Origin of the sequence: Micromonospora sp. NPDC048930, assembly GCF_043197935.1 — a bacterium.
Lineage (GTDB): Bacteria > Actinomycetota > Actinomycetes > Mycobacteriales > Micromonosporaceae > Micromonospora.
The window spans coordinates 507,196-560,651 of record NZ_JBICUB010000002.1; the positions used below are offsets into that span (position 1 = coordinate 507,196).

Annotated in this window: 58 protein-coding genes, 1 tRNA gene and 1 pseudogene (2 of these 60 only partly in view); 27 read left to right on the forward strand and 33 right to left on the reverse strand. The window is 72.6% G+C overall.

Features of this window, described 5'->3' with window-relative positions:
• Together ACGFI9_RS07795 and ACGFI9_RS07800 are read left to right on the forward strand one after the other, a co-directional pair.
• Window positions 1-35, forward strand: the final stretch of a protein-coding gene (locus ACGFI9_RS07795; protein ID WP_393176144.1) for an MFS transporter. The gene continues 1,564 nt to the left of window position 1, outside the view; only the last 35 of its 1,599 coding nucleotides appear in the window; the start codon falls outside the window, past its left edge; it ends in the stop codon at window positions 33-35.
• On the forward strand, window positions 32-682 hold the full coding sequence (locus ACGFI9_RS07800) for a futalosine hydrolase (RefSeq protein WP_393176146.1): 651 nt from the start codon (window positions 32-34) through the stop codon (window positions 680-682). Before ACGFI9_RS07795 ends, ACGFI9_RS07800 begins: the two co-directional genes overlap by 4 nt.
• Here the strand turns inward: ACGFI9_RS07800 and ACGFI9_RS07805 are convergent.
• Entirely contained in the window at window positions 654-1,523 is an 870-nt protein-coding gene (locus ACGFI9_RS07805) for a GNAT family N-acetyltransferase (protein ID WP_393176148.1), read from the reverse strand. The genes ACGFI9_RS07800 and ACGFI9_RS07805 overlap by 29 nt on opposite strands.
• 537 nt (window positions 1,524-2,060) lie before the next feature.
• On the opposite strand from ACGFI9_RS07805, the gene ACGFI9_RS07810 reads away from it, so the two are divergent.
• The gene (locus tag ACGFI9_RS07810) at window positions 2,061-2,891 is read left to right on the forward strand and encodes a 1,4-dihydroxy-6-naphthoate synthase (RefSeq protein WP_393176150.1); all 831 of its coding nucleotides are present in this window, start codon (window positions 2,061-2,063) and stop codon (window positions 2,889-2,891) included.
• On the opposite strand, the gene ACGFI9_RS07815 is transcribed toward ACGFI9_RS07810, so the two are convergent.
• Both ACGFI9_RS07815 and ACGFI9_RS07820 read right to left on the reverse strand, forming a co-directional pair.
• Window positions 2,852-3,238, reverse strand: a complete 387-nt coding sequence (locus ACGFI9_RS07815) for a cold-shock protein (protein ID WP_088997128.1) — start codon at window positions 3,236-3,238, stop codon at window positions 2,852-2,854. The genes ACGFI9_RS07810 and ACGFI9_RS07815 overlap by 40 nt on opposite strands.
• A gap of 28 nt (window positions 3,239-3,266) precedes the next feature.
• Window positions 3,267-3,890, reverse strand: coding sequence for an HAD family hydrolase (locus ACGFI9_RS07820; protein WP_393176153.1), 624 nt, complete (start codon window positions 3,888-3,890; stop codon window positions 3,267-3,269).
• An 87-nt stretch (window positions 3,891-3,977) separates the two neighbouring features.
• Here ACGFI9_RS07820 and ACGFI9_RS07825 point away from each other — a divergent pair, with 87 nt between their 5' ends.
• The gene (locus ACGFI9_RS07825; protein ID WP_393176155.1) at window positions 3,978-6,452 is read left to right on the forward strand and encodes a helicase-associated domain-containing protein; all 2,475 of its coding nucleotides are present in this window, start codon (window positions 3,978-3,980) and stop codon (window positions 6,450-6,452) included.
• 3 nt (window positions 6,453-6,455) lie between these two features.
• Here ACGFI9_RS07825 and ACGFI9_RS07830 read toward each other — a convergent pair whose 3' ends face one another.
• Window positions 6,456-6,692: a hypothetical protein gene (locus tag ACGFI9_RS07830; protein ID WP_393176157.1), complete on the reverse strand. Its 237-nt coding sequence runs from the start codon at window positions 6,690-6,692 to the stop codon at window positions 6,456-6,458.
• 128 nt (window positions 6,693-6,820) lie between these two features.
• Window positions 6,821-7,684: a L,D-transpeptidase family protein gene (locus tag ACGFI9_RS07835; protein WP_393176159.1), complete on the reverse strand. Its 864-nt coding sequence runs from the start codon at window positions 7,682-7,684 to the stop codon at window positions 6,821-6,823.
• Window positions 7,685-7,858: 174 nt separating this feature from the next.
• On the opposite strand from ACGFI9_RS07835, the gene ACGFI9_RS07840 reads away from it, so the two are divergent.
• On the forward strand, window positions 7,859-9,538 hold the full coding sequence (locus ACGFI9_RS07840; protein WP_393176161.1) for a DNA repair helicase XPB: 1,680 nt from the start codon (window positions 7,859-7,861) through the stop codon (window positions 9,536-9,538).
• Window positions 9,539-9,839: 301 nt separating this feature from the next.
• Here the strand turns inward: ACGFI9_RS07840 and ACGFI9_RS07845 are convergent, their stop codons facing one another.
• Both ACGFI9_RS07845 and ACGFI9_RS07850 read right to left on the reverse strand, forming a co-directional pair.
• Complete coding sequence (locus tag ACGFI9_RS07845) at window positions 9,840-11,579, reverse strand: ATP-dependent endonuclease (RefSeq protein WP_393176163.1); 1,740 nt, start codon at window positions 11,577-11,579, stop codon at window positions 9,840-9,842.
• A 145-nt stretch (window positions 11,580-11,724) separates the two neighbouring features.
• On the reverse strand, window positions 11,725-11,934 hold the full coding sequence (locus tag ACGFI9_RS07850) for a winged helix-turn-helix domain-containing protein (protein ID WP_393176165.1): 210 nt from the start codon (window positions 11,932-11,934) through the stop codon (window positions 11,725-11,727).
• 359 nt (window positions 11,935-12,293) lie between these two features.
• Between ACGFI9_RS07850 and ACGFI9_RS07855 the strand changes: the two genes are divergently transcribed.
• Together ACGFI9_RS07855 and ACGFI9_RS07860 are read left to right on the forward strand one after the other, a co-directional pair.
• Window positions 12,294-12,569 carry a DivIVA domain-containing protein gene (locus ACGFI9_RS07855; RefSeq protein WP_393176654.1) on the forward strand — a complete coding sequence of 92 codons (276 nt, stop codon included), beginning with the start codon at window positions 12,294-12,296 and terminating at the stop codon, window positions 12,567-12,569.
• Window positions 12,566-12,832, forward strand: a complete 267-nt coding sequence (locus ACGFI9_RS07860; RefSeq protein ID WP_393176167.1) for a hypothetical protein — start codon at window positions 12,566-12,568, stop codon at window positions 12,830-12,832. The genes ACGFI9_RS07855 and ACGFI9_RS07860 overlap by 4 nt, the downstream gene beginning before the upstream one ends.
• A 304-nt stretch (window positions 12,833-13,136) precedes the next feature.
• Here ACGFI9_RS07860 and ACGFI9_RS07865 read toward each other — a convergent pair whose 3' ends face one another.
• From ACGFI9_RS07865 to ACGFI9_RS07885, 5 genes are all read right to left on the reverse strand, one after another.
• On the reverse strand, window positions 13,137-14,009 hold the full coding sequence (locus ACGFI9_RS07865; protein ID WP_393176169.1) for a GNAT family N-acetyltransferase: 873 nt from the start codon (window positions 14,007-14,009) through the stop codon (window positions 13,137-13,139).
• A 425-nt stretch (window positions 14,010-14,434) separates the two neighbouring features.
• Window positions 14,435-15,367 carry an alpha/beta fold hydrolase gene (locus ACGFI9_RS07870; RefSeq protein ID WP_393176171.1) on the reverse strand — a complete coding sequence of 311 codons (933 nt, stop codon included), beginning with the start codon at window positions 15,365-15,367 and terminating at the stop codon, window positions 14,435-14,437.
• Between the two features lie 173 nt (window positions 15,368-15,540).
• Window positions 15,541-16,386: a patatin-like phospholipase family protein gene (locus ACGFI9_RS07875; protein ID WP_393176173.1), complete on the reverse strand. Its 846-nt coding sequence runs from the start codon at window positions 16,384-16,386 to the stop codon at window positions 15,541-15,543.
• Between the two features lie 52 nt (window positions 16,387-16,438).
• Window positions 16,439-17,194, reverse strand: coding sequence for a TIGR03089 family protein (locus ACGFI9_RS07880; RefSeq protein WP_393176175.1), 756 nt, complete (start codon window positions 17,192-17,194; stop codon window positions 16,439-16,441).
• A 44-nt stretch (window positions 17,195-17,238) separates the two neighbouring features.
• Entirely contained in the window at window positions 17,239-17,811 is a 573-nt protein-coding gene (locus tag ACGFI9_RS07885; protein WP_393176177.1) for a TetR/AcrR family transcriptional regulator, read from the reverse strand.
• 88 nt (window positions 17,812-17,899) lie between these two features.
• On the opposite strand from ACGFI9_RS07885, the gene ACGFI9_RS07890 reads away from it, so the two are divergent.
• Window positions 17,900-18,271: a DUF4267 domain-containing protein gene (locus ACGFI9_RS07890; protein WP_393176179.1), complete on the forward strand. Its 372-nt coding sequence runs from the start codon at window positions 17,900-17,902 to the stop codon at window positions 18,269-18,271.
• Between the two features lie 131 nt (window positions 18,272-18,402).
• Here the strand turns inward: ACGFI9_RS07890 and ACGFI9_RS07895 are convergent, their stop codons facing one another.
• From ACGFI9_RS07895 to ligD (ACGFI9_RS07910), 4 genes are all read right to left on the reverse strand, one after another.
• On the reverse strand, window positions 18,403-19,284 hold the full coding sequence (locus tag ACGFI9_RS07895; protein WP_393176181.1) for a hypothetical protein: 882 nt from the start codon (window positions 19,282-19,284) through the stop codon (window positions 18,403-18,405).
• A 6-nt stretch (window positions 19,285-19,290) separates the two neighbouring features.
• On the reverse strand, window positions 19,291-19,809 hold the full coding sequence (locus tag ACGFI9_RS07900; RefSeq protein WP_393176183.1) for a SigE family RNA polymerase sigma factor: 519 nt from the start codon (window positions 19,807-19,809) through the stop codon (window positions 19,291-19,293).
• Window positions 19,810-19,874: 65 nt separating this feature from the next.
• Window positions 19,875-20,792: a non-homologous end-joining DNA ligase gene (gene ligD / locus ACGFI9_RS07905; protein ID WP_393176185.1), complete on the reverse strand. Its 918-nt coding sequence runs from the start codon at window positions 20,790-20,792 to the stop codon at window positions 19,875-19,877.
• Window positions 20,782-21,723 (reverse strand): non-homologous end-joining DNA ligase, encoded by a 942-nt coding sequence (gene ligD, locus ACGFI9_RS07910; RefSeq protein WP_393176187.1) that lies wholly within the window; start codon window positions 21,721-21,723, stop codon window positions 20,782-20,784. The genes ligD (ACGFI9_RS07905) and ligD (ACGFI9_RS07910) overlap by 11 nt, the downstream gene beginning before the upstream one ends.
• An 85-nt stretch (window positions 21,724-21,808) precedes the next feature.
• Between ligD (ACGFI9_RS07910) and ACGFI9_RS07915 the strand changes: the two genes are divergently transcribed.
• On the forward strand, window positions 21,809-22,834 hold the full coding sequence (locus ACGFI9_RS07915; RefSeq protein WP_393176189.1) for a Ku protein: 1,026 nt from the start codon (window positions 21,809-21,811) through the stop codon (window positions 22,832-22,834).
• Between the two features lie 64 nt (window positions 22,835-22,898).
• Here the strand turns inward: ACGFI9_RS07915 and ACGFI9_RS07920 are convergent, their stop codons facing one another.
• Window positions 22,899-23,291 carry a PPOX class F420-dependent oxidoreductase gene (locus tag ACGFI9_RS07920; RefSeq protein ID WP_393176191.1) on the reverse strand — a complete coding sequence of 131 codons (393 nt, stop codon included), beginning with the start codon at window positions 23,289-23,291 and terminating at the stop codon, window positions 22,899-22,901.
• A 157-nt stretch (window positions 23,292-23,448) separates the two neighbouring features.
• Between ACGFI9_RS07920 and ACGFI9_RS07925 the strand changes: the two genes are divergently transcribed.
• The 6 genes from ACGFI9_RS07925 to ACGFI9_RS07950 all read left to right on the forward strand — a co-directional run bounded on the left by ACGFI9_RS07925 (window position 23,449) and on the right by ACGFI9_RS07950 (window position 28,204).
• Window positions 23,449-24,102: an FKBP-type peptidyl-prolyl cis-trans isomerase gene (locus ACGFI9_RS07925; RefSeq protein WP_393176193.1), complete on the forward strand. Its 654-nt coding sequence runs from the start codon at window positions 23,449-23,451 to the stop codon at window positions 24,100-24,102.
• Window positions 24,103-24,241: 139 nt separating this feature from the next.
• Entirely contained in the window at window positions 24,242-25,084 is an 843-nt protein-coding gene (locus ACGFI9_RS07930) for a hypothetical protein (RefSeq protein WP_393176656.1), read from the forward strand.
• 59 nt (window positions 25,085-25,143) lie between these two features.
• Window positions 25,144-25,404, forward strand: coding sequence for a YciI family protein (locus ACGFI9_RS07935; protein ID WP_393176195.1), 261 nt, complete (start codon window positions 25,144-25,146; stop codon window positions 25,402-25,404).
• Window positions 25,405-25,436: 32 nt separating this feature from the next.
• A complete protein-coding gene (locus ACGFI9_RS07940; RefSeq protein ID WP_393176197.1) occupies window positions 25,437-26,090 on the forward strand; it encodes an HAD family hydrolase in 654 nt (217 codons plus the stop codon).
• Window positions 26,091-26,172: 82 nt separating this feature from the next.
• On the forward strand, window positions 26,173-26,922 hold the full coding sequence (locus tag ACGFI9_RS07945; protein ID WP_393176199.1) for a MerR family transcriptional regulator: 750 nt from the start codon (window positions 26,173-26,175) through the stop codon (window positions 26,920-26,922).
• A 268-nt stretch (window positions 26,923-27,190) separates the two neighbouring features.
• The gene (locus ACGFI9_RS07950; RefSeq protein ID WP_393176201.1) at window positions 27,191-28,204 is read left to right on the forward strand and encodes an NADPH:quinone reductase; all 1,014 of its coding nucleotides are present in this window, start codon (window positions 27,191-27,193) and stop codon (window positions 28,202-28,204) included.
• Window positions 28,205-28,386: 182 nt separating this feature from the next.
• On the opposite strand, the gene ACGFI9_RS07955 is transcribed toward ACGFI9_RS07950, so the two are convergent.
• Complete coding sequence (locus tag ACGFI9_RS07955; protein WP_393176203.1) at window positions 28,387-30,036, reverse strand: fatty acid--CoA ligase; 1,650 nt, start codon at window positions 30,034-30,036, stop codon at window positions 28,387-28,389.
• 83 nt (window positions 30,037-30,119) lie between these two features.
• On the opposite strand from ACGFI9_RS07955, the gene ACGFI9_RS07960 reads away from it, so the two are divergent.
• On the forward strand, window positions 30,120-30,611 hold the full coding sequence (locus ACGFI9_RS07960; protein WP_393176205.1) for an NUDIX domain-containing protein: 492 nt from the start codon (window positions 30,120-30,122) through the stop codon (window positions 30,609-30,611).
• Here the strand turns inward: ACGFI9_RS07960 and ACGFI9_RS07965 are convergent.
• A complete protein-coding gene (locus tag ACGFI9_RS07965; protein WP_393176207.1) occupies window positions 30,604-31,500 on the reverse strand; it encodes a DMT family transporter in 897 nt (298 codons plus the stop codon). The two genes, ACGFI9_RS07960 and ACGFI9_RS07965, sit on opposite strands and share 8 nt — an antisense overlap.
• Window positions 31,501-31,585: 85 nt before the next feature.
• On the opposite strand from ACGFI9_RS07965, the gene ACGFI9_RS07970 reads away from it, so the two are divergent.
• Window positions 31,586-32,494 carry a LysR family transcriptional regulator gene (locus tag ACGFI9_RS07970; RefSeq protein WP_393176209.1) on the forward strand — a complete coding sequence of 303 codons (909 nt, stop codon included), beginning with the start codon at window positions 31,586-31,588 and terminating at the stop codon, window positions 32,492-32,494.
• Between the two features lie 14 nt (window positions 32,495-32,508).
• Here the strand turns inward: ACGFI9_RS07970 and ACGFI9_RS07975 are convergent, their stop codons facing one another.
• Both ACGFI9_RS07975 and ACGFI9_RS07980 read right to left on the reverse strand, forming a co-directional pair.
• A complete protein-coding gene (locus ACGFI9_RS07975; protein ID WP_393176211.1) occupies window positions 32,509-34,185 on the reverse strand; it encodes an MDR family MFS transporter in 1,677 nt (558 codons plus the stop codon).
• A 91-nt stretch (window positions 34,186-34,276) separates the two neighbouring features.
• Window positions 34,277-34,825, reverse strand: a complete 549-nt coding sequence (locus ACGFI9_RS07980) for a type 1 glutamine amidotransferase domain-containing protein (RefSeq protein ID WP_393176213.1) — start codon at window positions 34,823-34,825, stop codon at window positions 34,277-34,279.
• A gap of 128 nt (window positions 34,826-34,953) precedes the next feature.
• Between ACGFI9_RS07980 and rfaE2 the strand changes: the two genes are divergently transcribed.
• Window positions 34,954-36,807, forward strand: coding sequence for a D-glycero-beta-D-manno-heptose 1-phosphate adenylyltransferase (gene rfaE2, locus ACGFI9_RS07985; RefSeq protein WP_393176215.1), 1,854 nt, complete (start codon window positions 34,954-34,956; stop codon window positions 36,805-36,807).
• The gene (locus ACGFI9_RS07990; RefSeq protein WP_393176217.1) at window positions 36,804-37,670 is read left to right on the forward strand and encodes a glycosyltransferase; all 867 of its coding nucleotides are present in this window, start codon (window positions 36,804-36,806) and stop codon (window positions 37,668-37,670) included. The genes rfaE2 and ACGFI9_RS07990 overlap by 4 nt, the downstream gene beginning before the upstream one ends.
• On the opposite strand, the gene ACGFI9_RS07995 is transcribed toward ACGFI9_RS07990, so the two are convergent.
• The 3 genes from ACGFI9_RS07995 to ACGFI9_RS08005 form a co-directional block, all read right to left on the reverse strand.
• Window positions 37,651-38,751, reverse strand: coding sequence for a glycosyltransferase family 9 protein (locus ACGFI9_RS07995; protein WP_393176658.1), 1,101 nt, complete (start codon window positions 38,749-38,751; stop codon window positions 37,651-37,653). The two genes, ACGFI9_RS07990 and ACGFI9_RS07995, sit on opposite strands and share 20 nt — an antisense overlap.
• 67 nt (window positions 38,752-38,818) lie before the next feature.
• Window positions 38,819-39,358, reverse strand: a complete 540-nt coding sequence (locus tag ACGFI9_RS08000) for an Hsp20/alpha crystallin family protein (protein WP_393176219.1) — start codon at window positions 39,356-39,358, stop codon at window positions 38,819-38,821.
• A complete protein-coding gene (locus tag ACGFI9_RS08005) occupies window positions 39,355-39,861 on the reverse strand; it encodes a DUF2231 domain-containing protein (protein WP_393176221.1) in 507 nt (168 codons plus the stop codon). Before ACGFI9_RS08005 ends, ACGFI9_RS08000 begins: the two co-directional genes overlap by 4 nt.
• 159 nt (window positions 39,862-40,020) lie before the next feature.
• Between ACGFI9_RS08005 and ACGFI9_RS08010 the strand changes: the two genes are divergently transcribed.
• From ACGFI9_RS08010 to ACGFI9_RS08020, 3 genes and pseudogenes are all read left to right on the forward strand, one after another.
• Window positions 40,021-40,638, forward strand: coding sequence for a pyridoxamine 5'-phosphate oxidase family protein (locus ACGFI9_RS08010; protein ID WP_393176223.1), 618 nt, complete (start codon window positions 40,021-40,023; stop codon window positions 40,636-40,638).
• Between the two features lie 336 nt (window positions 40,639-40,974).
• Window positions 40,975-41,691 carry a hypothetical protein gene (locus tag ACGFI9_RS08015; protein WP_393176660.1) on the forward strand — a complete coding sequence of 239 codons (717 nt, stop codon included), beginning with the start codon at window positions 40,975-40,977 and terminating at the stop codon, window positions 41,689-41,691.
• An 83-nt stretch (window positions 41,692-41,774) separates the two neighbouring features.
• Window positions 41,775-42,224 (forward strand): annotated as a pseudogene (locus tag ACGFI9_RS08020) (SRPBCC family protein); the annotation flags it as partial.
• Window positions 42,225-42,598: 374 nt separating this feature from the next.
• On the opposite strand, the gene ACGFI9_RS08025 reads toward ACGFI9_RS08020, so the two are convergent.
• Window positions 42,599-43,390, reverse strand: coding sequence for a hypothetical protein (locus ACGFI9_RS08025; RefSeq protein ID WP_393176225.1), 792 nt, complete (start codon window positions 43,388-43,390; stop codon window positions 42,599-42,601).
• 114 nt (window positions 43,391-43,504) lie between these two features.
• On the opposite strand from ACGFI9_RS08025, the gene ACGFI9_RS08030 reads away from it, so the two are divergent.
• Complete coding sequence (locus tag ACGFI9_RS08030; protein WP_393176227.1) at window positions 43,505-44,068, forward strand: GNAT family N-acetyltransferase; 564 nt, start codon at window positions 43,505-43,507, stop codon at window positions 44,066-44,068.
• Between the two features lie 72 nt (window positions 44,069-44,140).
• Here the strand turns inward: ACGFI9_RS08030 and ACGFI9_RS08035 are convergent, their stop codons facing one another.
• Window positions 44,141-44,647 carry a MarR family winged helix-turn-helix transcriptional regulator gene (locus tag ACGFI9_RS08035; RefSeq protein WP_393176229.1) on the reverse strand — a complete coding sequence of 169 codons (507 nt, stop codon included), beginning with the start codon at window positions 44,645-44,647 and terminating at the stop codon, window positions 44,141-44,143.
• Window positions 44,648-44,716: 69 nt separating this feature from the next.
• Here ACGFI9_RS08035 and ACGFI9_RS08040 point away from each other — a divergent pair, with 69 nt between their 5' ends.
• Together ACGFI9_RS08040 and ACGFI9_RS08045 are read left to right on the forward strand one after the other, a co-directional pair.
• The gene (locus tag ACGFI9_RS08040) at window positions 44,717-44,956 is read left to right on the forward strand and encodes a hypothetical protein (RefSeq protein ID WP_393176231.1); all 240 of its coding nucleotides are present in this window, start codon (window positions 44,717-44,719) and stop codon (window positions 44,954-44,956) included.
• 117 nt (window positions 44,957-45,073) lie between these two features.
• Window positions 45,074-46,291, forward strand: a complete 1,218-nt coding sequence (locus ACGFI9_RS08045; RefSeq protein WP_393176233.1) for a low temperature requirement protein A — start codon at window positions 45,074-45,076, stop codon at window positions 46,289-46,291.
• Window positions 46,292-46,365: 74 nt separating this feature from the next.
• Here the strand turns inward: ACGFI9_RS08045 and ACGFI9_RS08050 are convergent, their stop codons facing one another.
• Entirely contained in the window at window positions 46,366-47,013 is a 648-nt protein-coding gene (locus ACGFI9_RS08050) for a TetR/AcrR family transcriptional regulator (protein WP_393176235.1), read from the reverse strand.
• A gap of 96 nt (window positions 47,014-47,109) precedes the next feature.
• Here ACGFI9_RS08050 and ACGFI9_RS08055 point away from each other — a divergent pair, with 96 nt between their 5' ends.
• Entirely contained in the window at window positions 47,110-47,523 is a 414-nt protein-coding gene (locus ACGFI9_RS08055) for a heme-binding protein (protein WP_393176237.1), read from the forward strand.
• A gap of 125 nt (window positions 47,524-47,648) precedes the next feature.
• Here ACGFI9_RS08055 and ACGFI9_RS08060 read toward each other — a convergent pair.
• Window positions 47,649-47,722 (reverse strand) — tRNA-Thr (locus tag ACGFI9_RS08060).
• A gap of 125 nt (window positions 47,723-47,847) precedes the next feature.
• Here ACGFI9_RS08060 and ACGFI9_RS08065 point away from each other — a divergent pair.
• The gene (locus ACGFI9_RS08065; RefSeq protein WP_393176662.1) at window positions 47,848-49,593 is read left to right on the forward strand and encodes a metallophosphoesterase family protein; all 1,746 of its coding nucleotides are present in this window, start codon (window positions 47,848-47,850) and stop codon (window positions 49,591-49,593) included.
• 88 nt (window positions 49,594-49,681) lie between these two features.
• Here ACGFI9_RS08065 and ACGFI9_RS08070 read toward each other — a convergent pair whose 3' ends face one another.
• The 5 genes from ACGFI9_RS08070 to ACGFI9_RS08090 form a co-directional block, all read right to left on the reverse strand.
• The gene (locus ACGFI9_RS08070) at window positions 49,682-50,521 is read right to left on the reverse strand and encodes a stage 0 sporulation family protein (protein ID WP_393176239.1); all 840 of its coding nucleotides are present in this window, start codon (window positions 50,519-50,521) and stop codon (window positions 49,682-49,684) included.
• Between the two features lie 308 nt (window positions 50,522-50,829).
• On the reverse strand, window positions 50,830-51,498 hold the full coding sequence (locus ACGFI9_RS08075; RefSeq protein WP_393176241.1) for a hypothetical protein: 669 nt from the start codon (window positions 51,496-51,498) through the stop codon (window positions 50,830-50,832).
• Window positions 51,498-51,803 carry a hypothetical protein gene (locus ACGFI9_RS08080; RefSeq protein ID WP_393176243.1) on the reverse strand — a complete coding sequence of 102 codons (306 nt, stop codon included), beginning with the start codon at window positions 51,801-51,803 and terminating at the stop codon, window positions 51,498-51,500. The genes ACGFI9_RS08075 and ACGFI9_RS08080 overlap by 1 nt, the downstream gene beginning before the upstream one ends.
• Before the next feature lies 1 nt (window position 51,804).
• Window positions 51,805-52,134, reverse strand: coding sequence for a YbaB/EbfC family nucleoid-associated protein (locus ACGFI9_RS08085; protein WP_393176245.1), 330 nt, complete (start codon window positions 52,132-52,134; stop codon window positions 51,805-51,807).
• Between the two features lie 122 nt (window positions 52,135-52,256).
• A protein-coding gene (locus ACGFI9_RS08090) for a DNA polymerase III subunit delta' (protein WP_393176247.1) crosses the window boundary here: on the reverse strand, window positions 52,257-53,456 show its 3' portion. It continues 99 nt past the right edge of the window; 1,200 of the gene's 1,299 nt are visible here — the last part of the coding sequence; its start codon lies off the right edge, out of view; it ends in the stop codon at window positions 52,257-52,259.

Here is a 53,456-nt window from a genome sequence, read left to right on the forward strand (position 1 = left end):
AGAACCAGCGGGAGCACCGGGGACCGGTCGCGTGAGCGGGCTGCTGGTGGTGACCGCCGTACCCGCCGAGGCGGAGGCGGTCCGGGCGGGCCTCACCGACCCGACGGTGACCGTCGCCCCGGTCGGGGTGGGCCCCGCCGTCGCCGGCGCCGCCACCGCCCGCCTGCTGGCGCTGGCCGAGGCGGCCGGGCGGCCGTACCGGGCGGTGGTCAGCGCGGGCATCGCCGGCGGCTTCGTCGGCCGGGTGGCGGTCGGCGGCACGGTGCTGGCCACCCGCAGCGTCGCGGCGGACCTGGGTGCCGAGTCGCCGGAGGGCTTCCTTCCCATCGAGGAGCTGGGCATGCCGGCGGACGTGCTGGGCGCCGGCAGCGTGGTGCCGGCCGACCCCCGACTGCTGAACGCCCTGCGTACGGCGCTGCCGGACGCGGTCGCCGGCGCGGTGCTCACCGTCGGCACGGTGACCGGCACGGCGGAGAGCACCGCGACCCTCGTCGCCCGGCACCCCGACGCGGTGGCCGAGGCCATGGAGGGGTACGGCGTGGGGGTCGCCGCCGCCCAGGCCGGCCTGCCCTTCGCCGAGCTGCGTACGGTGTCCAACCCGATCGGGCCCCGGGACCGGAGCGCCTGGCGGATGCGGGAGGCGTTCGCCGCCCTCACCACGGCGGCGGCCGCCCTCCGTTGAACGGCCGGTCCAGCCGCAGCGCCGCCGGCCGGCTGGCCTCCAGCGCGAACCCGCAGGCGAGCAGGAAGCTGATCCCCGGCCCCTCGGTCAGCGCCCGGGCGACCCCCACGCCGGCTTGGTCCAACTCGGCGACAAGGGCCTGCACCAGGCGGCGCCCGATGCCCAACCGGCGGTGCTCGGCGGCGACGAGCACTCCGTCGAGGACGGCCTCCCGCTCCGCCGGTGGCTCCTCACCGCCCCAGTGGAGGTGGGGACTGCGCTCGTGCGCCCGGAGCTCGCCCACCAGTTCCCCGTCCGGCAGTTCCGCGACGAACCTCCAGGACGTCAACGGCAACGCCGGCCCGGTCACCCGCCGCACCGACACCGCGCCGCGTACCCAATCCGCCGCCCGTCGCCGGTCCCGGTGCCCCCGGTTCAGCTCGTAGGTGGCTGGCGGCAGGGGGAGCGGCCACCGCTCCGGCGGCAGGTTGTACCACTCCGCCCACCATGCGCCGGGCCAGTCCTTCGGCTCCTTGACCTCCCACACGTCGAGGTGTGCCGGATAGCGGCGCCCCGCCTGGTCCCGCAGCTCGTCGTGCGGCACGGGTGCCGGCAGGTGAGGCTCCTCGGCGGTGGCCCCGGCGTCGAACCGCACCTGCCCGCCCGCCGCCCGGATCAGCCGCTCCACGGTCCGGTAGCGCGGATCGGCGGCCCGGCCGGACTCGATCCGCGCGACGGCGGGCTGCGGCACGCCCGCGCGGACGGCGAGCTCCCGCTGGCTCAGGTCGGCCTGCCGCCGCAGCCGCCGGAGCACGTCGCCCAGGTCTGCCCGTTGGGCGCTGGAGGGGCTCGGTTCCACCACGGCCCGAATGCTGCCGGCCCCACCGCCGCCGTTTCAACAGGAGCCGCCCACCTGTGGATAACCCTGTGGACAGCCCCTCCCCTGGCGGAAGAGATGTGGATAGCGGGCCGCTTTGGAGCTGAGTCGCTGGTGATATCGCCGCCCGTGTCGGAATGCCAGCCATCGGCGTCGAGTCCTGACTGACAGGGCCGCAAGCTGGGGCGCAAGCCGACTCGGTCCACCCGTCATCCGTTCGGGATGGCGCTGCTGAGTCGTTCGCGATATCAGCTCCAAAGGCAGAGAGGAGCGATGCCTTGTCCCCAGCGGCGAGCAGCGTGAACGGTGGCCGGGAGCGGCACGCCGGGCGGCCAGCCTCGCCCGCAGCCGCGACAAGGCTGAGCCGCCCGCCAGGGGGTGGCACATCGGGAGTGCGGCCGGGGCGCCGAAGTTCGCCCACCGCCAGCGGCATCGAGAGACAGCGGGCCGCCCGGGCGCTCCAGGGCCGGCCGGCGGGGACGGGGTGGTGGGTGGTCCGGAGGACGGGGTTACGGTGGGGGCGTGGCGCTCTCCCTGGCAATCTCGCCCTGCCCCAACGACACCTTCGTCTTCGACGCCCTGGTGCACGGCCGGGTGCCGGGGGCACCGCCGGTCGAGGTGACCTACGCCGACGTGGACGTCACCAACACGGCCGCCGAGCGCGGGGCGTTCGACCTGGTGAAGGTGAGCTACGCGGCGCTGCCCTGGCTGCTGGACGACTACCACCTGCTGCCCTGCGGCGGGGCGCTGGGCCGCGGCTGCGGCCCGCTGGTGCTCACCCGGGGGGACAGGACGGACCTCTCCGGCGCGACCGTGGCGGTGCCGGGCGAGCGGACCACGGCGTACCTGCTGTTCCGGCTCTGGTCGGCGGAGCGGCCGCCGGCGCGGATCGAGGTGGTGCCGTTCCACGAGATCATGCCGGGCGTCGCCGCCGGCCGGTACGACGCCGGGCTGGTGATCCACGAGGCGCGCTTCACCTACCCCCGGCACGGGCTGACCGCCCTGGTCGACCTCGGCGAGTGGTGGGAGGGCGACACCGGCCTGCCGATCCCGCTCGGCGCGATCCTGGCCCGCAAGGGCGCGGTCGACCCGGTCGAGGCGGCCGCCTGGATCCGCGAGTCGGTACGCCAGGCCTGGGCCGACCCGGAGGCCAGCCGGGAGTACGTCCTCTCCCACGCGCAGGAGATGGAGCCCGACGTCGTGGACCGGCACATCGCCCTCTACGTCAACGACTTCACCGCCGACCTGGGAGAGGCCGGCTTCGCCGCCGTCGAGGCGCTGCTGGGCCGGGCCGCCGACGCCGGGCTCGTCCCTCAGACCTCCAGCTCGCGCGCCACCGCGTGGACCAGCTGAGCGATCTTCTGCGCGGTCTTCCGGTCCGGGAAGCGGCCCCGGCGCAGGTCCGGCTGGACCTTCGCCTCCAGCACCTTGATCATGTCTTCGACCAGGCCGTGCAGCTCCTCGGCCGGTCGGCGGCGCAGCTCCGCCACGGACGGCGGCGCCTCCAACAGCTTCACGCCCATCGCCTGGGCACCCCGACGGCTGTCGACCACGCTGAAATCGACCCGCTGGCCGCCCTTCAGGTCGGTGACACCCGCCGGTAGCGCGCCCTTGGGCAGGAACACGTCGCCACCCTCGTCACTGGTGACGAACCCGTAGCCCTTGGCCGCGTCGTACCACTTCACTCGACCCGTCGGCACCTGAGAACCTCTGCTTCGCTCGAGACAACTACCCCTTCAAGGCTAGCCGGATGATCCGGTCCAGCGCCGCCGGGAATTCGGTGAGATCATCCAGCACCAGATGGGCACCCCCGTCCCGCAGTTCGTCCGTTGAACACGGTCCGGTCGCCACTCCCACGCCCGGGATATTTGCCGTTCTCGCCGCGGTCATGTCGGCCACGTGGTCGCCCACGTAGAGGGTGGCGCCGTGCTCCCGCAGGGCGGTCGCCTTCTCCTCGGCGAAGAGGTCCCCGGTCAGCTCGTCGACGGCCAGCCCGAGGTGGTCCAGGTGCAGCTTGGCCAGCCGGCCGATCTTCGAGGTGACCACCATGACCCGGCCGCCCCGCGCGTGCACCGCGTCGATCGCGGCCTCCGCGCCGGGCATCGGCAGCGTCGGGGTGATCGCGTACGCCGGGTAGAGCTCCCGGTAGAGCGTCACCGCCTCCTCGACCCGCTCCGGCGGGAACCAGTGCGCGATCTCGGTACGCAGCGGCGGCCCGAGCCGGGAGACCGCCAGCTCGGCGTCCACGGGCACGCCGGTCCGCGCGGTCAGCGCCCGGTAGGCGGCGGCGATGCCGGGGCGCGAGTCGACCAGGGTCATGTCGAGGTCGAAGCCGACCATCAGTGGGGGCATGTCGAGAACGTACCTGCCGCCCGACCCGGACCGAGCCGGACGTCCGAGGGGCGCGAACGCCCTCCGCCGGGCTAGCGTGGAACGACGATGACCACCTCACTCGCCGACCATCTGCGGACGCTCCCCGACGAGTCCCTGGCCGCCCTCCTCCAGCTGCGGCCCGACCTCGTCGTGCCGGTGCCGGCCGACATCTCCGCGCTCGCCATCCGCGCCCAGTCGCGGGTCTCCGTGGCCCGGGCGCTGGACGGGCTGGACCAGTTCACCCTCCAGATCCTGGACGCCGCCCGGCTCACCCGCGACCTGCAGGGCGGCGGCACCTCCACCGACGCCATCCTGGCGATGGCCACCGCCGGCCCGCACCCGCCCGCCCCGACCGCCGTCCGGGCCGCCGTGGACAAGCTCCGCGCGCTCTTCCTGCTGTACGGCCCCGAGCACGACCTGCACGTGGTCGGCGGCGTCGACGAGGTTTCCCCGTACCTGGCGGGGCTGGGCCGGCCGGCGGCGGAGCTGGACCCGCGGTCGGCGGCCCTCTGCGCGGACCCGGCGAAGCTGCGGCGGACCCTGCTGGCCGCGCCGCCCTCGGCGCGGGCGATCCTGGACCGGCTGGCCGCCGGCCCACCGGTCGGCACCGTGCCCCCGGGCGCGCTGGAGGCCCCCGCCACCGGTGCCGAGGACGCCCTCCCGCCGGACCTGGTCAACGGCGGTGCGCCGACCGGCTCGCCGATCCGGTGGCTGGTGGAGCACCGGCTGCTCGTCCGGATGTCCGGCGGCAAGGGCGGCGCGGGAACCGTGGAGTTGCCCCGCGAGGTGGGGCTGCTGCTGCGCCGGGACAGCGGTCCGCTGGGCCCGCTGCGTACCAGCCCGCCGGTGGTGGCCAGCCCGCCCCGGGAGGCGAAGGCGGTGGACTCGGCCGGGGCCGGGCAGACCATGGAGGTGGTCCGGCACACCGAGGCGCTGCTGGAGAGCCTGGCCGCCGAGCCGGCCCCGGTGCTGCGTTCCGGGGGCGTCGGGGTGCGCGACCTGCGGCGGCTGGCCCGGGGCCTCGGGCTGGACGACGCCACCACCGCGCTGCTCTTCGAGGTGGCGTACGCGGCCGGGCTGGTCGGCGAGCTGGACCTGACCGGGGCCGCCGCCACCCGCTACGGCGGCGACCAGCAGATCCTGCCCACCGGCGGGTACGAGGTGTGGCGGGCCGCCTCGCTCGCGCAGCGCTGGGAGCAGCTGGCCCGGGCCTGGCTGACCATGACCCGCCAGGCGGGCCTGGTCGGCCAGCGCGACGACCGGGACCGGCCGATCTCGGTGCTCTCCGCCGAGGCGGAACGGGCCGGCGCGCCGGCCGCCCGCCGCGCGGTGCTCGCCGTGCTGGCCGACCTGGCCCCGGCGACCGCCCCCACCCCGGACGAGGTGCTGGAGCTGCTGGACTGGCGGGCGCCCCGGCGCGCCCGGGGGCGGGAGGCCGCGCACCGGGAGGTGCTGGCCGAGGCGGCCCAGCTCGGGGTGACCGGGCTCGGCGCGCTCACCTCGTACGGGCGGCTGCTGCTGGCCGAGCTGACCGAGGCCGACGAGCGGGCCGACGACCCGCTCGGGCTGCTCTCCGATGCCGAGTCGGGCGAGCCGTCGACCGCCGTACGGGCGCTGGACGCCCTGCTCCCCGCCCCGGTCGACCACTTCCTGGTGCAGGCCGACCTGACCGTGGTGGTGCCCGGGCCGCCCGACCCGGCGCTCGCCGCCGAGCTGGACGTGGTGGCCGAGCACGAGTCGGCCGGCGGGGCGAGCGTGCACCGGGTCACCACGGCCAGCGTCCGGCGGGCGCTGGACGCCGGGTACTCGGCCGACGACCTGCACTCGCTCTTCCGCCGCCGGTCCCGCACCCCGGTGCCGCAGGGGCTGACGTACCTGGTGGACGACGTGGCCCGCAAGCACGGCGGCCTGCGGGTCGGCTCGGCCGGCGGGTACGTGCGCAGCGACGACGAGGCGCTGCTCACCGAGGTGCTGGCCGACAGGCGGCTGGAGCCGCTGGCGTTCCGCCGGCTGGCCCCGACGGTGCTCGTCACCCCGTACCAGGTGCAGCGGATGCTGGCGGCGCTGCGCGACGCCGGGTACGCGCCGGTGCCGGAGGACGCCAGCGGCGCGGCGGTGCTGGCCCGGCCGAAGACCCGGCGGGCGCCGGCCCGGGTGGGGGTTGCCGCCCGCAGCCTGGACCCGCTCGCGGCGCCCAAGCTGCCGCTGCCCCGGCTGCTCGGCGTGGTGGAGCAGATCCGGCGCGGCGAGGCGGCGGCGCGGGCGGCCCGGCGGGCCCCGGCGGTGGTCCGGGGCGGCGCGGCGCGCACCGGTCCGGCGCCCGTGCACACCCACAGCGACGCGCTCGCCGTGCTCCAGCAGGCGGTACGGGACAAGTCGCGGGTCTGGGTGGGCTACGTCGACGCGCACGGGGCGACCGCGTCGCGGCTGGTCCGGCCGGTGTCGATCGGGGCGGGCTACCTGCGGGCGGAGGACGAGCGCACGGAGATGCTGCACACCTTCGCGCTGCACCGGATCACCGCGGCGGTGCTGGAGGACTGACCACTACTGCCCGTTGTGGCGGAACGCGCCGACCACGGAGACGGCGAGCAGCAGCGCGAATCCCGCGCCGGCCGACTCACCGACCGAGTCGACGAAGCCCTGGCGCTGGACGAACAGCCCGAACAGGAACCAGCCGACCAGGGCGACGGCGGCGGTCGCGTACCCGACCAGCACCGCGGTGGACACCTCGTGGTCGGGCTTCCGGCTCTCCTCGGGGAGCACCTCGTGGTCGACCGTCATGCCAGTCCCTCCCGCCCCGTCCGGACCCGCTTCCAGGGTGACACCGGGACGACCGGGTGGACATCGGATAAAACCCTGATCCGGGTGGGGCGGTCACGCGGGCGGCTCAGCCGCCGGGACGGGGCGGCTCAGGTGCCGGGGCGACGGCCGAAGACGACCACCCGGGTACCGACCGAGCCCAGCTCCCAGAGCCGGACCGCGTCGCGGTGCAGCAGGTTGACGCAGCCGTGCGAGCCGATCGACTTGTCGTGCAGGTACGTGGTGGTCTCGTGGAAGCCGATCCCGCCGTTGAACCGCTGCCAGTAGGGCAGCCACACCTCGTACGGGTTGGACCACTCCTGCAGGGCCCGGTTGGCCACCCGGTAGGTGCCGGCCGGGGTGGCGTACCCGGCCATGCCGGTGCGGGTGACCGTCGGGCCCATCACCACCGTGCCGCCGCGCATCGCCCAGACGGTCTGCCGGGTCAGGTCGACGCAGAAGGTGAGGCCGGAGCCGGCCTTGCAGCGGTGCACGTCGGTGCTGGCCAGCCGCTTCGCCACGTCGTACGTGGTGGCGCCGGCGCGGCCGGCGGCGGGGCTGATCCCGTACCGGCGCTGGAACTTCTTGATCGCGGTGCAGTCCGCGGCGGACTGCTTCCCGTCCACGGTGACCTTCCCGAACCCGCCCAGCCGGGCCAGGTACGTCTCCACGGCCCGCTGGTGCTCGCCCTGCGGGCAGCCGGTGAACCCGGTCGGGCTCGGCTTGGCGGTCGGCTGCTCGGTCCGGGTGGGTTTCGGCGTCGCCGTCCGGCTCGGCTCCGCCGACGGGGACCCGGTCGTCTGGTCCGGCGTGGGCACCGCGCTCGCCCCCGATGCCCGTTCCGTCTGGGCGACGGGAGCCGGGGCGCCAACCCCGGCCTCGTCGTCCTGCGGATCGAGCGCGCACGCTCCGACGCCGACCAGCACGACCGCGGCCAGGGTGACGACCCGGGCGGTGAACCGGACACGCTTCATGGGCCCTCCCCTGGACAGTTGTCCCGCTTGCTAGACGTGTGAGAGGAGTATGCCGTTGCCTGTCCAGCGTGACTTTTTCCGGGCACCTCCGTCCGTGCAACACTGGATGGTCGGCCTTCGGCAGGTCAGCCGGCCTGCGGCCGACGAAAATCCGGCAAGGGAGAGGACGCTGGCGTGAGCGGTGGACCACTGATCGTGCAGTCGGACAAGACCCTGCTGCTGGAGATCGATCACCCCGATGCGCAGGCCTGCCGCATGGCCATCGCGCCCTTCGCCGAGCTGGAACGCTCCCCGGAGCACGTGCACACCTACCGGCTCACCCCGCTAGGGCTGTGGAACGCCCGGGCCGCCGGCCACGACGCCGAGGGCGTGGTGGACGCGCTGATCAAGTACTCCCGCTACCCGGTGCCGCACGCGCTGCTGGTCGACGTGGCCGAGACCATGGACCGGTACGGCCGGCTCCAGCTCGCCAACGACCCGGCGCACGGCCTGGTGCTGCGCGCCCTGGACCGGCTGGTGCTGATCGAGGTCGCCAAGAGCAAGAAGCTCGCCGGCATGCTCGGCAACAAGATCGACGACGACACGATCCAGGTGCACCCGTCCGAGCGGGGCCGGCTCAAGCAGGCGCTGCTCAAGCTCGGCTGGCCCGCCGAGGACCTGGCCGGGTACGTCGACGGCGAGGCGCACCCGATCGAGCTGGCCGAGGCCGGCAAGGACGGCGTGAAGCCGTGGACCCTGCGCTCGTACCAGCGGGAGGCCGTGGAGGCGTTCTGGGCCGGCGGGTCCGGCGTGGTGGTGCTGCCCTGCGGCGCCGGCAAGACCCTCGTGGGGGCGGCGGCCATGGCCGAGGCGAAGGCCACCACGCTGATCCTGGTCACCAACACGGTCGCCGGCCGGCAGTGGAAGCGCGAGCTGGTCGCCCGCACCTCGCTCACCGAGGAGGAGATCGGCGAGTACTCGGGCGAGCGCAAGGAGATCCGCCCGGTCACCATCGCCACGTACCAGGTGCTCACCTCGCGGCGCGGCGGCGCGTTCACCCACCTGGACCTGTTCGGCGCCCGCGACTGGGGCCTGGTCATCTACGACGAGGTGCACCTGCTGCCCGCGCCGATCTTCCGGTTCACCGCAGACCTCCAGGCCCGCCGCCGGCTCGGCCTCACCGCAACACTGGTACGCGAGGACGGCCGGGAGGGCGACGTGTTCAGCCTGATCGGCCCCAAGCGGTACGACGCGCCGTGGAAGGACATCGAGTCGCAGGGCTGGATCGCCCCGGCCGAATGCACCGAGGTACGGGTCACCCTCACCGACGCCGAGCGGATGGCGTACGCGACCGCGGAAGCCGAGGAGCGCTACCGGATGGCGGCGACCGCCCGCACCAAGCTGCCGGTGGTACGCGCCCTCGTCGACCGGCACCCGGACGAGCAGGTGCTCGTCATCGGCGGCTACATCGACCAGCTCCACCAGTTGGGCGAATACCTGGACGCGCCGATCGTGCAAGGCTCGACCACCAACAAGGAACGGGAGCGGCTGTTCGACGCGTTCCGCTCGGGTGAGATCCGGACGCTGGTGATCTCGAAGGTCGGGAACTTCTCCATCGACCTGCCGGAGGCGGCGGTGGCGATCCAGGTGTCCGGGACGTTCGGGTCGCGGCAGGAGGAGGCGCAGCGGCTGGGGCGGGTGCTCCGGCCGAAGTCCGACGGCCGGCAGGCGCACTTCTACACGGTCGTCTCCCGGGACACCATCGACACGGAGTACGCGGCGCATCGGCAGCGCTTCCTCGCTGAGCAGGGGTACGCGTACACCATCGTGGACGCGGATGACGTACTCGGGCCTTCGCTGCCCTCTTTCGACTAGGTTGGCGTGTGCGGCCAAACTGCCGCCATGTGCGGCATGAGCGGCTGGGTCGCGGCTGTGCCATTCGTCCCGCGCCACTTGGCCGTCCTTCAACCTTGGACGGACGGCGCGGTCAGACGACCCCCCGCGCCTCCGCTAACACGCCATCAACTCCTTGATCGGTGAGGATTGCAAGCGTTTTAGCCAGCGATTGCGGACCGGCGTAACCGGACCTGAGAGGCGGAGCGAGCAAGCTGCGGCAAACCCAGGGCAGACGGAGGATAGGTCAGCTAGCCATCTTAGCGACTGGCCGCGCAATCAATCAGCTTGACAGGACTTCAATCTGCTCAAGCACGTGCGCCATTTCCGCGTCAATTTCATCCTCCCTCAACGTGTGTGCAATAGCGTCGAACGACACTGCCTTCTTGCCAAGGGACTGCAGTCCTGCGTTCACCGTCGAGAGCACCTTCTTCGGCGGAGCGACCGATCGCCGGTAACTTTCGTTCGACCAGTCTAAAGCGAACTGGTCCCGCGCCTCCTGCATAATGGTAGCCCGATGCCTGCCCAGCTTGATCTCGATCTCCATACGCTCTGCGGTGATCTGACCGAACACATGGCTTTCTTCCGCCGCTACCGCGCTTTCTATAAGCTCGTCGATCGTAGCCACTGACACCTTAGAAAGGCGGGCTATTGCTTCTGGCACAAGAAGGTAGCTCTCGATCTCCTTCTTCTTCCAGGTGTGCACTGCTAGCCCATCGTTGATCAGCGACCGCTCAATATGCTCGACCTGCTCGGGAAGCCGGTAGTCCCTATCGAGGATCACATACCCCTTGATTGCTTCATTCAGAAACTCTTTCGCAATCCACCCAAAGTGCTGCGCTCGCTCCCAGTGAGAGAATCCGTTGATCGGCACGACCGCGAGAGAGGTATCTTTCTCCAAGTTCTTGTAGCCGAGGGTTCGCGACAGACTCCGTAGCCACTTTGCATCCTGACCCTCGACAAACAGAACGCACCTTGCCCGCAGCGCCTTTGCCAAGGCAAGGTTGAACGCTGAGCCAATGGAGCTGCTCATTGCGAACAACTGCTCATCCTGAGGATTGCGTATTGCGCGCCGTCGACTCTTTTCAACCCAAACGATTGAGGACGCGTCTACCTCAGTCAGGACCTCCGCTGAATGCGTAGCAAAAATGAATTGCTGGTCAAGTGAGCAGAGCAGACGGACGAGCCGTCGCTGAATGTCCGGATGAAGGAAGACCTCCGGCTCGTCCAGCAGGACGGACCGGAGCCCGCGCCCTCGGTAGAGCTGGAACAGGAGCTGGATCCAAATCTGGAAACCGTCGCCTGCCCAGACCACCTCCTTTTCGCGGCTGCTACCGGGCTCCTTGTAGAAGAGATCGACACCGGGGCTGCTGCCGACACCAAAGGACACAGTTGGCCTGAGAAGCTCGTAGCCGCCCAACCAAGCCTCAGCAAAACTGATGAAGTCGTGCCATCCGCCACTCTGCTCCATGAGACGGATATGGTTCCGGAACTGCCGGCTCGCCAGGCGTGTGTCTAGGTTCTTGCGGGCATACTCGTCACTAAGTACGCCCTCCTCGTGCTCTAATGGGGTTAGCGTGGGCACGCTATAGATGTCGTGAAAAACAGCCTTAACGGCGCTAGGGTTCCTCGGGTTGTTGCCGATCTTATTCCGAAGATAGAAGAACGGCTCCTGCTCCTCATCCGATTCAGGCGGCCAAACCGCTGTCAGTGATGCACCATTGTCCCACCGCAGAACGAGGCTTGCTTCCAAGTCTCGGAACTCATGATGAACGCTCTCGCGCAGCACCTCGAATTCTTTGGCAGGAATGGGGTACGCCTGCAGCCAACTGTCCTGATGTCGCACGGTCCTCGAAGGTGCGACACGGTACGCGGAACGCAAACAGGCCCGGGCAAGTCGCAGCGCCGTCAGGATGGTGCTCTTGCCAGCACTGTTCGGGCCTACTAGGACATTCTCCTTACGGAAGTTAACCCGGAAGCTAGAGAACGCCCGAAAGTTTTTCAGATGCAGCTCCTTGAGCATATTTGATCATCACCTTCGAGGGGCTGAAGCTGGTGAGTCAGTTTGCCACAATCCACACTGTCGTGTCGTGGCCGGTTGGCGATCTAGCCTTCCGTCGCACGAACGCGAGCGCAGAACGCAACGGGGGCGCCGTAGGCTAAGTTCGTCAGTGTCGAGCGGATTCAGCGACGAACACCCCACGGCCTGGGCGGCCGACCAGCACCCCCTGCTCCCGCAGCCTCGCTACCGCCCGACTGATCGTGGACTGCGACACGTCATACGCATCCGCCGACTCCCGCCCAGACGGAAGCTGAGATCCAGGCGGATAGGTCCCGTTCTTGATCTTCTTCAGTAGATCGTCGAGCAGCTCGTCCATGGTGGGCGGAATAGGCACGTCAGGCCCCTTGCAGTCGGTTGGCACGCCCAGTATCGATCAACCGTTGCGGCATAGGCAACGCACGTAGCGCGGGTGACATAAGTGGGTAGCTGACTCGGAGACGTGCTTGACATAGGTGACTCAGTGGCAATACCGTCGCTCTCGGTGATGCGGTGCTGCTGCGGTCGGTTGGCGCCTCTCGTACCGGTCTCGCATCGCCGTCGAGACCTCACACCCTCCGCGCTCCCCCAGCGCGGCCGGGCGGTCTCCGCCGGCCGCAATCGGTGGAGACCGCCCTTCCTCCACGATCCGCGGCCTCCACGAAGGGCGGTCATCTCGTGCGCAACCTGCTCCGCCGGCTGACCCGCCGGCCCCACGCACCGCAACCAACGCCGATCCACAAGACACCAGGGCACCGCACCCCGCTCCGCCCCTGGCAGGTGCGGGATCGCTGTTTCAACGTCCGCCGGCGCGGCCTCGATCCGGTCGAGATCCGCACCTTCCTGCACCGGGTGGCCGACGAACTGGCCGTCGCGCAGACCGCCCTGGTCGCGGTGCAGGAGGAGAACGTACGCATCAAGAACGCCCTGCGCGCGTGGCAGAGTGCCCAGTCGGCGAACCGCCGCTACCGATGACGGACCGCTGGGTGATCCACCTGCCGGTCACCGCGCCCGATCTGCACCGCGCCCGGATCTTCGCGCGTACCGCCGCCCGGGTGTTGGCCCAGCTCAGCGCCCGGGTCGAGCCGGGCGGGGTGACCGTCTCGGCCGAGGACGAGCAGTGCGTACGCCATTGGGTCTTCTGCGATCGGCCGCTGGCCGACGGCGGGCGGTGTGCGCTGCCGGTGGACCACACCTCGGCCTGCGCGCGGCGCGCGCCGTGGCTGGGCCGCCGCTGAGGGCGACCCGGGCCAGTGCTGGCGAATGGCGGCCGTCCCGTCGGGTACGCGGTCGTCAGGCGGGCTGGGTAGATGCCACGCCGCCGTAGCGCCATCTCCGATCGGACGTACGAGAGAAGAGAGGCACGCGATGAAGGACAGAATCCTCACCCGGTTGAAGAAGCGGGCAAAGACCATCATGGTGCGCCGGAGACGCGGAGACGCCGTGATCACCAGGCCGAGCCGTTCCACCCGGCCTGGCCGGCTCTATCAGTGACACCACCGGCCGTGCGCTGCTGACCGACGCAAGGACGGCAGCACGCCGTCAGGCGGGCGACGCGCCGCGACGCAGGTAGCGGGCGCGGCGGCCGGCGTCCTGGAACCCGAGCCGCCGGTACAGGCCGGCGGCCGGGTTGTTGTCGTTGACGCAGAGCCAGGCCTCCCGGGCACCGTCGGCGGCGAGCGACCGCAGCGCGGTCGTCACCAGGTGGGCCCCGACCCGCTGGCCCCGCCAGGCGGGGACGACGCCCACCTGGTCGATCCAGTTGTCGATGACGTTGAGGAAGCCGACCGCCGCGCCGTCGGGGTCGCGCGCGATCAGCGACAGGTCCCGCCGGTACGCGTCGTCCTCCCGCAGCTCGTCCAGCCATTCCTCGGCCGCCGGCTCGACGAAGCCGGGCCGGTCCGCGAAGGACGCCCGGTAGGTCTGGAACAGCTCGGCATCCAGCGTCACCGGCTCGGTGGTCAGGTCGTCGGGGCGGGCGACCTCCGGGATGGTGGTGAGGTCGTGTCGCAGCACCCACTCGGTGAAGGTCCGCTCAAAGCCGCGCGCCGCGAACAGGGCCTCCGCGCCCCGGTTCCAGGACTCGGTGGTCAGCAGCAGGCCGGCGTCGCCGGCCTGCTCGTCCGCCCAGTCCAGCAGCCGGCCGCCGAGGCCGCGCTCCCGCCAGGCCGGATGCACCAGGCCGGTGCTGGTGGCCGGCTGCCCGGCGGTGCCGACGCTCACGGCCGCGACCAGGCGGCCTTCGTGCCAGGCGCCGAGGGTACGGGTGTGGAGCAGTCGCGCCCGCAGCAGCGGAGGAGTGGTGAACAGCGGCAGCCCGCCGTCGACGGCCAGACACGCGTCGGCCAGTTCGGTCAGTGCCGCGAGGTGTTCCTCGCCGTACTCTTTCCAGGCCAGCGCGTCCGTCCGGTCCATCATGTCTTCCCTGCCCTGTCGCCTGCCGTCGATCGTCCGGCGGCCGGCCGTGACGGGCTGATGCCGGGCCGGCGCGACGGCGCCCGGTGGGCAGTAGGCACCGCGCCCCGGACCAGTGTCAACCGGATTCGCGCCGGCGGTTCGCGCTCCTCGGGCGACGGCCGGCGGTGCGGAGCCCCGGCGGGAGCCGCGAGTCGCATCGCACCTGCCGCTCATTGTGTCTCTGGCGTGTCGCGCGCTGGTTGAGACAACCCCTCGGACCGATATGACTCTCGGGCATAAAAATGCCTGAGAGTCATATCTCTCCCACCTTCACCTTCGGGCCTGGCCACTACAGCGGGTGGCGGCGTCAAAACCGGCCGGCCGGCAGTCGTCAGGAGCTTGTCGGACTCGGTTGGGAGCATGAACCCATGCGACGGCGCGGGTCAGCGACGCTCGCCGACCTGCAGCACCGCGTCGGCGAAGGCCTGCGGCGCCTCCTGCGGCAGGTTGTGCCCGATGCCGCGCCGCACGGTCCGGTGTTCGTACGGGCCGGAGAAGCGCCCGGCGTAGACCGTCGGGTCGACGTGGGGTGCGCCGTTGGCATCCCCTTCGAGGGTGATCGTGGGCACGGTGATGCTCGGATTTCCCGCCAGCTTTTCCTCCCACGCGTCGTACTGCGGCTCGCCGGCGGCGAGGCCGAGGCGCCACCGGTAGTTGTGGATCACCACGTCGACGTGGTCCGGGTTGTCCAGCGCGGCCGCGCTCCGGTCGAACGTCGCGTCGTCGAACGCCCACTTCGGGGACGCCGTACGCCAGATCAACCTGGCGAAGTCGTGCAGGTTCTTCGCGTACCCGTCCCGGCCGCGGTCGGTGGCGAAGTAGAACTGGTACCACCAGGAGAGTTCGGCCGCCGGGGGCAAGGGCGCCCGGCCTGATTCCTGGCCGGCGATCAGGTAGCCGCTCACCGAGACCAGACCGCTGCACCGCTCTGGCCACAGGGCGGCGATGATGTCGGCCGTACGGGCGCCCCAGTCGAACCCGGCCAGCGTCGCCTGCTCCACCCCGAGGGCGTCCATGAAGGCCACGGTGTCGAGGGCCAGCGCCGACGGCTGGCCGTTCCGCATCGTGTCGGCGGACCGGAACCGCGTCGCGCCGAAACCGCGGAGGTACGGCACGAGCACCCGGCGGCCGGCGTCCACCAACCGAGGTACGACCTCGACGAAGCTGTGGATGTCGTACGGCCAACCGTGCAGCAGGATCACCACCGGACCGTCCGCCGGCCCGGCGTCGACGTACCCGATGTTCAGCACGCCGGCGTCGATCTGGCGGAGGTCCTCGAACGACGCCTTCGATCCGCTGGTGGTGGACTCCTTCATCCGGCTGCTCCTCGTGCTCGACCTGCGGCTCACTACCCGTCCGACGGCGTCTGGACGGTAGAGCCCGGCGACGAGCACCGGCGGCGGTTCCCGCAAAGAACATCGCGGGCGACCGCCGGATCGCTAGGATCCAGCCCCGGTAATCAGGCGGAATGCCGGCCGGCTCCCGCGCGTCAGCCCCACAGGGCCGCCACGGCGGCGGCGTGCGCCGCGCCGACGGCCCGGCCGGCGCGGGCGGACGGTGCCCGGGTCGCGGGGGACAGCGCGTTGGTGCCGAACGCGTCGACGGACGCCTGGTCGGCGCTGATCACGTAAACGATGGCCGGCCCGAGCGCGGCGATCTCGGCGTCGAGGTCGCCCCACGGCTGCGGCGTGTCGGCGACGACCGGCTGGATGATCAGTACGCGGTCGGCCCCGGCGGCCAGGTCGGCGTTGGTCATCGACCGCACCCCGCCGTCGACGTAGCGGCGGTCGCCGATCGCCACCGGCGGCCAGACGCCAGGCACCGCGCAGCTGGCGGCGACGGCGTCGCGCAGGGCCACGCCGGACTCGCGGGTGAAGATCGCCTCGGCGCCGGTCTCGGCGTCGACTGCGGGCAGCAGTACGCGCCGGTCGGGCCACTGCTTCACCGGGAGCCGGGCGTCGATCGCGGCGAGCCGGACGGCCGGTTCGACGGTCCGCGCGGCCAGGGCCAGCTCGCCCAGCCGGCGGCGGGCGTCCTCCGGCCCGGTCGCGCCGGCCAGCACGGCCGCGTAGTCGGCGAAGAGCTTCTCCGTGTCGACGTCGACCTCGATCTCGGCGGTCTCCGGTCGCAGCTGGGCCGCGTACAGGTCGTCGAGCGCGACGCCGCTGGTGATCTGCGCGGCGACCGACGAGCCGGCGGAGGTGCCCACGACCAGGTCGGCGGCGAGGATCCGGTCGGCCAGCGCCGGGTCGGCGTCGGCGATGCCGCGCAGCACGCCGAGCTCCCAGGCGATCCCGGCCACCCCGCCACCGGCGAGTACGAGTGCATTCGTCATGATCGTCAGCCTCGCACAGCGAGCGGGCACAGTGGACCGGCTGTCGGGTGCCTCACAGCACCCGGTTGACCTGCTCGGCGGCGATGCGGGCGTCCAGCTTCGCCCGGTCGAGGTTGGCGCAGATGACCACCGACGCGCCGGCGGCGAGCGGCGCGAGCAGCCACTTCAGCGGCTGCTCGTGCTCGGCCGCGTCGACCAGCAGCCTGTCCCCCACCCGCAGGTCGAGCTGCTCGGCCATGGCCCGCGCCACCGCACCCCACTCGCCGTACGTGGTGCCGTCGGGGCTGGCCGGGTCGGTCGGGTGGAGCAGGGTGCGGTCGGGCGGGGCGGCGGTGTGCCGGAGCACCTCCGTGGACCAGTCCAGCCAGCCCACGGGCACCTCGGTCAACGGCCCGGATCCGGTGCCGACCAGGTAGCGATGCGTTCCCTCGGGCACGTCCTCCAGCCAGTCATCCAGGCGTTCCGGGGTCACGAAGACCGCGTCGTACGGGACATCGGCGCCCGGTTCGAGGACCGGCAGCCCGGCGGTGGCCCGCGGCCGGAACGACACCGCCATCCCGACCGACCAGGCGCCGACCAGCACCGCGGCGGTACGCCAGTGCGGCGGCAGCAGCACCGCGACCCGGCTGCCGGGGCCGAGTCCGCAACCGTCGCGCAGTAGCGCCGCGCTCCGCGCCGCCCATCCGCCGAGCTGCTGCGCGGTCAGCGCGGTGTGCTCCCCGGTCGCGTCGTCGTAGTAGGTGAGCAGCGGAAGGTCGGCCGCGCGCGGCGCGGCGGCCGGAACGGTTACGGGCGTGTGGACAGCCATCGGGCGCTCCTCCCTGCCGGTCCGCCCACCCTAACGATCCAGCGTCAGCGGCAGAATCGGTCCACCAGGAGCGCCAACCGCCGCTCGTGTTCCTCCCGCCGCAGTCGGCCGTTGCGCATCAGCGTGACGAGGCCGTGCAGCCCACTCCAGAAGGTCTCGGTGAACGTCTCCAGGTCGTCGTCACCGGCGAACGGGCGCAGGGTCTCGGCCAGCTCGGCGAAGGCCCGGGCCAGCTCGACCGGCGTCTCCTGGCTGGCGAAGGTCAGGTCGACCGGGAGGTTGAAGATCGCGTCGTAGAGCGCGGGCCGGCGTTCGGCGAACGTGGCGTACGCGTTGGCGATGCCGGCCACCGCCTGCTGCGGGTCGGTCGCGGCGGCCCGGGCGGCGGCGAGTTCGACGGCCAGATCGCCGCAGCCTTCCACGGCGACGGCCGCCATGATGGCGTCCTTGCCCTTGAAGTGGCTGTAGAGGACGGGCTGGCTGTACTCGATCTCGGCGGCGAGCCGGCGGGTGGTGACGGCGTCCCAGCCCTCCGACTCGGCCAACTCCCGGGCCGCGGCGATGATCGCCCGCTCCCGCTCCGCCCGCTCCCGTTCGCGCCGTGCCTGAATCGACATGACCGGAACTCTAGCACCGCTAGCCAATCTGCCGGCGCTCTGCTAGCTTCGCTCTCACATCTAGCACTGCTAGCATTCGGAGTCAGACATGCTCAGCACCGTCGCCTACGGGCTCGCCGTCGTCCTCAGCCTCTTCTGTGTATTCATCGGCACCCGGTTCCTTCTCGCGCCTCAGGCCTCCGCCGCCGGCTACGGCGTCCCGGCCAAACCGGACGGAGACTCCGCCTACCTGACGATCAAGGGCGTGCGCGACCTCAGCTACGGCCTGCTGGGCCTTGCGCTGATCGCCTTCACCAGCGCCGACGCCGTCGCCTGGTACATGCTGGTCGTCGCGCTCTGCCCGCTGGCAGACACCGTCATCGTGCTGCGACACGGCGGGACGAAGGCCGTCGCCTTCGGCATCCACTTCGCCACCGCCGTGGTCGTCCTGCTCGACGCCGTCCTGCTGTTCGCCGTCTAGTCAGCAGCCCCACGTGGGACGCCGCCCGCGGTTGATCCCCGGCGGCGAACTGCCCGGGCCGCTCAGGACCCGGGCAGTTCGTGCCGGCCGGGAGACCACCGGCCGGTCGGCGGCCGCCCCCGGCTATGGAACTACTCCTTGAACATGACGACGTCGGTCGGGCGCTTCACCTTCACGGCGACGCCGTAGTCGAACAGCTCGAGGGTCGCGCTGAACGTGCCCTTGTCGAGCCGGCCCTTCGCCGTTGACCGCCAGGTGCCGGTGAGCGCCACCTTCGCGATCCGACCGTCACCGTCGAGCGTGACGTCCCCGGACGTGGTGGTCGACCCCTTCTCCTCCGAGGTCGTGTACTCGAAGTGCAAGGTCCCATCAGGCTTCTGCGAGATGGTGGCGTTCGCGGTCTTCAGCGCCGTGAACAGGGCCGCCGGGTCGGGTGACGCGGCACCCAGGACGCCGTTCCCCTCGTCGTAGAGGGACAGTCGGTCGTACTTGCCGGGGTACTGGCCGTACCTGCCGTACGTCTCGCCCGGGCCCTTGTCGGCCGGCAGCTTGCCCTGCGGGCGTTCCCCGCCGACGTACCGGGTGCCGTTGATCAGCAGTTCGGTCATGACCGAGTCGTCCTGCGGCGCGCGGACGTACCCGGTGGTGGTCTTCGGGTCGAACGCGCCCTCGTACGTCAGCCCGTCCGGCCCCGCATTGGTCAGCCGCAGCCGGTAGCTGAGGTTTTCGCTGGCGGCGACGGCCGAGACCAGCTTCATCTTCGGCGAGGCCGACGCCGGCCGCGCCGCCTCGGTGACGCCGGGACGGTCCGACGCCGGCGTCGTCACCACGGTCGCGACGCTGGCAACGCCCAGCGCCAGCAGCGCGAACGTCCCGCCGACCAGCGTGGCCGTCCGGCGCCGGCGCGCCCGCCGGCCGCGGTCGAGCAGCGCCCCCACCGGGGGTACGGAGTCCAGGTCGCCGTCGACGATGTCGTGCAGCCCGTTGGCGAGACGCTTATCAAGCGTGTTCATGACTGATCACCTGCTCAGTTGGTAGGAGGGTTGGTCCAGGAAGTGGCGAAGCTTGTCCAGCGCCCGGGCGTTCTGGCTCTTGACGGTGCCCACCGAGCAACCCAGCACCTGAGCGACCTCACGCTCGGTCAGGTCCTCGTAGTGGCGGAGCACCACGACGGCTCGCTGCTTCGCCGGGAGCGACATCAGCGCCCGGCGCAGGACGACGGCGTCGGGGCCGATGTCTCCGGCCGGGGCGGCCCGGTCGGGGACGTCCGCGACGAGGCTCTCGCGGCGCCGCCGTCGCCAGCCGGACGTGTGGTTGTTGACCAGGGCGCGGCGCAGGTAGGCGTGCGGGTCGTCGAGCCGGGACAGCCGCCGCCACCGCTCGTACACCTTGACCAGGCTGTCCTGGAGCAGTTCCTCGGCCCGCCACCGATCACCGGTCAGCAGCATGGCCAGCCGGATATGTCGCTGCCAGGCGGTCTCGACGAAGGCGACGTACGACCGATCCGCCGCGGAGAGTCGTTGTGTTTGGTCGGTCACGCCCCTTACACGTGGCGGTGTCACGGAAGGTTGTCAGGGACTGCGGGCGTTTCCGGAGCCGCGGCCTACGAACCGGCCGGCAGCTCCGGGCCGCCGTCCAGCAGTGGGGCCAGCAGATCGCCCTGCTTCGCGACCCGCTTGAGCACCTCGTCGGCCGTGTACGGCTTGCTCGACGGCCGCTTCCCCGCCGCGCCGGCCTCGACCTCGTCCCAGGTCAGCGGGGTGGACACCGACGGCACGGCCTGGGCGCGCAGCGAGTACGGCGCCACCGTCGTCTTCGCCGCGTTGTTCTGGCTCCAGTCGATGAAGACCTTGCCGGGGCGCAGGTTCTTCGCCATCTTCGACACGATGAGCTTCGGGTGCGCCTTCTCCAGTTCCTGGGCGATCCGCCTGGCGTAACCCGACACAAGATCGGAGTCCTGGGTGCCGGCGATCGGGCAGCAGAGCTGCATGCCCTTCTTCCCGGAGGTCTTCGGGTACGACTCGATGCCGTCGGACGCCAGCCGGTCCCGCATCAGCAGCGCCACCTGGCAGCACTGTTTCAACGCCGCCGGGGCGCCCGGGTCCAGGTCGACCACCATCATGTCCGGGTGCTCGCCGATCTTCCACTGCGGCGTGTGCAGCTCCAGCGCGGCCAGGTTGGCCAGCCAGACCAGGGTGGGCAGGTCGTCGGCGACCACGTAGTCGATGGTCTCCCGTCCCTTGCTCGACCCAGGGGCGGGCAGGTTCTCGGTGCGTACCCAGTCCGGCGTCGACGCGGGCTTGTTCTTCTCGAAGAAGGAGCCGCCCTCCACGCCGTTCGGGAACCGGATCCGGGTGAGCGCCCGGTCCTGCAGGTGCGGCAGCAGCACCGGGGCGATCCGGGTGTAGTAGTCGATCACCTCACCCTTGGTGAAGCCGGCCTTGGGATAGAGGATCTTGTCCAGGTTGGACAGCTCCAGCGCGTGTCCCTCGACGTCCACCCTGAGCCGGTCAGCTGGCATCGTCGACCTCCTCCGGTGGTTTGTCCGGCCGCAGGCGCAGGATCCGCGGGAAGCGCAGCCGCCCGTCCGGGGTGCGCTGCCCGTACTTCACCTCCACCACGATCTGCGGAGTTACCCAGATCGCGCCCCGGGCATCCTCGCGCGGCACGTCCCCGGCGAACGGCGACGCGCCGGTGCGCAGCGGCTCCAGCTCGCGCAGCAGCTCCCGCTCCAGGGCCGCGCCGATCCCGCCGCCGACCCGGCCCCGGAAGGTGAGCCGCCCGTCCGGCCGGGGCACCCCGACCAGCAGGCCGCCGATCTTGCGCGCGCCGGGCCGCCAGCCGCCGACCACGAAGTCGCCGGTCACCTCCAGCTTGACCTTGACCCAGTCCGGCGAGCGCACCCCGGGCCGGTAGGCCGAGTCGACCCGCTTGGCCATCACCCCTTCGAGGCCGTGCTCGCCGGCCGCCTCGTAGGTGGCCGGGCCGTCGGCGAAGGCGGGCGGCACCGCCCACCGGGCGGCGCCGAGCCCGAGCGACTCCAGCGCCGCCCGCCGCTCCTGGTAGGGGCGGCCGGTCAGGTCCTCGCCGCGCAGCCGGAGCAGGTCGAAGATCATGTACGTGACGGGCATGGTGGCCGCCAGCCGCGCCGCCTTGGCCGGGTTCCGGACGTGCATCCGCTCGGCCAGCGCGGTGAACGAGGGCTGCCCCAGCTCGTTGAAGAGCACCACCTCGCCGTCCAGCAGGGCGTCGTCGACCTGCTCGGCGAGGTTGAGCAGTTCCGGGTACGCGGTGGTGATCTCCACGCCGGAGCGGGCGTAGAAGTGCCGGTCGCCGTGGGAGATGTCGGCGAGCGCGCGGACCCCGTCCCACTTGAATTCGTACGCCCAGCCGGCACCGGCCGGGAGCTGCCCGGTCATCGCGAGCATCGGCTTCAACGGCGCGCCGGGCACCTTCTGACTGTAGTTGCACAGCGAAGCGCGTGCGTGCCGTTCGATCGTTTGCGATCCTGGTCAGAGCCGGGGAGAGGAGCGCGGGATGCGGGCCATCTGGAAAGGAGCGGTGTCGTTCGGCCTGGTGTCGATCGGGGTGAAGGTCTACTCGGCCACCGAGGAGAAGGACATCCGTTTCCACCAGGTGCACCGGGACGACGGCGGCCGCATCCGCTACAAGCGCACCTGCCAGGTCTGCGGCGAGGAGGTCAGCTATGACGACATCGCCAAGGGGTACGACATCGGCGGCGGCGAGATGGTCATCCTCACCGACGAGGACTTCGCCGAACTGCCACTGACCACGTCGCACGCGATCGACGTGCTGGAGTTCGTCCCCGCCGAGCAGGTCGACCCGATCCTCTACAACAAGGCGTACTTCCTGGAGCCGGAGAGTTCGGCCACCAAGCCGTACGTGCTGCTGCGCGACGCGCTGGCCGACTCGGAGCGGGTGGCGATCGTCAAGGTGGCGCTGCGCCAACGGGAACAGCTCGCCACCCTGCGGGTCCGTGAGGGCGTGCTCCTGCTCAACACGATGCTCTGGCCGGACGAGGTGCGTACGCCGGACTTCGGCTTCCTCGACGAGGACCTGAAGGTGCGGCCCCCGGAGCTGGCGATGGCCAGCTCGCTGATCGACTCGATGGCCGGCGAGTTCGAGCCGGACGCCTTCACCGACGACTACCGGGCGGCGTTGCAGGAGGTCATCGACGCGAAGATCGAGGGCCGCGAGGTGGTCCAGCCGGAGGAGGAAGAGGCCGCGCCGGCCGCTGCGGTCGACCTGATGGCCGCGCTGAAGGCGTCGGTCGAGCGGGCCCGGGCGGCCCGTGGCGAGGCGCCGGCCGGTGCCGGGGCCGAGCCGACCCCGATCTCGGCGGCCCGTTCCGCGCAGAAGGCCGCGAAGGCGGCGAAGAAGGCCCCGGCCAAGAAGGCCGCCGAGAAGAAGGCCCCGGCGAAGAAGGCCGCGGAGAAGAAGGCGGCCGCGAAGAAGGCGGAACCGGCGAAGAAGGCAGCCGCCAAGAAGACGCCGGCGAAGAAGGCAGCCGCCAAGAAGGCAGCCCCCCGCAAGACCGCCTGACGCCCCTCAAGTGTTAGGAAGGGGCCCCTCCAATACCGGAGGCGTTAAGAAGGGGCCCTTCCTTTCAGCCGCGGCCGAGCCTCTCGGTGGGGGTGATGCGGACGATCACGCGCTCCTCGCCGGGCTGGCGGAACGGGTAGGTGTCCTGGCCGAGGTACTTCTTCGCCATCTGGTCGATGTGCTCGTCGGCCCCCTCCGTGACCAGCTCGGCCCTGCCCTTCACCCAGAGCGTCCGGAAGTCGTTCGCCTTGTCCACGATCGATACCGCGACCACCGGGTTGCGGGCGATGTTGACGTACTTCTGCCGACCCTTCGCGGTGTTGAACACGATGTGCTCGCCGTCGGTGTCCACCCAGACCGGGGTGACGTGCGGGGTGCCGTCGGCCTCGATGGTGGCCACGTGGGCGAGCTGCGGTTCGGAGAGCAGGGCCACGTCTTCTTCAGTGAGGATCGCCATGGTCGTGAAACTACTCCCGTAAATCGCCACCGACCCGTCTCCTGTCCGATCCGGGCCGGCCGTAGGAGCACCGCCGTCGTCCGGCCGGGTACCGTGTGCGCTGGCCTCGGCGGCGGCCCGCCGGGCCAGCACCCACCCACTCAGCAGGGGAGTCGACGTGAGCGAGCGCGTGCAGAACCGGTCGGCGGGCCAGGGCCCGGGCACCAAGGCGGAGCGGCGGCTGGCCGCCCAGCTGGCGGCGAAGAAGGCCGCCGAGGCGCGGCGTCGCCGGCAGTCGATGCTGGGTGCCGCGGTGGGTGTGCTCGCGGTGGCGGCGCTGATCGGCGGCATCGTCTGGCTCAACAGCGACGACGACAAGAAGCCGGCGGCGAGTGCCAGCCCGTCGGCCAGCTCGATCGTCGAGCCGACCGCGGCCGCACCGGCGTTGCCCGAGGGTGCCGACCCGGCGCTGGCCACCCGTCCGAAGGTGGAGGCGGGCAAGGGCGAGCTGAAGAAGCTCACGGTGACCACCCTGATCAAGGGCAAGGGCCCGGCGGTCAAGAAGGGTCAGCAGATCACCACCAACTACGTGGGCGTGTTCTACAAGGACGGCAAGGAGTTCGACGCCTCCTGGAACAACGGCTCGCCGGCCACCTTCGCGATCGGCGTCGGCCAGGTCATCCCCGGCTGGGACCAGGGCCTGGTCGGGGTGCCGGTGGGCAGCCGCGTGCAGCTCGACATCCCGGCCGAGCTGGCGTACGGCAACGACGCGTCGGGCGGTCGCCCGGCCGGGCCGCTGCGCTTCGTCGTGGACGTGCTCGCCGCGCAGTAGGTCACACTGGGCTTCCGTCCGTTCACCCAGGGGCAGTAGGTTCAAGGTCACCGTGGGCGGCCCCGGCCGTCACGGTGACCTTGGCCCACCGACGGAGGTGCACGTGGCGGCGCTGGACGACCCCGGGCTCGCCCGGGTGATGTGGACGCACTTCGAGCCGGTCCACGCGGTGACCTACTTCCACCCGCGCGCCCGGGCCGCGTACGAGGCGGTCGGGCTGCGCGGCTACTGGCGGGGCTACTTCGCCGGCCGGGCCGCCCCGCTCGGTGCGGTCGACGCGCCGCCCGTGATCGCCGCGTTCTTCAGCTTCGCGCCGCCGATGGTGGCCCGGGCGCTGCCCGCGGTGTGGCGGCTGGCCACCCCGCAGGAGGCGTTGCGCGCCCGGCTCACCGGCGCGGTCCAGGCGCTCGCCGAGTTCACCTACGAGCTGCCCGAGGCGCACCTGGTGGAGGCGGCCGAGCTGCTGGAGGAGGCGGCCGGGCAGGTGGAGACGGCCGGCCGGGTGCTCGGCGCGGTCAACGCCGCCCTGCCCCGCGGCGAGTACCCGCTGGCCCGGCTCTGGCAGGCCGCCACCACGCTGCGCGAGCACCGCGGCGACGGGCACGTGGGGGCGCTGGTCACCACCGGGCTGTCCCCCGTCGAGGTGATCGCCTGGCGGTGCCGGGTCGACCAGTCCCGCGAGTTCCACCAGCGGGCCCGGGGCTGGACCGACCAGGAGTGGGCCGCCGCCGAGGAGGGGCTGGTCGAGAAGGGCTGGCTGACCGCCGACCGGGCGCCGACCGCGCACGGCACGGCGACGTTCCGGGCCGTCGAGGAGGCCACCGACCGGGCCGCCGTCGGCCCGTGGCGGGCGCTGGGCACGGAGCGTACGGCGCGACTGCGGGAGCTGCTCGAACCGATCTCCACCCGGTGCCGCACGGTCATCCCGCCGCAGAGCCCGATCGGGCTGCCCGCCCAGCGCTCCGCCGCCGCGGCCGGCTGAGCCGCCGGCCGCCGGCCGCCGGCCGCCGGCCGTCGGGGCCGTCGGGCAGGATGGGCGGCATGTGGATCGTGGAACTGGCCTTCACCGACGCCCCGGAACGGCTCGCCGCCCGCCCCGCCCACCGCCAGCTGCTCACCGCGCTGCACGCGGAGGGGAAGGTGCGGATGACCGGGCCGCTGGCTGACGACTCCGGCGCCGTGCTCGTCTTCGACGTGCCGGACCGGCCGGCGCTGGATGCCCTGCTCGCCGCCGATCCGTACTTCACCACGCCCGGGGTCGAGATCGTCTCCGTCCGGGAGTGGGCGCCGTTCCTGACCTGATGCCGGGCGGTGGTTCGGGCAGGATGGGCGGCATGGTGGACGCGGTGCTCTTCGACCTGGACGGCGTGATCGTGGACTCCGAGCCGGTCTGGGAGGAGGTCCGGCGGGCGTACGTGGCCGCGCACGGGGGCACCTGGCAGCCGGACACCCAGCGCCGGCTGATGGGGATGAGCACCGCCGAGTGGGCCGCCTACCTCAGCGGGGAGCTGGGCGTCGACCGCTCGCCGGAGCAGGTCGCCGACGAGGTGGTGGCCGAGATGACCCGGCGGTACGCGGAGCACGTACCCCTGATCGACGACGCGGACGCGGTGGTGCGCCGGATGGGCGCGCGGTGGCCGCTGGGGCTGGCCAGCTCCTCGCCCACCCGGCTGATCGCGGCGGCGCTGGCCGCCACCGGCCTGACCGACGCCTTCGGCGCGACGCTCTCCACCGAGGAGACCGCCCGGGGCAAGCCCGCGCCGGACGTCTGGCTGGCGGTGGCGGAACGGCTCGGGGTGGACCCGGCCCGGTGCGTGGCGATCGAGGACTCCTCGAACGGGGTGCGCTCGGCGGCCGCCGCCGGGATGCGGGTGGTGGCCGTGCCGCACGGGTCGTACCCGCTGGACCCGGACGCCGAGGCGCTGGCGGCGGTGCTGCTGCCCCGGATCGACGCGCTCACCCCGCAGGTGGTGGAGCGGCTCGACTGAACGACTTGCTCCTGACGCTACGTCAGGTCATAGCGTCGGTCCCCGTCGCCGCAGGGCGCGGTGACGCGAGAAGGAGAGGGACGTGGCGGCCACCTGGCGGATCGGTGAGCTGTGCCGGCGTACCGGGCTGACGGTCCGGACCCTGCACCACTGGGACCATGTGGGGCTGCTGCGGCCGTCGGCGCGCACCTCGTCCGGGCACCGGCTGTACGCCGAGCGGGACGTGGACCGGCTGTACCGGATCGTCGCGCTGCGCGAGCTGGGCCTGCCGCTGGAGACCATCGGGGTGCTGCTGGACCGGACCGGCACGGGTGGCCCGGAGCTGGCCGAGCTGCTCGGCGAGCACCTGGCGCACGTGGAGCGGCAGCTCGCCGCGCTGGGCGGGCTGCGGGACCGGCTGGCCGCGCTGGTGCCGGCCGTACGCGCCGCCGGGGGCGCCACGTCCGTCGACCTGCTCGCTCTGATCGAGGAGGTGACCAGGGTGGACGACACGATCCGCAACTACTTCACGGAGGAGCAGCTCGCCGCGTTGGCGCAGCGGCGCGAGCAGCTCGGCGAGGACGCGATCCGCGGCGTACAGGAGGAGTGGCCGCGGTTGATCGCCCAGGTCCAGGCGGAGCTGGACGCGGGCACGGACCCGGCGGACCCGCGGGTGCGGGCGCTGGCGAAGCGCTGGATGGAGCTGCTGGAGGCGTTCCACGGCGGGGACCCGGGCCTGCGGGACTCGCTCTACCGGATGCAGGCGGAGAACAGCGCCGAGATCGCCCAGCAGTTCGGCGGCCCCTCCCCGGCGCTGATCGACTACGTGCAGCGCGCCGCCGCAGCGGGCTAACCCACCCCAGCCGCCCCCTCCCCGCGACCGGCGAGGGCCATTTTCAGGGAAAGAGTGGCCTTGGCCTGCTCGTAAGGCCACTCTTTCCCTGAAACTGCGCGGATCTTGGGGTGGGGGGCACGGCGCGCGGCGAACGGGCGTTCGGAGGGCGGTACGTCCTGCCGACTGCAGGGTTGTACGTTTCGCAGGGGTGCCCGGATCGGAATGATCAGGGGGCGGCCGGGTAGCGCAACCGGTGGGGCACGCGGCGAACGGTGAGGGGACGGCGATGAAGGCGATCGTGTACGAGCGCAACGGGGACGCCTCGGTGCTCCAGGTGGTCGAGCGGCCCGTGCCGGAGCCGGGCCCGGGCGAGGTGCTGGTGCGGATGGCGGTGGCCGGGGTGAACCCGACCGACTGGAAGGCCCGCCGGAACTGGCCGCTGCCGGGTGGCTGGCAGATCCCGGGCCAGGACGGCGCGGGCGTGGTCGAGGCGGTCGGCGAGGGCGTCGACCAGATCCTGATCGGCTCACGGGTGTGGGTCTGGGAGGCGGCCTGGCAGCGGCCCTGGGGCACCGCCAGCGAGTACACGGTGGTCCCGGTCCGGCACACGGTACGGCTGGGTTCCGCCTCGTTCGACCTGGGCGCCTGCCTCGGCATCCCGTTCATGACCGCGCACCGCTGCCTGACCGCCGGCGAGTACATGCCGGACAAGCTGCACGCGGGCGCGCTGAGCGGCCACGTGGTGCTGGTGCAGGGCGGGGCGGGCGCGGTCGGCAACGCGGCGATCCAGTTGGCGCGCTGGGCCGACGCCTGCGTGATCACCACGGTGAGCAGCCCGGAGAAGGCGCAGCTCGCGGCGGCGGCTGGCGCCGACTTCGTGATCAACTACCGGGAGCAGGACGTGGTCGAGGAGGTCCGCAAGGTCGCGCCCGACGGGGTGCACACGATCGTCGAGGTCTCCGCCGCCCGCAACGCCGCCGCGGACGTGCAGGTGCTGCGTACCGGCGGGGCGGTCTGCGTCTACGCGGACGACGGCGGCGCCGAGGTGACCCTGCCGATCCGGCCGCTGATGGTGCCGAACGCGCGCTGGCAGTTCGTGCTGATCTACACCGCCCCGAAGGCGGCGAAGGCGCAGGCGGTGACCGACATCGCGGCGGCGGTGGCGCAGGGCGCGATCCGGGTGGACGAGGAGGCCGGCCTGCCGCTGCACCGCTATCCGATGTCGGCGGCCCAGGCGGCGCACAAGGCGGTGGAGGACGGCGCGGTCGGCAAGGTGCTGATCGCCACCGCCGACTCCTGAGAACGCGAAACGGATTTCGCCGACATCAGGACAGAGACGAACAAGTTTCGCGAGAATGAGTGTGCGGGTCGCCCCGCATGGACGGGCGGCCCCGGCGCGGTGCGAACGCCGGGGCCGCCCTCTGGGGAGGGATGCTTGAAAGCTTGTCCCTACCCGTGCAGGCGACGGTACGCCGGAAAATGTTACGGCGCGGTCAGTTCGCGGACCTCAAGGTCGCCCTCCGCGTACCGGGAGCGCACCACCTTCTTGTCGAACTTGCCCACGCTGGTCTTCGGGACCGCGTCGATGAACGCCCAGCGCTCCGGCAACTGCCAGCGCGCCACCGACTTCGCCAGGAACTCCCGCAGCTCCTCGGCGCTGACCGAGGCGCCCTCCCGGACCACCACGGTGGCCAGCGGCCGCTCGTCCCAGCGCTCGTCCGGTACGCCCACCACACACGCCTCCAGCACTGCCGGGTGCGCCATCAGGGCGTTCTCCAGCTCGACCGAGGAGATCCACTCCCCACCCGACTTGATCACGTCCTTGGCCCGGTCGGTCAGCGTGATGTAGCCGTCCGGGGAGAGCGTGCCGACGTCCCCGGTCCGCAGCCAGCCGTCCCGGAACTTCTCCTCGTCCGGGGTGTCGTCCCCGACGTACCGGGCGGTCACCCACGGCCCGCGGACCTCCAGCTCGCCGACGGAGGTCCCGTCGGCGGGCAGTGGCTCGCCGAGCGGGCCGACGATCCGCGCGGCGACCCCGGCCGGGATCCGGCCCTGGGTGTAGCGGTAACGCCAGGCGGCGTCGCCGGTCGCCCCGGCCGGGGGCCGGGAGACCGAGCCCAGCGGGGACATCTCGGTCATGCCCCAGGCGTGGATGACCTCGATGCCGTGCCGCTCGTGGAAGGCGTGCATGAGCGACGGCGGGCAGGCCGAGCCGCCGACGATCACCTCCTTCAGCGAGGAGGTGTCCACGTCGTGACTGTCCAGGTAGGCCAGCAGGTCGGTCCAGATGGTCGGCACCGCGCCGGCCAGGGTGGGCCGCTCGGCGGCGATCATCGCGGCGATCGGCTCGGCCTGGAGGAACCGGTCCGGCATGATCAGCGACGCGCCGGAGAGGAACGCCGCGTACGGCAGGCCCCAGGACATCGCGTGGAACATCGGCACGATCGCCAGCTCCCGGTCCTGCGGGCCGAGCCCGAAGCCCTCCGGCATGCAGACCTGGAGGGAGTGCAGGTAGATGGAGCGGTGCGAGTAGGCGACCCCCTTGGGGTTGCCGGTGGTCCCGGAGGTGTAGCAGAGCGCGGCGGCGTCGCGCTCGTCCACCTCGGGCCAGTCGTAGCTGTCCGGCCGGTCGGCCAGCAGGGCGTCCCAGTGGTGTACGGCGATCCGGTCGCCGGCCGCGGCCACCAGCGGGGCCGGGTCGCCGCCGCCGACCACCACCACGTGCCGGACCGTGGTCATCTGGCCGATCACCCGGGCGAGCAGCGGGATCAGCGTGGTGTCGACCAGCACCACCCGGTCCTCGGCGTGGTTGGCGATGTAGGCGACCTGGTCCGGGAAGAGCCGGAGGTTGAGGGTGTGCAGCACCGCGCCCATGCTCGGCACGGCGAAGTACGCCACCAGGTGCTCGTTGTTGTTCCACATGAAGGTGGCGACCCGCTCGTCGCCGGTCACCCCGCACTCGTCCCGAAGGGCGTGGGCGAGCCGGGCGGCGGTGCGGCCGACCTCGGCGTACGACATCCGGCGGGGTTCCGCACCGGTCCAGGTGACGACCTCCGCCGTGCCGTGCACGGTGGAGCCGTGTTCGAGGATCCGGGCGACCTGGAGGGGGGCGTCCATCATCGTGCTACGCATGGGTAACAAGCTAGTGGCGGCGGTCACACACCGGAAGCCCCGGAACGGCCGACCCGGCCGGCGGAGGTGCGTAGATTGTCCGGGTGAGCATCTCGTGGGCCGACTCGTACGTGGGGCAGCTGCGCGCCCTGGCCGGTGACCGCACCCTGATGTTCGTCGGCGCCCGGGCCGTGGTCCGGGACAACGCCGCCCGGGTGCTGCTGATCCAGCGCTCCGACAACGGCCAGTGGGCCATGCCGGCCGGCGCGATGGAGCTGGGCGAGTCGATAGCCGACTGCGCCGTCCGGGAGGTACGCGAGGAGACCGGGCTGCGCGCCCTGCGGGTCAGCGCGTTCGCGCTCTACACCGGCCCGGATCGCACCCAGACCAACATGTACGGCCACACCTACCAGGTCTTCACCACGGCGTTCCGGGTCGAGGAGTGGGACGGGGAGCTGGCCCGGGTGACCGACGAGACCATCGACGCCGGCTTCTTCCACCCGGAGGAGCTGCCCACCCCGCTCTCCTCCAGCGTCGTCGAGACCCTCGCCGACCTGGACGTCTTCGAGCAGACCAACCGCCTCATCCTCAAGTGAGGGCCACCTCGGCGGGCCGCTCGCCGGGCGTCGTCCCGCTGCCCGTGCCCGGCCGCGCGCCGGACCGTTCCGCGCCGATCCCGGCGATCACCACGAAGGCGATGCCGGCCACCGCGCCGATGCCCGGCACCTGACCCAGCGCGACCAAGCCGACGATCAGGGCGATGGCCGGCTCCAGGCTCATCAGCGTGCCGAACGCGGCGGTGGTGAGCCGGCGCAGCGCCAGCAGTTCCAGCACGAACGGGACGACCGGCAGCAGCACGGCCAGCCCGAGGCCGGCCAGCAGCAACGGCCAGGTCAGGTCGCCGAACACCGAGGGGCCGACGACCAGGGTCGCGACCACGGCGGCCACCGGCATGGAGACCGCCAGGCCGCGGACGCCGGAGACCTCGTCGCCCACCCGCTGGGTGAGCAGGATGTACGCGGCCCAGCAGGCCGCCGCGCCGAGCGCGTACGCCACCCCCACCAGGTCCACGCCGCCGTGCCACGGCTCGGTGAGCAGCAGCACCCCGACCGCCGCCAGCGCCGGCCAGAGCTTCGCGCCGCCCCGACCGCGGGCCACGGCCACGCCCAGCGGCCCGAGGAACTCCAGCGCGCTGGCCGTACCCAGGGGCAGCCGGGCCACCGCCGCCATGAACAGCATGGTGACGGCGGCGGTCACCACGCCGAGCGCCACACAGGCCCGCAGGGCCGACCGGGTGAAGGCCGACGGGCGGGGCCGGACCACCACCGCCAGCAGCACGCCGGCCCAGGCCAGCCGCAGCCAGGCGGCGCCCTCCGGGCCGACCCGGTCGAGGAGCCCGACCGAGGCGGCCAGCCCGAGCTGGACGCAGGTCATCGCGGCGACAGCCATCGCGGTGCCGGCACGGGCGGAGGTGGCGGTGGTCATGCGGACAAGTAGAGCCGGCGCGGACCGTTCGCGTCCACGTGTTATTTCTGGACGAACCATTCGACAGTCGTGAACAATCGTCCTCGTGGACCTGCGTCGCCTGCGCCTGCTGCGCGAACTGGCCCGGCTCGGCTCGATGCGCCAGGTCGCCGAGGAGCTGCACGTCACCACCTCGACGGTGTCGCAGCAGCTGGCGGCGCTGGCCCGGGAGGTGGGCGCCGAGCTGGTCGAGCCGCACGGTCGCCGGGTCCGGCTCACCCCGGCCGGCCGCCGCCTGGCCGAACACGCCGTGACGATCCTCGCCGCGGTCGAGGCGGCCCGGCTGGACCTCGACCCGCGGGCCGAACCGGCCGGCACCGTACGCGTCGCCGGCTTCGCCACCGCCGTCCGGCGCTCGCTGCTGCCGCTCACCGCCCGGCTGGCGACCGACCACCCGCGGGTGCGCCTGCGCATCCACGAGCACGAGCCGGCCGAGGCGTACGCGCTGCTCGCGGCTGACGAGGTCGACCTCGCGCTGACCTACGACTACAACCTGGCCCCGACGGCGATGGACCGCGCGCTGGAGGCCACGCCGCTGTGGTCGGCGGCCTGGCACCTCGGGGCGCCGGCCGGCGCGGCGCCCGGACCGGCGGAGGACGCCCCGGCGGTCTTCCACCGGTTCCGGGACGCGGACTGGATCGTCAACTCGCGCAACACCGCCGACGAGGTGGTGGTCCGGACCATCGCCTCGATGGCCGGGTTCGAGCCCCGGATCGTGCACCGGGCGGACAGCCTCGAACTGGTCCAGGACCTCATCGTCGCGGGGCTCGGCGTCGGGCTGCTCCCCGGCGACCAGCCGACCGTGCCCGGCGTCCGCCTGCTGCCCCTCGCCGGACCGCAGATCCTGTTGCGCGCGTACGCCGTGACCCGCCGGGGTCGGGCGGCCTGGTCGCCGCTGGCGCTGATCCTCGACCTGCTCACCGCCCACCCGCCGCCGGCCGCGCCGGGAGGGTGACCGCGACCGGCCGCTCAGAGCATGGTCTGGGACTTGGCCTCCATCTCGGCGGCGGCCTCCTCCTTCGACTCCTTCGCCAGCGGCTTCCCGCCCGGGGCGGCGGCCTTGCCGCCCAGCGGGTCCGCGCCGCCGGTCGCGCCCTGCGGGCCGGTACCGCGCAGCTCACGGTTCGGCATGGCCAGGGTGACCAGCACGGCGAGGATGGCGATCAGCCCGGTGGTCAGGAAGACCAGGTGCAGCGACTCCACGAACGCGCCCTGGATGGCGGCGCGGACCGGACCGGGCAGGGCCAGGATCGTCTTCGGGTCGTTGATCGAGATGTTGGCGCCACCGTTGGCCGCCACCGTCGCCCGCTGCTCGGGCGGGAGCTGCGCGAGCGCGGCCGGCAGCCGGTCGGCGAGCTGCTTGGTGAGCTGGGCGGAGAGCACCGCGCCGAGGATCGCCACGCCGAACGAGCCGCCCAGCGAGCGGAAGAACGTCGCGGACGAGGTGCCGGCGCCCAGGTCCCGCACGTCCACCGCGTTCTGCACGGCCAGGATCAGCGACTGCATGCACAGGCCCAGCCCGACGCCGATCACCACCATGTAGCCGAAGGCCGCCCAGAGCGACGTGGCCACCTGGAGCTGCCGGAAGAGCAGCATGCCGGCGACCAGCACCGCCGAGCCGACCACCGGGAACCACTTGTACCGCCCCCGCCGGCTCATCTCCCGGCCGGTCAGGATCGAGGTGAGGATGATGCCGGCCATCATCGGCAGCATCAGCAGACCGCTGCGGGTCGGCGAGGCGCCCTTGACGATCTGAAGGTAGAGCGGGATGAAGATGATCGACCCGAACATCACCAGACCGAGCACGAACCCGGCCAGGTTGGCCAGCGAGAAGGTGCCGTTGCGGAACAGCCGCAGCGGCAGGATCGGCTCCGGCACCCGGGCCTCCTGGAGCACGAAGAGCACCCCGAGGACCGCACCGGCCACGAAGAGCCCGATGATCACGCCCGAGCTCCAGGCGTACTGGTTGCCGCCCCAGCTCAGCGCCAGCAGCAGGCAGCTCACCCCGGCGACCAGCAGCCCCGCGCCCAGCCAGTCGATGGCGTGCTCGCGCCGCTGGAACGGGATGAGCCGCATGACGTGGTAGCAGACCACGATGGCGAGGATGGCCAACGGCACGTTGATGTAGAAGATCCAGCGCCAGTTCGTCTCCGCGAAGTACCCGCCGACCAGCGGGCCGGCCACCGAGGACAGACCGAAGACCGCGCCGAAGAGCCCCTGGTAGCGACCGCGCTCCCGGGGTGAGACCACGTCCGAGATGATGGTGAACGCCAAGGTCATCAGGCCGCCCGCGCCCAGGCCCTGCACCCCGCGGGTGACGATCAACTGGGTCATGTCCTGCGACAGGCCGGCCAGCAGCGACCCGAGCAGGAACGTGCCGATCGAGAAGATGAAGACCGGGCGGCGTCCGTACAGGTCGGCCATCTTGCCGTACAGCGGGGTGGAGGCGGTCGAGGCGAGCAGGTACGCGGTGACCACCCACGAGTAGTGGTTGATCCCGCCCAGCTCGCCGACGATGGTGGGCAGCGCCGTACCGACGATGGTCTGGTCGAGCGCCGCCAGCAGCATCCCGGTCATCAGACCGAACATCAGCAGGCGGATCTGGCGGGCGTGCAGCACGGGGCGATCGTGGGCCTGGGCAGTCATCCCGCGTTCTTTCCCACCTCCCGCAGATCATGCCCCGGACACACGAATCGGCGGCGCGGGCGTTCCGTCACCCGCGCCGCCGGCTCGATGCTCAGTGCCGCCCCTCGGCGAACTCCTCGACGATCTTGGCGCAGAAGGCCGGCAGGTCGTCCGGCTTGCGGCTGCTGACCAGGCCGTGGTCCGTGACGACCTCCTCGTCGACCCAGTTCGCCCCGGCGTTGGTCAGGTCCGTACGCAGGCTCGGCCAGGAGGTGATCCGGCGGCCCCGCACCACGTCCGCTTCGACCAGGGTCCACGGGCCGTGGCAGATCACCCCGACCGGTTTGCCGGCGTCGAAGAACGACTTCACGAACCGCACCGCCTCCGGGTCCGTCCGCAGGAAGTCCGGGTTGGCCACGCCGCCGGGCAGCACCAGCGCGTCGTACGCCCCGGCGTCCGCCTCCTTCGTCGTCACGTCGACCGGGTACTCCCGGCTCTGGTCCAGGTGGTTGACGGACCGGATCGCGCCAGGCTGCACCGAGACCAGCTCGACCCGGGCACCGGCGTTCTCCACCGCCTCGCGGGGCCTGGTGTACTCGACCTCCTCGACGCCGTCGGCGGCCAGGAAGGCGATCCGCTTGCCCTGCAGTGTCGCTGCCATCGTGGTTTCTCCTCTCCGGGGTTGCTGATCCCGTTCCCGGCGGACCGGGGACGAAACCGGACACCGGGGGTGGGCCGGCCCGCAGCCGGGCAGGTTTGGCCGGACCGGCTCGGGGGACCCCGAAGAACATGGCAGGAGCAGCAGCGGAAGAGCGCCGGCTGGCCACCGTCGTGGCGGGCTGGCAGGGACGTCCCGTGCTGGTCGTCGGGGACGCCATGCTCGACGAGTGGCGGTTCGCGGAGTCCGAGCGGCTCTGCCGGGAGGCACCCGCACCGGTCCTCACCCTGCGCCGCCGGATCTCCGCCGCCGGCGGCGCGGCGAACACGGCGGTGAACCTCGCCGCCCTCGGCGGCCGGGCCGCGCTGGTGGCCCCGGTCGGGGCCGACGTGGCCGGCGACGAACTGCACGACTGCCTCGACCGCGCGGGCGTCTGGGACCGTACGGTGAACCAGCCCGGCCGGCCGACGCCGGTGAAGCGGCGGATGCTCGCCGGGAACCAGATCCTGCTCCGGGAGGACTCCGGTGACCCGGAGGAGGCGCTCGACGACGACGGGGTGGCCCGCCTGCTCACCGCGCTGCACTGCGCGACCGAGGAGCTGCGCGCGGCCGCGCACGGGCAGCCGCTCACCCTGGTCGTCTGCGACTACGGCCTGGGCGCGTTGCCCGGGGCGGTCCGGGCCTGGCTGGTCGCCAACCGGGACCGCTACGCCACCGTGGCCCTCGACGCGCACGACCTGGCCGACTGGCGGGGCCTGAACCCGACCGTGGTGACCCCGAGCTTCGCCGAGGCGACCCGGCTGCTGGCCCGCGCGGCGGCCGGCTTCAACGGCGCGACCCGTACCGCCGGCTCCGCCGCCACCGCCGGTGACCTGCACCTGGACCACCAGTCCGACGCCACCGACGGGCCTTCCGAGCTGGTCGTCGGGGCGGCACCGGGCGGGGCCGGCGAACGGCCCGCCGGCAGCCCGCACCCCACCTCCCCCGGCGCGCCACCGGCCGACCACCCGGCCGCCGTCGGTCCGACCGGGGAGCCGACCCCCGGCGAGGAGCGGGTGGCGCTGACCGGGGACGGGCTGAGCGTGACCGGCACCGGCGTGACCGTGAACACCGCCGCCGGTGAGGGCGTGGACCGGGCGGTGCTGGCCGAGTCGCGCCTGGCGGAGCTGCGCGCGCACACCGGCGCCGACGTGGTGGCGGTGACCCTGGACACCGAGGGCGCGGTGGTCGGCGGGGCCGACGGCGAGCCCCGGCGCAGCCACAGCACCCCCGTGCCGGCCAGCCACGCGGTGGGCGCCGGGGACGCGTACCTGGCGGCGATGACGCTGGCGCTCGCCGCGGAGGCGAGCCTGCCGACCGCCGCCCAGCTCGCGCAGCTCGCCGCCACCATCACGGTCTCCGACACCGGCACCTGCGTGTGCCGGCGGGAGGACCTGCTCGGCGCGCTCGGCACCGGGCTGGAGGAGACCGGCCACCCGACCCTGATCGGCGCCGCCGAACTGAGCGCGATCGTGGCGGAGCACCGGCGGGCCGGCCGCTCCATCGTCTTCACCAACGGCTGCTTCGACGTGCTGCACCCCGGGCACGTCCGCTACCTGACCCAGGCCCGCGCGCTCGGCGACCTGCTGGTCGTGGCGGTCAACTCGGACGGCAGCGTACGCCGGCTCAAGGGACCGGACCGGCCGGTCAACCCGGTCGAGGACCGGGCCGCCCTGCTCGCCGCCCTGGAGTGCGTCGACCACGTGGTGGTCTTCGAGGAGGACTCCCCGGCGAAGCTGATCGAGGCGGTCCGCCCGGACGTCTACGTCAAGGGCGGCGACTACCCGCCCGAGATGGTCCCGGAGGCGCCGCTGGTCCGCCGGCTCGGCGGGCAGGTCCGCACCCTCGGGTACGTGCCGGACCGCTCCACCTCGGCGATCATCGACCGGATCCGGGCGCAGTCGGTCAGCCCGACCGTGGGTGAGGGTACGGGCAGGTCGGCGTGAACCGACCGCTCGACCTGGGTACGCCGGAGGAGTTCCGCCGTCCCCGACAGCTCGACGTGCTGATCCCCACCCGCAACCGCCCGGCCGAGCTGGCGGTCACCCTCTCCGGCCTGGCCGCGCAGGAGGGCGTCACCGACTTCGGGGTGGTGGTGAGCGACCAGTCCGACGACGGACCGGCGTACGTCCACCCGGCGGCGGCCACCATGGTCCGGGCGCTGCGCCACCGGGGCCACCCGGTGCTGCTGACCCGACGGCTGCCCCGGCGCGGCCTGGCCGAGCACCGGGCCTACCTGCTCGCCCGGTCGGCGGCCCGGTACGTGCTCTGCCTCGACGACGACGTCTGGCTGGAACCGGGGGCCCTGGCCCGGCTGGTCACCGCGATCCAGGAACTGGGCTGCGGGTTCGTCGGCAACGCCGTGCACGGCCTCTCGTACGCCGACGACGTCCGGCCGGAGTCCCACGCGCACTACGAGGAGTGGCAGGGCCGGCCGGTCCCCGAGCGGGTCCGCCCGGGCACGCCGGAGTGGGAGCGGGCGGCCATCCACCCGGCGGCGAACCTGCTGCACGTCACCGAGAAGCTGCGCCTGCCGGCGGGCGCCTGGCGGGCGTACAAGGTCTCCTGGATCGGCGGGTGCGTGCTCTACGACCGGGCCAAGCTGATCGACTCGGGCGGCTTCGAGTTCTGGCGCCGGGTGCACGAGAAGCACCAGGGCGAGGACGTCGCCGCGCAGATCGCCGTGCTGGAGCGGCACGGCGGCGCCGGGGTGCTGCCCAGCGGCGCGTACCACCTGGAGTCGCCCACCACGGTGACCGAGCGCGAGATGGAAGCCTGGGAGGTCGTGCTCACCGACCAGCCGGCCTGAGCAGTTCGCGGGCCGCCTCCACCACCTCGACGACCGGCACGTCGGCGACGAACGAGTCCCGGTGCGGGCAGTCGCCGTCGCCGGGGCGGTGCGGGTAGATCCCGGGGGTGCAGTCGACGCCGCAGACCGGGCAGCGGGTGGTCCAGGAGGCGATGGGCCGGTGCCGGGCGCGCAGCGGCGTCGCCCCGTTGATCAGGTTGCCGACCCAGTAGACGCCCACCGTCGGGGTGCCGACCGCCCCGGCCAGGTGCAGCGGCCCGGTGTCGTTGGAGATCACCAGCGCGCAGCCCGCGTAGCAGCCGGCCAGCCCGCCGAGGCTGAGCGTGCCGACCTGCGGGTTGACCGGCACGCCGGCCGCCGCCACCACCGCGTCGACCGTCTCCTGCTCGGCCGGGGTGCCGGTGACCAGCACCTCGTACCCGTCCCCGGCGAGGGCGCGGGCGACCTCGCCGAAGCGTTCCGGCGGCCAGCGCCGCCGGGTGTCGGTGGCGCCCGGGTGCAGCGCCACCCGGGGGCGGGTCGGCTCGCCCAGCACCTGGCGCGCCTCGGCCCGGTCGGCGTCGGTCACCGCCAGGGCCGGGATGATCGTGGTGGCCGGCGCCCCGACCAGGGCCACCGCCTCCAGGTAGCGGATCACCTCGTGCTGGTAGTAGACGTACCGGATCCAGCGGTCCAGCGGCGGCGCGTCCTCGGCCCGCAGGCCGGCGGTGACCCGGGCGCCCAGCCCGGCGACGATCGGGTTGGAGTTGCCGCCGCCGCCGTGCAGCTGCAACGCCAGGTCGAAGCGCTCCTTCCGGGCCGCCGCCAGGAAGTCCTCCAGGTCGGACGGCGGCTCGTCCGGCCCGGGGTCGCGGATGCCCGGCGCGGGCGGCACCACCAGCACCCGGTCCACCGGGCCGGGGCGGTCGCGCCAGAGCTTCGCGTGCCAGGGCGCGCCGAGCAGCACGATCTCCGCCGCGGGGTACGCGGCCCGCAGCGCCTCCAGCGCCGGCAGGATGAAGATGAAGTCGCCGAGCGCGTTCGCCCGCAGCACCGCGATCCGGGCGACGTCGGGTACCCGCTCGCCCACCGGGCCGAGCACGGACGACGGCCCCGGGTCGCGGCGCGGCGACAGCCGCGCCGCGCTGGTGTTGGTGGCCACGTGACCCCTACGGCCGGTCGATCTCGGCGGCCGTGGTGTCCGGGTGGTGCAGTTCCCGGTCGGCGGCCGGATCGGCCAGGGGCGGCGTACCTTCGGTGGCGGCGCGGGGGCCGGTGCGGCCGACGGTGATGGTGCGCGGTGCGGGCCGCGCCGCCCGGGGCAGCCGCACCCGGAGCAGGCCGTGGTCCATCACCGCGTCGATCCGGTCCGGGTCCACCCGGGACGGCAGGTCCACCCGGTACTCGAAGCCCCGCGTCTCGAACCCGCCCGGGATGCCGTGGTCGGCGTTGACCTCCGCCTCCGAGCGGGCCCGTACGCACAGCTCCCGGTCGTCCAGCTCGACCGCCACCTCCTCCGGCGCCACCCCGGGCAGCCGGACGATCACCTCCCAGCCGTCGACGACCTCGGTCAGCTCCACGTCCGGCCGGCCGGAGCGGCCACCGACCAGGCGGCTCAGCTCGGCACGCAGCGACTGGAGCTCGCCCATCGGGTCCCAGCCCTGCTGGCGCCCCCGCCAGCCCCGACCGCCGCTGCTCTGTTCCGTCATCGCACGTCTCCGATCCGCTGGTGAGCCGAGGGGGGTCGCAGCGAGCTCGGGGCGTTCAGGTCGTGCTCCGGGTCGACGCCGACGCCCAGCCGGTCCACCAGTTCGCCGCCGAGCCAGGCGCTGATGCCGAGGATCGCCACGGCGACCACCTCGATGGCGACCAGGGCGCCCCCGGCGGCCCGGGAGTCGGCGTTGAGCCGGACCACCCAGACGGCGGCGAAGAGCAGGATCACCGCGACGTTGGCGGCGGCGTGGGTCAGTCCGACCCGCTTGGCGCGGGTGCCGGTGGGCAGGGCGAGCAGGTCGACGGTGCCGGCCGCCGCGGCGAGCAGGCCACCGATCAGGCCGACGGTGATGTTCCAGTACGCGACCTCGCCCAGGAAGTCGGGCCCGCCCACGGTGTCGACCAGATCGAAGATCACCGCCGTGGCCAGGAGCGCCACCGGGAACATCACCAGCATCGGGTGCACGGGGTGACCGAGCACCTTCAGCCGGCTCTCCATCTCCGCCTCCATCGTCCGGGCACGCTGCGAGTGAGGCCGTACCCGGCCGCCCCGGGGGCAAACCTCGCGTTCGACGCGCTCTCCTAGGCTGACGATGGCGGAAACCGGCCGGCCGTGGGCCGGAAACGCCGTCATGGTCATCGGACGGGGGAGGCAGGCGTGACGACGGAGATCACCAGTGAGGCGGAGCTGCGGGAACTGCTCGGCGACCCGACCCGGCGGGCGGTCGACAAGGAACGGACCGTGCTGCACGCGCGGGACCGGGAGTGGCTGGCCGCGTCGCCGTTCTGCCTGATCGCCACGGCCGGCGCGGACGGCAGCTGCGACGTCTCGCCGAAGGGCGATCCGCCCGGGTTCACCCTGGTGCTGGACGAGACGACCATCGCCATCCCGGAGCGGCCCGGCAACCGGCGGGCCGACGGCTACCGCAACATCCTGGCAAACCCGCACGTCGGGCTGATCTACCTGATCCCCGGGCGCACCGACACGCTACGCATCAACGGCCGGGCCCGGCTGATCCGGGACGCGCCCTGGTTCGACGACATGACGGTCAAGGGCCACCGCCCGGTGCTGGCCGTCGAGGTGGCCATCGAGCAGATCTTCTACCACTGCGCGAAGGCGTTCCTCCGCTCCCGGCTGTGGCAGCCGGAGACCTGGCGGCCGGAGGCGCTGCCGTCCCGGCCCCGGCTGGTCAAGGAGCTCGAGGCCCCCGAGGAGAGCCTCGCCGCCCTGGAACGCCACTACGGCCCGGACTACGCCCGCAACCTCTACGTCTGACCTCGCCCCGGGCCCCCGCCGGCCGGTCACGTTTGGGCGGCCGGCTGAGGGTACTGATCAGGGGACGGCCCACCGCGTCACCGGCGCTGGACCCCCCTGACCCGGGTCGAGGAAGGATGATGTGCGATGCCCACGAAGAACAGCTCGCGGCGCGGCAGCGGATCGACCGCGACCGCGAACCCGCCGGGCAACCAGACCCCGAACACCCCCGACGTCAACGAGAGCGAGATCGCCCGGCTCACCGTCGACCAGTTGCGCGACCGGCTCCGTCGCCAGGGCGTCACCGGCACCGCCGGCATGCGCAAGGACGACCTGGTCAAGGCGTTGGTGAAGAGCATGCGCGGCGGCGCGAAGAAGAGCACCTCGGCGCGCGCCGGCACCTCCTCGGGGCGTGGCTCCGCGTCGGCCAAGAAGAGCACCTCGTCGTCCGCCCGGGGCACGGCAACCAACCCGCCCGGCAACCAGACCCCGAACACCCCCGACGTCAGCGAGAGCGAGATCGCCCGGCTCAAGGTCGACGAGCTGCGCCGCCGGCTCCGCGACCGCGGCGTCGGCGCGACCGCCGACATGCGCAAGGACGACCTGGTCAAGGCCCTGGTCAAGAGCCTCCACGACGACTCCGGCGGCGGCTCGCGGGGCGGCTCGTCCGGCGCCGGCTCGCGGGGCGGGTCGTCCGGCGGCGGCATCCGCACCGGCTCCCAGACCTCCCGGTCGCTGAAGTACGCGCAGGAGGTCACCTCGGTCGACGACGAGCCGGAGCGGCCCGGCCGCAGCCTGGTCACCACGGACCACGACGTGATCCGGCGGTGGGCGGAGGCGCGCCGGGGCGTACCGGCCACGGTGGACGGCACCGAACACGACGGGCACGCCGGGGTACTGCGCCTCGACTTCCCGGCCAACGGCCGGGAGGAGCGGCTGCGCGAGATCAGCTGGGAGGAGTGGTTCCGCACCTTCGACGAGCGCCGGCTCAACTTCATCTACCAGGAGGAGCGCTCCGACGGGAAGCAGAGCAACTTCTTCCGGCTGGAGAACCCGGACCGGGAGGACGGCTGACCTGCTGTCCCGCGCCGTCCCGGTTGAGCACGAATTCCCCGGGTACGGAGTGAAGGCGGACGAAATCCCGACGAGGAGGATCGATGACCACGGAGGTCGAGAAGTCCATCGAAGTCGACGTGCCGGTCAGCACCGCGTACAACCAGTGGACGCAGTTCGAGGAGTTCCCCCGGTTCATGGGCGGCGTGCGGGAGGTACGCCAGCTCGACGACCGGCGGATGCACTGGGTCGCCGAGATCGCGGGCGTGAAGCGCGAGTGGGACGCCAAGGTCCTGGAGCAGGTGCCGGACCGGAAGGTGGCCTGGGCGGCCACCAGCGGCGCCACCAACGCGGGCGCGGTCTACTTCCAGCCGATCGGCGCCGACCGCACCCAGGTCCGGCTCTCCCTGGAGTACGAGCCGGAGGGGCTGGTCGAGCAGGCCGGCGACAAGCTGCACATCGTCGAGAAGCGGGCCGAGGCCGACCTGGAGAAGTTCAAGTCGTACATCGAGAGCCGGGGCACCGAGACGGGCGCCTGGCGCGGCACGATCGACGACGGCCGTACCCTCGGCACCCCCGGGGTGGAGCACGCCGCCGGCACGCGCGGGGACGACGGCAAGGCCGGTGTCTCCGGCAAGGCGGTGGCGGCGGGCGCGGCGGCCGCGGGGATGGCGGCGGCCGGTGCCGCGGCGGCGGCCAAGCACCGCGCGGACACCGACGAGCCCACCTCCGAGACCGAGAGCGGGTACGTGGTGACCGACCTGCCGGCGCAGCGGGCGCGCACCTTCCCGGCCGACCCGGCCGACCCGCGCCGCAACCTCTGACCTTTCCTCTCCCTGCCGGAGTGAGCCCGGTGGGCCGGCCCCGTGCCGCGCCCCCGGGCCCACTTCGTTCGTACGCCATCGTCGCGTGGCGACTCACCGGCTGATCAGGTCTTGTCGTAGTAGAAGTCGGCGGCCTCGGCGGTCGACGACTTCGACGGGCGGGTGATCCCGGTCGGCTTGCCGTGGCCGCTCAGCCGCGTCGTCATGGTGAGCTTCGGCTTGCCGGTCGGCTCCAGCACCACCCGGATCGAGGTGACCCAACCCTGCGCGTCGGTGGTGATGGTGAAGTCGGCGTCGCCTCCGCCGAACCACACCACGCTCGGCGCTCCGACCGGCAGGTACGGGTCGATGCCGGACTGCACCACGTCGAAGGTGCCGGAGTAGGTGCCCGGGGCGGTCAGCTTCGCGGACGTCACCCGCTGGGTGAACGCCACCAGGCCGGTCGGGTCCTTCATGTCGAAGTCCATCAGGCCACCCGGCTTGACCCGCTTCAGGTCGAGGTGCACCCACTGCCGGTCCCCGGTCGGCCGCAGGTAGCTGTCCGTACCGATCACGATGCGCCGGCCGCTCTCCCGCGCCTTGCCGCCGCCGGTGACCTCGGCCGTGGCGGCGAACCGGCGGGCCTTCGGGTCGAAGGCGCCGGACGCCTTCACCCGCTGCCCCTCGGGCAGGTCGCCCTGCACCGCGTACCGGTGCGGGACCCGCTGGGACCGCTGCAACGCCGCGACGAGTTCGGCCTTGGCGTCGCGGGCCGTCGGCGACGGGGTGGCGGCGCTGGCGCTCGGCGCGGCGGCGGGCCGGGCGACCGGCCGGTCGGCCCGCTCCTCGCAACCGGAGCCGAGCAGCAGGACGCCGCCCAGAGCGAGTGGCAGCAGGGTGCGCCCGCGCGTGTTCATATCCGATCCCCCCGTTTCCGTCGGCCTCCCGGCCGACGGGTAGGCACCATAGCGAACCGGCAACGTTTCGTGGGGACGCCGGTTGATCGCCCGGGCGCGCTACCGTCGTGCGCTGTGAGCACACCGGAGATCACCATCGCCACCTCGGCGAACCGCACCCGCGTCATCGCCTCGCTGGTCGCCGCGTTCGAGCAGGACCCGGTGCTGCGCCACCTCTTCCCGGACCAGGCGACCTACCCCCGGTACGCCGCCGCCTTCTTCGGCCACCTCTTCGACAAGCGCGTCCATCGGCGGACGGTATGGACGATCGAGGGCGGCGCCTCGGTCGCGATCTGGGAACCTCCCGCCACGGGTGCCGGATGGCCGGATGACGCCCTCGCCGCCCAGCTCCCGGCCGACGCGCTGGCCCGGGTCCGCGCCTACGAGGACGCCGTGCACACCGCGCTGCCGACCACCCCGTTCTGGTACCTCGGTGTCCTCGGCACCCATCCCGAGCACGCCGGCCGGCGCTGGGGACACGCGGTCATGCGGGCCGGGCTGCGCCGGGCCGAGGCCGACGGCCTGCCGGCGGTCCTGGAGACCAGCAACCCGGCGAACGTCGAGGTGTATCGCCGCGCCGGCTGGGCGGTGAGCCGTACCCTCACCGCGCCCCTGGACATCTGGGTCATGCAACGCTGAGGCCGAGGCTCGGGTGGCTCGGGGGTCATCCCCGGCCGCCGCCCGCCCGGCGGTCCTGCCCGCCGTCCGGGCTCACGCCTCGCCGCCGACCGGCGGCGGGGCCGTCTTCGACGCCTGCCGAGCGGCCTCGATGACCTCGGTCAGCGTGGCGTGCAGCTTCCTCAGGTCCTCGATCGGCATGCCGAGCCGCTCGACGATCGCCGGGGGAATCTGCTCGGCCTCGCTGCGCAACGCCCGCCCCTTGGCGGTGAGGGTCACCGCGAGGCTGCGCTCGTCGGCCGGGTCGCGCTCCCGGCGCAGGTAGCCGCTCGCCTCCAGGCGCTTGAGCAGTGGCGACAGGGTGCCCGGGTCCAGTTGCAGCAGCCGGCTCAGCTCGCGTACGGACAGCGGCGCGTGTTGCCAGAGGGCGAGCATCACCAGGTACTGCGGGTGGGTCAGGCCCATCGGTTCGAGCAGCGGGCGGTAGACCGCCACGACACCGCGGGCGGCGACGGAGAGCGCGAAGCAGACCTGCTGCTCCAGAGCCAGCGGGTCGTCGATGCCCGTCAGACCACCCATGCCATCGCCATCCTCCGCCATGCTGTTAGCCTACCAATAGTTGGTGCCCCAACTGTTGGGCGTCCAACGGTTCGATGAGGGAGCGTGGCGATGGCTGGCGAGGAGCAGAAGACACCCGGCGAGGGCGGGCGACTCCTGGGGTGGGTGTTCAAGAACCTCGCCGGCCCCGCGACCGTGGACAACGCCATCCAGGGCGGCTCGCGGATCCAGCGGGACCTCTGGAAGGAGGACCTGGAACGGCGCAAGCAGTGGAGCCGCGAGCAGCGGGAGCGCAAGCGCGCCGAACGGGAGGCCCGACGTGCCGAACGGGAGGCCCGACGCGGCCTCTGAGGCATGGCACCGCAGTCGCCGACGCCGGTGAGCCGTCCCGGCGGAGACGGTTCCCCTCCGGATGGACAACGTCCAAGCCCCGGATCAGCCGGGGTTGCGCGGGCGACTATGAGCGGTATGAGGCATCGGGAAGGCGGTGAACAGGGCCCGGATCTGCTGCAACGCCGCGAGGACGTGCGGCAGGCCAATTTCCTGGAACTCTTCGTCGACCTGGTGCTGGTGTTCGCCCTGGCCGGGGTGGTCAGCCGGGTCGCGCGGGACATCGTCAGCGAAGACATCGTCGCCCGGTGGCGGGCGATGGCGTACCTGGTCGTGCTGACGCTGCCGCTGATCTGGTTGTGGATCACCACCGCACACATCACCAGCTGGTTCGACCCCCGCCGTCGCAAGATCCAGTACATCGTGCTGGCCAGCGCCTTCGGGCTGCTGGTCATGTCGTCGTCGCTGCCGTCCGCGTTCATCGGCCGCGGATGGGCGTTCGTACTGCCGTACGTGATCCTGCAGGTGGGCCGGCCACTCATCCTGATGCCCGCGCTGCGCGGACACCCGCTGCGGGGGCTCTACCGCCGGGCACTGCCCTGGCACGTGGTCTCGGCGGCGATCTTCTTCGCCGGCGCGGCCGTCAGCGGCGGCGCCCGGGCCGCCCTGTGGGGGACCGCCGTGACCGTTGACATCGTCGCGGCGCAACTCCGCTGGCCGTTACCGGGGACGACCGAACCGCCGGTCAGTGCGTGGGCCACGGACAGCACGCACCATCTGCCCGAGCGCTACCAGCAGTTCCTGATGATCGCCCTCGGCGAAACCGTGCTCGCGGTCGGCACCACGTTCACCAGCCAGCCGATCAGCCCGGAGACCTCCGCGCTGCTGGTGGTGGCGTTCCTGTCGACGGTGCTGCTGTGGCGCATCTACTTCTACCGCTCCGGCCAGGTCCTCGCCGAAGCCCTCGCCACCGCAGCGGACCGGGACGCCGCCGGCCGGGCCACCGGCACTTCCCACGTCCTCATGGTGCTCGGCATCGTCACCACCGCCGTCGGCTTCGAGGCCGTACTGCAACGCCCGGAAGGCCTGCCCGAGCCCGCGTGGCTCGTCGCGACCCTCGGCGGCCCGGCGCTGTTCCTCTACGGCCGCATCCGTCTGGAACGCATCGTGTTCAACCGGCTCTCACTCCGCCGCGTCGTCGCCATCGCCGCCCTGGCGGTCGTCGCTTTCCCCCTGTACTTCGCCCCGCCGCTGGCCTCCCCGATCGCCGCCGGACTCATCCTGCTCGGCCTCGCCGTCGCCGACGCCCAGCACGCCGCCGGCCGTCCCCCCGAGGCCCCCTCCCCGGCGCACTAGGTCTGGTCGACCTTGAAGAACCGCGGGATCCTGCCGATCGGCGCCGATCGGTGTGGCGGGTAGGACTCCGCTGATCAGAGACCGCGGTCGTCAGGCTGCGTCGATGGTGGGAGTCCGACGAGCTTGGAAAGAAATCGATCGACCTGCTCCGCGAGGGGTGGCCACGGCAGGTTGGGCTCGTTGATCCGTAGCGAGAGCATGCCGATCACCGCGGCACGGAGATCCAGCGCCAGGGTGAGTGGATCACCGGGCGGGGCGGCACCCGCATCGATGCACTCCTGTATGGCAGCCGCGGTCCGTGCCAGCAGTGCCTCTTTGAACGGCATGCCGGGACGCCGGCTGGCCTTGCTCTCGTGCATCACCTTGTAGAGGCCGGCATGTTCCTGTGCCCAGGCCGCCTGCGCCAGGATCCGCGCACGCAGCCGCGACGCCGGGGCCTCGTACCTCGCCTCCGCGACGGATGCGGTTTGCACCATGTCTTCGTGGCAGCGTTGCATGGCGGCCAGCACGAGCGCATCGCGGTCCGGGAAGTACAGATAGACCGAGGTCGGAGAGATCGATAGTGCGCGCGCGATCGCGCGCAGGGACAGCGCTTCATCGTCGGCAAGCTCGTCGAGCATCTGTACCGCACAGGAAACGATCTCTTCCCGCAGCAACTCACCCTGCCCCCGGGCATTCGGGCGGCGGGGAGCCGCTGAACGAGTAGTGGGCGTGCTGTCCATGGGCCAGATCCTTCCAGTTGTGGGATCTTGCGCTACGGCCGACCACGACAATACAGTCGTCCATGCGAGGACAGTCGTCCACTAAAAGGGGGAGTCATGCCACTCACGCTCCGCGAGGCCCACGAGCTGATCAACGGCGCCCATCAGCGGGCCAGGGATCTGGGCTCCCACATCACGGTCGCCATCGTCGATGAGGGCGGCCACCTACAGGCCCTGGGCCGCATGGACGGCGCACCGCCGCTGTCCGCCGAAATTGCCAAGCACAAAGCGGCCAGTGTGGCTCTCATCCGCCGCGACGGCGCAGCACTGCGCCAGATGCAGGAAGCATGGCCCGCCCTCTTCGGCCAGATCGACCGGGCGGCGGGCCGGCCCATCCTGGCTGGCGCGGGTTCGTTGCTGATCCGGCGGGCCGACACCGTCCTGGGTGCCATTGCAGTTAGCGGCGGACTGCCGCAACACGACGACGAGTGCGCCGAAGCGGGACTTGCCGGACTCGCCGGGGGAAATTAGCCCGTCGAGGGCCGCCACCGCCGGAGCCACCTGTGGGTCAACCCCCGGACTGGCACTGCTGGCGGCGCTGTCATCGACCTGGGGAAACGGCGAAGCCCAGGTCGATGACCTGGGCTTCTTCACCGAGCCGCCTGACGGAATCGAACCGTCGACCTACGCATTACGAGTGCGTCGCTCTAGCCGACTGAGCTAAGGCGGCAACGATCGTCAAGTGTACGGCACCGCCCGCCGGAAGCCGAACGGGATCCCCTCACCCTCGGATCCGGACATCGAGGAAGGTCCGGTACGTTCCGGGGAGAGCGCTCGCGTTCCGGGACGACTAACCTGCGGCGGGTGAGCGACGATCACGCACCCCCGCCGGAGCCGATACCCGAGGCGCACCCCGGTGAGCGCGCCACCCGCCGGCCACGCAGCCTCGACCCGTTGGAGCTCGGGTTCACCCCGCGCAAGCCGGTCCCCTGGCTCGCGCCGCTGCTGCTGATCCAGACCGGCCTGCGTACGCTGCTGGCGATGCTGTTCGGGGCGTACCTGGACAAGCGGGAGCTGCAGAACGCCTTCGGCAGCGACACGTTCCGGCAGGTCGGGCCGGACGGCGGGCTGTGGCTGGACTACGTGGCCGACCTGGGCGACGGCTTCGACGCCACGTACTCGGTCGCGTACCTGCTCGCCCAGCCGGAACTGGAGGTCGACGGGCACCGGCTGCCCCGGGGGCAGACCCTGGTGATGGGCGGCGACGAGGTCTACCCGTCGGCGGCCTACGAGGCGTACGAGGACCGGTGCAAGGGGCCGTACCAGGCCGCGCTGCCGCTGTCGCCGCCCGAGCGGCCGACGCTCTTCGCGGTCCCCGGCAACCACGACTGGTACGACGGCCTGACCGCCTTCCTGCGGCTCTTCGTCCGTTCCCGGGACCGGCACTTCGCCGGCTGGGGCACCGGCCAGTCCCGCTCGTACTTCGCGGTGGAGCTGCCCGCCGACTGGTGGCTGCTCGGCCTCGACGACCAGTCCGGGTCGTACCTGGACGACCCGCAGCTCACCTACTTCGACGCGGTCGCCCGGAAGCTCACCGCGCGCTCGCGGGTGATCCTGGCGGTGCCGGCGCCCACCTGGGTCAAGGCCGTCGACCATCCCACGGCCTACGACTCGATCGACTACTTCATCCGTACGATCATCGTGCCCACCGGGGCGCAGGTGCGGCTGCTGCTCTCCGGTGACCTGCACCACTACGCCCGCTACACCGGCCCCGAGCGGCAGCTCATCACCTGCGGGGGCGGCGGCGCCTACCTCTACCCCACCCACGAGCTGCCGGAGCGGCTGGAGGTGCCGCCGCGCGACACGCTGGCCCGCCGCGCCAGCCGCACCCGGGAGTACGACCTGGCGGCCCGCTATCCGGACAAGGCGCGCTCGCGCCGCTACGGCTGGGGCATCTTCGCCCGGCTGCCGTTCCGCAATCCGGGCTTCACCACCCTCCTGGGCACCCTGCACACGCTGCTGATGCTGGCCATGGCCGGGGTGACGGCGAACCAGGTGGGCACCACCGAGCAGCGGCTGCTCAGCGTCCCGCTGGTGATCATGGTGGTGGTGACCATGGTGAGCGCGGCATTCTTCGCCAAGCCGCCCAGCGCCGGCGGGAAACGGCACGTCCGGAACTGGCTCCTCGGCGTCTCGCACGGCCTGGCACACGTGGCGCTGGCCGCCGCCGGCACCTGGCTCTGGCTGAAGCTGCCCTTCTACGACTGGCCGTGGCCGCTGCCGGCGGCCGCCGCGGCGGTGCTGTACGGGCCGGTGATCGGCCTGGTGTCCAGCCAGCTCGTCGCGCTCTACCTGCTGGTGGCCGGCTCCTTCGGGGTGAACCTGAACGAGCTCTTCGCCGCCCAGGGCATCGAGGACTCGAAGGCGTTCCTCCGCTTCCGGATCGACCCCGACGGCACGCTCACCATCTACCCGATCGCCGTCGACAAGGTCTCCCACGCCTGGCGCCTGAACCCCGACCAGTCCCCCACGGCCTCCTGGCTCCTGCCCAAGGACCCCCTGACCCCCCGCCTGGCCGAGCCCCCCATCACCCTCCGCTGACCGCCCAGCGTTGTTGATCAAGGAGTTTGCGTCACCGGAGCCGCGAATCCCGACGCAAACTCCTTGGTCAACACCAGCGGGTGCGGGGTCAGGGGGTGTAGTGCTGGTCGTGGGCCTGGCGGGGGGCGCAGACGGAGGCGCGGCTGCACGAGCAGCGGGAGCCGTCGGCGTCGAGGCGGACGGTGACCGAATCCCTGGGCACGCTGTGGCCGACGACCCTGCCGCTGCCCTCCGGGGTGGAGACCCGGCTCCCGATCGCCGGCGCGGACTCCTGGAACCGCTGGTAGAGCGGGTGCTCGTACTTCAGGCAGCACATCAGCCGGCCGCACGCGCCGGAGATGCGCAGCGGGTTGAGCGGCAGATCCTGGTCCTTCGCCATCCGGATGGTGACCGGTTCGAAGTCGTTGAGGAAGGTGGCGCAGCACAGGTCCCGGCCGCAGGAGCCGATCCCACCCTGCACCCGGGCCGAGTCGCGGGCGGAGAGCTGCCGCAGCTCGACCCGGCAGTGCAGCGTGGCCCCCAGGTCGCGGACCAGGGAGCGGAAGTCGACCCGGTGCGGTGCGGTGAAGTAGATGGTGGTGCGGTCGCTGCCGGTCTCCGGCGTACCGAGCACGTGGTCGACGGCCACCACCTTCATCGGCAGCCCGTGCTCGCGGATCAGCCGCTTGGCGGCGACCTTGGCGTCCGCCTTGCGCCGCCGCAGCAGCTCGTCGCGGCGCAGGTCCTCCTCCTCGGCCAGCCCGGCCAGCTTGGGGAAGCCCGCGGTGTCGTCGCTGACCCACTGCGCGGCCCAGACGCACTCGGCCACCTCGGGACCCTCGTCGGTGGGCACCAGCACCTTGTCGCCCACCTGCGGGCGCAACTCGCCCGGGTCGAGGTAGTAGAGGCGCCCGTACCGGTTGAAACTGACCGCGCAGAGCATGCCCATGCCCTTCACCCTACGACCTCGACGCGGATCCGACCCGGCGGGCCGTCGCCGAACGGTCACCGGGCGCAGCGATCCATGATTGTCGACTCGACCGAACCGCCCCCAACCCGTCGTGCCATTGATCCTCGCCCGGACGGCTGAAACATGAGCGTCCCGGAGGACAAACGACGGCCGACCGCGTTGAGTGAAGACAGACCTGCGGGGGGTGCAGGGGAAGGCCACGGCGTCGCCGCCGGAGCCCGGCCACGGCCGGTTCGGCGCGCGACGCCGTGGACCTTGTCGGGCCCTGGTGACCGCACGACCCCGGGTCAGTGCCCGATCCGGGTGGTCCCGCCGAGGTGGGGCGCGCCGGGCGAACGGTCCCGCCAGGTCGTCTCCGCCAGGCTCGGCGCCCACTGGCGCAGCAGCGTCTCCGCCCCGTCGTACGCCACGCCGAGGACACCCAGCACCCGGGTCGCGATCTCGGCCGCCGCCAGCGCCCCGGCCCGCCCGGCCTCGGCCCCCGGCCGGGTGGCGACATGCACCGTGACCGCCTCGGCCGAGCGCAGCACATCCGCCAGCGCCCGGGCGAGGGCGAGCCGGCTGCCCTCCACCCAGTCGGCCAGCGCGTCCGCGTAACCCGCGGTCGACTCCAGCCGCCCGACCAGGCTCTCCGGCCCCTCGTCGAGGTGCCGCAGCAGCGCGCCGCGCGCCGCGTCGTACGCGGCGGCGGCCGGCCCGGACCAGGCGACCGGGTCGGCGAGCATCGCGCAGGTGTCGTCGTACCCCCGGACGAGCTGGCGCACCGCGTGGCCGGCGCCGGCCAGCGGCGCCGGATGCAGCTCGAGGAACTCGCGCACGGCCTCGCCGGGGAGCACCTGCATGCGGCGCAGCAGCGGCCAGAGCCGGTGCCCCTCGGGCGCGCCGGCGGCGAGCAGCGTGTCGACCCGGGCGAGCAGGTCGAGACCCGGCTCGGCGAGGCGGTCCAGGGCGTCCATCACGCCTCCCGGAGGAACCGGTGCCGGCTGGAGTCGTCGGTCGCGGCGTAGCGGTCGGCGGCGCTGCGCAGCGCGGCCGCGGCGGCGGCCAGCCGGGCGGCGGCGGCACCGGCCTCGCGGGCCCGGTCCCCGGTGGCGGTGGTCCACTGCCGGTGCAGCGCCCGGCCGACCTCACCGGGCCGGCCGGTGGCGTGGGTGCCGAAGGCCGGGTGCGCCGGGTCGGTCGCGGTCACCGTGCGGGACAGCGTGGTGAGGGCGAGGCTGGCCTCGTCGAGGCGGGCGGCCAGGGCCCGAAGCGTCTCCATGTCAGGCTCCCGCCAGCGGCCGGTACGCCGCGAAGGTCTCGTTGTGCAGCTTCTCCCGGGCCCACTGGGCGGCGTCGGCGGCGGCGGTGACCGCGGCCTGCACCGCACCGGCGACGTCCCGGGGGTTGCGCTGGTGCAGCGGGCCGAGGAAGCGCACGTCGGTGATCCGGCCGCCGGCCGTCACCACCACCTCGACCAGCCCGTCCGGCGAGCGGACGGTGACCTCGACCGTCGCCACCGCCTGGTCGAACTCGGCCTGCAGGGTCTCGATGCGCCGGTAGCGCCGCACCGCCTCCTCGATCCAGGCCTCGTCGATCTCCCCCCGCGGCATCGGCGGTCTCCTCCCGGCTGACCCTCACTGAGCGTGCCGCCACCGTCACTGCGGCACACCGGACCGTACCGCACCTCAATCGCGCCTGTCGATGCCCTGTGGACAACGCCGGAAGGCGGGGATCACCCCTTCCAGAGGGCGAGCATCATCGCCTCCACCGCGATCCGCGGCTTGACGTTCGCCTCGATCGCCGCCCGGCACTCCAGCACGGCCTCCAGCCGGCGCAACGCCCCCTCGGCGTCCCACTTCTGCGCGCCCGCCTCGGCCAGCGCCGCGGTGTCGGTGTGCACCGGTGCGACCGGCGCCCGCAGCGCCATGGTCAGCGCGTCCCGGTAGAAGCCGGCGAGGTCGACCAGCGCCCGGTCGAGCGCGTCCCGCTGGACCCGGGTGGCCCGCGACTTCTGCCGCTTCTCCAGGTCCTTGAGCTGGCCGGCGGCGCCGCGCATGGCACCCGCCGCACCCCGGCCGGTGCCGCCCGCCCCGAGCGCGGTCTGCAACGCGCTCCGCTCCGCCTCGTCGATCTCGGCGACCGACGCGGCGGCCTCCGCCTCGGCCGCCTCGATCAGCGCGGACGCGGCGTCGAACGCGGCACCCACCCCGGTCAGCCGGCGCGGCACGGCGAGCACCGCGTCCCGGCGCTGCCGGGCCTCCGGGTCGCGGGCCAACCGCCGGGCCCGGCCCACGTGTCCCTGTGCCGCCGCCGCGGCCCAGCCGGCCACGTCCGGCGCGATGCCGTCCCGGCGGACGAGCACCTCGGCCACCGCGCCGGCCGGCGGCTGCCGCAGCGGTACGACCCGGCAACGCGACCGGATGGTCACCGAGATGTCGTCCGGGTGGGTGGACGGGGCGCAGAGCAGGAAGACGGTACGCGGCGGCGGCTCCTCGATCGCCTTCAGCAGCGCGTTGCCGGCCGCCTCGGTGAGCCGGTCGGCGTCCTCGATGATGACGATCTGCCAGCGCCCGCCGGACGGCGTGCTGGCCGCCCGCAGCACCAGGGCGCGCATCTCGCCGACGCCGATGGAGAGCCCCTCGGGCACCACCAGCCGGACGTCCGCGTGGGTGCCGGTCATCGTGGTGTGGCAGCCGGGACACGCCCCGCAGCCGGTGCCGTGCACGCACTGCAACGCGGCGGCGAAGGCGCGGGCGGCGACCGAGCGGCCGGAACCGGGCGGCCCGGTGAAGATCCAGGCGTGGGTCATGCCCGCACCGGGCTCGCCGCCGGACGGGTCGGACTCGCCACCCGCCGGCCCCGGCGCCTCGTCGAACTCCTCGGCGAGCGCGTCGAGGTCGTCGTACGGGTCGGCCGACCGGGCCGCGGGCGC

Excerpts from the sequence above, each read along its gene's own strand:
- ACGFI9_RS07820 (WP_393176153.1), bottom strand. The coding sequence starts at position 3,890 with ATGCCCCCACTGATGGTCGGCTTCGACCTCGACATGACCCTGGTCGAC.
- ACGFI9_RS07825 (WP_393176155.1), top strand. The coding sequence starts at position 3,978 with ATGACCACCTCACTCGCCGACCATCTGCGGACGCTCCCCGACGAGTCC.
- ACGFI9_RS07830 (WP_393176157.1), bottom strand. The coding sequence starts at position 6,692 with ATGACGGTCGACCACGAGGTGCTCCCCGAGGAGAGCCGGAAGCCCGAC.
- ACGFI9_RS07835 (WP_393176159.1), bottom strand. The coding sequence starts at position 7,684 with ATGAAGCGTGTCCGGTTCACCGCCCGGGTCGTCACCCTGGCCGCGGTC.
- ACGFI9_RS07845 (WP_393176163.1), bottom strand. The coding sequence starts at position 11,579 with ATGCTCAAGGAGCTGCATCTGAAAAACTTTCGGGCGTTCTCTAGCTTC.
- ACGFI9_RS07850 (WP_393176165.1), bottom strand. The coding sequence starts at position 11,934 with ATGGACGAGCTGCTCGACGATCTACTGAAGAAGATCAAGAACGGGACC.
- ACGFI9_RS07860 (WP_393176167.1), top strand. The coding sequence starts at position 12,566 with ATGACGGACCGCTGGGTGATCCACCTGCCGGTCACCGCGCCCGATCTG.
- ACGFI9_RS07865 (WP_393176169.1), bottom strand. The coding sequence starts at position 14,009 with ATGGACCGGACGGACGCGCTGGCCTGGAAAGAGTACGGCGAGGAACAC.
- ACGFI9_RS07870 (WP_393176171.1), bottom strand. The coding sequence starts at position 15,367 with ATGAAGGAGTCCACCACCAGCGGATCGAAGGCGTCGTTCGAGGACCTC.
- ACGFI9_RS07875 (WP_393176173.1), bottom strand. The coding sequence starts at position 16,386 with ATGACGAATGCACTCGTACTCGCCGGTGGCGGGGTGGCCGGGATCGCC.
- ACGFI9_RS07880 (WP_393176175.1), bottom strand. The coding sequence starts at position 17,194 with ATGGCTGTCCACACGCCCGTAACCGTTCCGGCCGCCGCGCCGCGCGCG.
- ACGFI9_RS07885 (WP_393176177.1), bottom strand. The coding sequence starts at position 17,811 with ATGTCGATTCAGGCACGGCGCGAACGGGAGCGGGCGGAGCGGGAGCGG.
- ACGFI9_RS07890 (WP_393176179.1), top strand. The coding sequence starts at position 17,900 with ATGCTCAGCACCGTCGCCTACGGGCTCGCCGTCGTCCTCAGCCTCTTC.
- ACGFI9_RS07895 (WP_393176181.1), bottom strand. The coding sequence starts at position 19,284 with ATGAACACGCTTGATAAGCGTCTCGCCAACGGGCTGCACGACATCGTC.
- ligD (WP_393176185.1), bottom strand. The coding sequence starts at position 20,792 with ATGCCAGCTGACCGGCTCAGGGTGGACGTCGAGGGACACGCGCTGGAG.
- ACGFI9_RS07915 (WP_393176189.1), top strand. The coding sequence starts at position 21,809 with ATGCGGGCCATCTGGAAAGGAGCGGTGTCGTTCGGCCTGGTGTCGATC.
- ACGFI9_RS07920 (WP_393176191.1), bottom strand. The coding sequence starts at position 23,291 with ATGGCGATCCTCACTGAAGAAGACGTGGCCCTGCTCTCCGAACCGCAG.
- ACGFI9_RS07930 (WP_393176656.1), top strand. The coding sequence starts at position 24,242 with ATGTGGACGCACTTCGAGCCGGTCCACGCGGTGACCTACTTCCACCCG.
- ACGFI9_RS07935 (WP_393176195.1), top strand. The coding sequence starts at position 25,144 with ATGTGGATCGTGGAACTGGCCTTCACCGACGCCCCGGAACGGCTCGCC.
- ACGFI9_RS07940 (WP_393176197.1), top strand. The coding sequence starts at position 25,437 with ATGGTGGACGCGGTGCTCTTCGACCTGGACGGCGTGATCGTGGACTCC.
- ACGFI9_RS07950 (WP_393176201.1), top strand. The coding sequence starts at position 27,191 with ATGAAGGCGATCGTGTACGAGCGCAACGGGGACGCCTCGGTGCTCCAG.
- ACGFI9_RS07955 (WP_393176203.1), bottom strand. The coding sequence starts at position 30,036 with ATGCGTAGCACGATGATGGACGCCCCCCTCCAGGTCGCCCGGATCCTC.
- ACGFI9_RS07965 (WP_393176207.1), bottom strand. The coding sequence starts at position 31,500 with ATGACCACCGCCACCTCCGCCCGTGCCGGCACCGCGATGGCTGTCGCC.
- ACGFI9_RS07975 (WP_393176211.1), bottom strand. The coding sequence starts at position 34,185 with ATGACTGCCCAGGCCCACGATCGCCCCGTGCTGCACGCCCGCCAGATC.
- ACGFI9_RS07980 (WP_393176213.1), bottom strand. The coding sequence starts at position 34,825 with ATGGCAGCGACACTGCAGGGCAAGCGGATCGCCTTCCTGGCCGCCGAC.
- rfaE2 (WP_393176215.1), top strand. The coding sequence starts at position 34,954 with ATGGCAGGAGCAGCAGCGGAAGAGCGCCGGCTGGCCACCGTCGTGGCG.
- ACGFI9_RS08000 (WP_393176219.1), bottom strand. The coding sequence starts at position 39,358 with ATGACGGAACAGAGCAGCGGCGGTCGGGGCTGGCGGGGGCGCCAGCAG.
- ACGFI9_RS08005 (WP_393176221.1), bottom strand. The coding sequence starts at position 39,861 with ATGGAGAGCCGGCTGAAGGTGCTCGGTCACCCCGTGCACCCGATGCTG.
- ACGFI9_RS08015 (WP_393176660.1), top strand. The coding sequence starts at position 40,975 with ATGCGCGGCGGCGCGAAGAAGAGCACCTCGGCGCGCGCCGGCACCTCC.
- ACGFI9_RS08025 (WP_393176225.1), bottom strand. The coding sequence starts at position 43,390 with ATGAACACGCGCGGGCGCACCCTGCTGCCACTCGCTCTGGGCGGCGTC.
- ACGFI9_RS08035 (WP_393176229.1), bottom strand. The coding sequence starts at position 44,647 with ATGGCGGAGGATGGCGATGGCATGGGTGGTCTGACGGGCATCGACGAC.
- ACGFI9_RS08040 (WP_393176231.1), top strand. The coding sequence starts at position 44,717 with ATGGCTGGCGAGGAGCAGAAGACACCCGGCGAGGGCGGGCGACTCCTG.
- ACGFI9_RS08045 (WP_393176233.1), top strand. The coding sequence starts at position 45,074 with ATGAGGCATCGGGAAGGCGGTGAACAGGGCCCGGATCTGCTGCAACGC.
- ACGFI9_RS08050 (WP_393176235.1), bottom strand. The coding sequence starts at position 47,013 with ATGGACAGCACGCCCACTACTCGTTCAGCGGCTCCCCGCCGCCCGAAT.
- ACGFI9_RS08055 (WP_393176237.1), top strand. The coding sequence starts at position 47,110 with ATGCCACTCACGCTCCGCGAGGCCCACGAGCTGATCAACGGCGCCCAT.
- ACGFI9_RS08070 (WP_393176239.1), bottom strand. The coding sequence starts at position 50,521 with ATGGGCATGCTCTGCGCGGTCAGTTTCAACCGGTACGGGCGCCTCTAC.
- ACGFI9_RS08075 (WP_393176241.1), bottom strand. The coding sequence starts at position 51,498 with ATGGACGCCCTGGACCGCCTCGCCGAGCCGGGTCTCGACCTGCTCGCC.
- ACGFI9_RS08080 (WP_393176243.1), bottom strand. The coding sequence starts at position 51,803 with ATGGAGACGCTTCGGGCCCTGGCCGCCCGCCTCGACGAGGCCAGCCTC.
- ACGFI9_RS08085 (WP_393176245.1), bottom strand. The coding sequence starts at position 52,134 with ATGCCGCGGGGGGAGATCGACGAGGCCTGGATCGAGGAGGCGGTGCGG.